Annotated in this window: 43 protein-coding genes and 1 pseudogene; 11 read left to right on the top strand and 33 right to left on the bottom strand. The window is 69.8% G+C overall.

The genetic code is table 11. From position 1 onward, the window contains the following. Positions 1-144 precede the first annotated feature (144 nt). Positions 145-888, top strand: a complete 744-nt coding sequence (locus AB0L29_RS26825) for a hypothetical protein (protein ID WP_365830336.1) — start codon at positions 145-147, stop codon at positions 886-888. A gap of 29 nt (positions 889-917) precedes the next feature. Here AB0L29_RS26825 and AB0L29_RS26820 read toward each other — a convergent pair whose 3' ends face one another. Continuing rightward, positions 918-1,817 carry a phosphotransferase gene (locus AB0L29_RS26820; protein ID WP_365830335.1) on the bottom strand — a complete coding sequence of 300 codons (900 nt, stop codon included), beginning with the start codon at positions 1,815-1,817 and terminating at the stop codon, positions 918-920. A 415-nt stretch (positions 1,818-2,232) separates the two neighbouring features. Here AB0L29_RS26820 and AB0L29_RS26815 point away from each other — a divergent pair, with 415 nt between their 5' ends. From AB0L29_RS26815 to AB0L29_RS26800, 4 genes are all read left to right on the top strand, one after another. Next, positions 2,233-3,003, top strand: coding sequence for a GNAT family N-acetyltransferase (locus tag AB0L29_RS26815; protein WP_365830342.1), 771 nt, complete (start codon positions 2,233-2,235; stop codon positions 3,001-3,003). 164 nt (positions 3,004-3,167) lie between these two features. Then, positions 3,168-3,503: a helix-turn-helix transcriptional regulator gene (locus AB0L29_RS26810; protein ID WP_365830334.1), complete on the top strand. Its 336-nt coding sequence runs from the start codon at positions 3,168-3,170 to the stop codon at positions 3,501-3,503. Then, positions 3,491-4,525 carry an XRE family transcriptional regulator gene (locus AB0L29_RS26805; RefSeq protein WP_365830333.1) on the top strand — a complete coding sequence of 345 codons (1,035 nt, stop codon included), beginning with the start codon at positions 3,491-3,493 and terminating at the stop codon, positions 4,523-4,525. Before AB0L29_RS26810 ends, AB0L29_RS26805 begins: the two co-directional genes overlap by 13 nt. A gap of 892 nt (positions 4,526-5,417) precedes the next feature. Continuing rightward, on the top strand, positions 5,418-5,915 hold the full coding sequence (locus tag AB0L29_RS26800) for a GNAT family N-acetyltransferase (RefSeq protein ID WP_365830332.1): 498 nt from the start codon (positions 5,418-5,420) through the stop codon (positions 5,913-5,915). A 35-nt stretch (positions 5,916-5,950) separates the two neighbouring features. Here the strand turns inward: AB0L29_RS26800 and AB0L29_RS26795 are convergent, their stop codons facing one another. The 5 genes from AB0L29_RS26795 to AB0L29_RS26775 form a co-directional block, all read right to left on the bottom strand. Continuing rightward, positions 5,951-7,045, bottom strand: a complete 1,095-nt coding sequence (locus tag AB0L29_RS26795) for an IS630 family transposase (protein WP_365830341.1) — start codon at positions 7,043-7,045, stop codon at positions 5,951-5,953. Between the two features lie 153 nt (positions 7,046-7,198). Continuing rightward, positions 7,199-7,756: an XRE family transcriptional regulator gene (locus AB0L29_RS26790; protein WP_365830331.1), complete on the bottom strand. Its 558-nt coding sequence runs from the start codon at positions 7,754-7,756 to the stop codon at positions 7,199-7,201. Between the two features lie 1,439 nt (positions 7,757-9,195). Next, positions 9,196-9,432, bottom strand: a complete 237-nt coding sequence (locus AB0L29_RS26785) for a DUF3072 domain-containing protein (RefSeq protein ID WP_365830330.1) — start codon at positions 9,430-9,432, stop codon at positions 9,196-9,198. A gap of 622 nt (positions 9,433-10,054) precedes the next feature. Then, positions 10,055-11,152, bottom strand: coding sequence for a ParB/RepB/Spo0J family partition protein (locus AB0L29_RS26780; RefSeq protein WP_365830329.1), 1,098 nt, complete (start codon positions 11,150-11,152; stop codon positions 10,055-10,057). After that, entirely contained in the window at positions 11,149-12,414 is a 1,266-nt protein-coding gene (locus tag AB0L29_RS26775; protein ID WP_365830328.1) for a ParA family protein, read from the bottom strand. The genes AB0L29_RS26780 and AB0L29_RS26775 overlap by 4 nt, the downstream gene beginning before the upstream one ends. A gap of 405 nt (positions 12,415-12,819) precedes the next feature. Between AB0L29_RS26775 and AB0L29_RS26770 the strand changes: the two genes are divergently transcribed. Then, positions 12,820-13,035, top strand: a complete 216-nt coding sequence (locus AB0L29_RS26770) for a hypothetical protein (protein WP_365830343.1) — start codon at positions 12,820-12,822, stop codon at positions 13,033-13,035. 618 nt (positions 13,036-13,653) lie between these two features. On the opposite strand, the pseudogene AB0L29_RS26765 reads toward AB0L29_RS26770, so the two are convergent. Together AB0L29_RS26765 and AB0L29_RS26760 are read right to left on the bottom strand one after the other, a co-directional pair. Beyond that, positions 13,654-14,064 (bottom strand): annotated as a pseudogene (locus AB0L29_RS26765) (alpha/beta fold hydrolase); the annotation flags it as partial. 193 nt (positions 14,065-14,257) lie between these two features. Next, entirely contained in the window at positions 14,258-15,241 is a 984-nt protein-coding gene (locus AB0L29_RS26760) for an AraC family transcriptional regulator (RefSeq protein ID WP_365830327.1), read from the bottom strand. Positions 15,242-15,381: 140 nt separating this feature from the next. On the opposite strand from AB0L29_RS26760, the gene AB0L29_RS26755 reads away from it, so the two are divergent. Then, positions 15,382-15,669: a DUF1330 domain-containing protein gene (locus tag AB0L29_RS26755; RefSeq protein WP_365830326.1), complete on the top strand. Its 288-nt coding sequence runs from the start codon at positions 15,382-15,384 to the stop codon at positions 15,667-15,669. 139 nt (positions 15,670-15,808) lie between these two features. Then, positions 15,809-16,252 (top strand): hypothetical protein, encoded by a 444-nt coding sequence (locus AB0L29_RS26750; protein WP_365830325.1) that lies wholly within the window; start codon positions 15,809-15,811, stop codon positions 16,250-16,252. A 727-nt stretch (positions 16,253-16,979) separates the two neighbouring features. Here AB0L29_RS26750 and AB0L29_RS26745 read toward each other — a convergent pair. From AB0L29_RS26745 to AB0L29_RS26730, 4 genes are read right to left on the bottom strand one after another with little or no spacing between them, the layout of a single operon-like run. Continuing rightward, positions 16,980-17,174, bottom strand: a complete 195-nt coding sequence (locus tag AB0L29_RS26745; protein ID WP_365830324.1) for a hypothetical protein — start codon at positions 17,172-17,174, stop codon at positions 16,980-16,982. Continuing rightward, positions 17,171-17,440: a hypothetical protein gene (locus AB0L29_RS26740; RefSeq protein WP_365830323.1), complete on the bottom strand. Its 270-nt coding sequence runs from the start codon at positions 17,438-17,440 to the stop codon at positions 17,171-17,173. Before AB0L29_RS26740 ends, AB0L29_RS26745 begins: the two co-directional genes overlap by 4 nt. Beyond that, positions 17,437-18,393 carry an ATP-binding protein gene (locus AB0L29_RS26735; RefSeq protein ID WP_365830322.1) on the bottom strand — a complete coding sequence of 319 codons (957 nt, stop codon included), beginning with the start codon at positions 18,391-18,393 and terminating at the stop codon, positions 17,437-17,439. Before AB0L29_RS26735 ends, AB0L29_RS26740 begins: the two co-directional genes overlap by 4 nt. Beyond that, entirely contained in the window at positions 18,390-18,740 is a 351-nt protein-coding gene (locus tag AB0L29_RS26730) for a hypothetical protein (RefSeq protein WP_365830321.1), read from the bottom strand. The genes AB0L29_RS26735 and AB0L29_RS26730 overlap by 4 nt, the downstream gene beginning before the upstream one ends. Before the next feature lie 131 nt (positions 18,741-18,871). Here AB0L29_RS26730 and AB0L29_RS26725 point away from each other — a divergent pair, with 131 nt between their 5' ends. After that, positions 18,872-20,092 carry a tyrosine-type recombinase/integrase gene (locus AB0L29_RS26725; RefSeq protein WP_365830320.1) on the top strand — a complete coding sequence of 407 codons (1,221 nt, stop codon included), beginning with the start codon at positions 18,872-18,874 and terminating at the stop codon, positions 20,090-20,092. 22 nt (positions 20,093-20,114) lie between these two features. Beyond that, the gene (locus tag AB0L29_RS26720) at positions 20,115-22,556 is read left to right on the top strand and encodes a site-specific integrase (protein WP_365830319.1); all 2,442 of its coding nucleotides are present in this window, start codon (positions 20,115-20,117) and stop codon (positions 22,554-22,556) included. On the opposite strand, the gene AB0L29_RS26715 is transcribed toward AB0L29_RS26720, so the two are convergent. Continuing rightward, positions 22,543-23,019 (bottom strand): hypothetical protein, encoded by a 477-nt coding sequence (locus AB0L29_RS26715; protein ID WP_365830318.1) that lies wholly within the window; start codon positions 23,017-23,019, stop codon positions 22,543-22,545. The genes AB0L29_RS26720 and AB0L29_RS26715 overlap by 14 nt on opposite strands. A 47-nt stretch (positions 23,020-23,066) precedes the next feature. Here AB0L29_RS26715 and AB0L29_RS26710 point away from each other — a divergent pair, with 47 nt between their 5' ends. Then, complete coding sequence (locus AB0L29_RS26710; protein WP_365830317.1) at positions 23,067-23,660, top strand: hypothetical protein; 594 nt, start codon at positions 23,067-23,069, stop codon at positions 23,658-23,660. 602 nt (positions 23,661-24,262) lie between these two features. Here AB0L29_RS26710 and AB0L29_RS26705 read toward each other — a convergent pair. The 20 genes from AB0L29_RS26705 to AB0L29_RS26610 all read right to left on the bottom strand — a co-directional run bounded on the left by AB0L29_RS26705 (position 24,263) and on the right by AB0L29_RS26610 (position 40,369). Then, a complete protein-coding gene (locus AB0L29_RS26705) occupies positions 24,263-24,622 on the bottom strand; it encodes a hypothetical protein (RefSeq protein ID WP_365830316.1) in 360 nt (119 codons plus the stop codon). Between the two features lie 324 nt (positions 24,623-24,946). After that, positions 24,947-25,636 (bottom strand): hypothetical protein, encoded by a 690-nt coding sequence (locus AB0L29_RS26700; RefSeq protein WP_365830315.1) that lies wholly within the window; start codon positions 25,634-25,636, stop codon positions 24,947-24,949. A 151-nt stretch (positions 25,637-25,787) separates the two neighbouring features. Then, positions 25,788-25,967 carry a hypothetical protein gene (locus AB0L29_RS26695; protein ID WP_365830313.1) on the bottom strand — a complete coding sequence of 60 codons (180 nt, stop codon included), beginning with the start codon at positions 25,965-25,967 and terminating at the stop codon, positions 25,788-25,790. A gap of 31 nt (positions 25,968-25,998) precedes the next feature. After that, complete coding sequence (locus tag AB0L29_RS26690; RefSeq protein ID WP_365830312.1) at positions 25,999-26,769, bottom strand: hypothetical protein; 771 nt, start codon at positions 26,767-26,769, stop codon at positions 25,999-26,001. Next, complete coding sequence (locus tag AB0L29_RS26685; protein WP_365830311.1) at positions 26,769-27,284, bottom strand: WhiB family transcriptional regulator; 516 nt, start codon at positions 27,282-27,284, stop codon at positions 26,769-26,771. The genes AB0L29_RS26690 and AB0L29_RS26685 overlap by 1 nt, the downstream gene beginning before the upstream one ends. After that, positions 27,281-27,625, bottom strand: coding sequence for a hypothetical protein (locus tag AB0L29_RS26680; RefSeq protein WP_365830310.1), 345 nt, complete (start codon positions 27,623-27,625; stop codon positions 27,281-27,283). Before AB0L29_RS26680 ends, AB0L29_RS26685 begins: the two co-directional genes overlap by 4 nt. A 77-nt stretch (positions 27,626-27,702) precedes the next feature. Next, entirely contained in the window at positions 27,703-27,981 is a 279-nt protein-coding gene (locus AB0L29_RS26675; protein WP_365830309.1) for a hypothetical protein, read from the bottom strand. Then, positions 27,978-28,421, bottom strand: coding sequence for a hypothetical protein (locus AB0L29_RS26670; protein WP_365830308.1), 444 nt, complete (start codon positions 28,419-28,421; stop codon positions 27,978-27,980). Before AB0L29_RS26670 ends, AB0L29_RS26675 begins: the two co-directional genes overlap by 4 nt. Next, on the bottom strand, positions 28,418-29,095 hold the full coding sequence (locus tag AB0L29_RS26665) for a GGDEF domain-containing protein (RefSeq protein WP_365830307.1): 678 nt from the start codon (positions 29,093-29,095) through the stop codon (positions 28,418-28,420). The genes AB0L29_RS26670 and AB0L29_RS26665 overlap by 4 nt, the downstream gene beginning before the upstream one ends. Positions 29,096-29,627: 532 nt before the next feature. Continuing rightward, complete coding sequence (locus tag AB0L29_RS26660) at positions 29,628-30,203, bottom strand: hypothetical protein (protein WP_365830306.1); 576 nt, start codon at positions 30,201-30,203, stop codon at positions 29,628-29,630. Positions 30,204-30,231: 28 nt separating this feature from the next. Then, complete coding sequence (locus AB0L29_RS26655; RefSeq protein WP_365830305.1) at positions 30,232-30,696, bottom strand: RRQRL motif-containing zinc-binding protein; 465 nt, start codon at positions 30,694-30,696, stop codon at positions 30,232-30,234. A 274-nt stretch (positions 30,697-30,970) separates the two neighbouring features. Beyond that, complete coding sequence (locus AB0L29_RS26650) at positions 30,971-31,750, bottom strand: hypothetical protein (protein WP_365830303.1); 780 nt, start codon at positions 31,748-31,750, stop codon at positions 30,971-30,973. A 128-nt stretch (positions 31,751-31,878) separates the two neighbouring features. Next, entirely contained in the window at positions 31,879-32,439 is a 561-nt protein-coding gene (locus AB0L29_RS26645) for a hypothetical protein (RefSeq protein WP_365830302.1), read from the bottom strand. 70 nt (positions 32,440-32,509) lie between these two features. Further along, positions 32,510-32,743: a hypothetical protein gene (locus AB0L29_RS26640; RefSeq protein WP_365830301.1), complete on the bottom strand. Its 234-nt coding sequence runs from the start codon at positions 32,741-32,743 to the stop codon at positions 32,510-32,512. An 81-nt stretch (positions 32,744-32,824) separates the two neighbouring features. Next, positions 32,825-34,942, bottom strand: a complete 2,118-nt coding sequence (locus AB0L29_RS26635) for a chromosome segregation protein ParM (protein WP_365830299.1) — start codon at positions 34,940-34,942, stop codon at positions 32,825-32,827. An 82-nt stretch (positions 34,943-35,024) separates the two neighbouring features. After that, the gene (locus AB0L29_RS26630; RefSeq protein WP_365830298.1) at positions 35,025-35,441 is read right to left on the bottom strand and encodes a conjugal transfer protein TraB; all 417 of its coding nucleotides are present in this window, start codon (positions 35,439-35,441) and stop codon (positions 35,025-35,027) included. A 15-nt stretch (positions 35,442-35,456) separates the two neighbouring features. After that, on the bottom strand, positions 35,457-37,673 hold the full coding sequence (locus AB0L29_RS26625; RefSeq protein WP_365830297.1) for an ATP/GTP-binding protein: 2,217 nt from the start codon (positions 37,671-37,673) through the stop codon (positions 35,457-35,459). A 154-nt stretch (positions 37,674-37,827) separates the two neighbouring features. Further along, positions 37,828-38,058, bottom strand: coding sequence for a carbohydrate ABC transporter (locus tag AB0L29_RS26620; protein ID WP_365830296.1), 231 nt, complete (start codon positions 38,056-38,058; stop codon positions 37,828-37,830). Continuing rightward, positions 38,055-38,531, bottom strand: a complete 477-nt coding sequence (locus AB0L29_RS26615) for a hypothetical protein (protein WP_365830295.1) — start codon at positions 38,529-38,531, stop codon at positions 38,055-38,057. Before AB0L29_RS26615 ends, AB0L29_RS26620 begins: the two co-directional genes overlap by 4 nt. Before the next feature lie 116 nt (positions 38,532-38,647). After that, positions 38,648-40,369, bottom strand: a complete 1,722-nt coding sequence (locus AB0L29_RS26610; RefSeq protein WP_365830294.1) for a DUF2637 domain-containing protein — start codon at positions 40,367-40,369, stop codon at positions 38,648-38,650. Positions 40,370-40,585: the final 216 nt, after the last annotated feature.

The following is a 40,585-nucleotide window of genomic DNA, read 5'->3' as shown; positions in this document are numbered from 1 at the left end:
CGCACGACGGCGGAGCTCAAGCGGGTAACGGGAAGGTCGTGCCATGACTCGATCCTTTCATGAAATCGAGTCTCCATTCGAGCCGGTGCGGTTCAACCTCCGGTTCGCCTCCGAGCAGGTCAAGTACGCGACTGCATTCCTGCAATGGCTGGCGAGCGCAACGGCACCCTCGCGTCCTGCGGCCAGATCGACATCGACGCCTGGTGGGCCGGGAACACCGAGCACAGCCGCCCCTGCCTGCGAGCCTTCCTCAGCTGGGCAATGCAGAGCCGCCGCTGCCGACGCGCCCTCTCCATCCTCGCGATGAAGGTCTCCCGGCGGGCCGCGCTGAGCGAGGACGAGCGCCTGGACCTACTCGGCCGGCTCCTAACCGACCCCGAGCACCGATGCGCCCTCCGTGTTGTCGGCGTCATCGTCCTCCTCTACGTGCAACCGCTGACCCGGATCGTCCAACTGACGGTCGATGACGTGCTCCACGAAGGAGGGATCACGTTGCTGCAGCTCGGGGAACCCGCCTCACCCGTCCCCGTATTAGTCGCAGCCCTGCTGCTGGCCTACATCGCGGACCGCGACAACTTGAACACTGCAACCAACCAGGCATCCCGCTGGCTTTTCCCTGGCCGACGGGCCGGTCAGCCGACCCGTCCCGACCACCTGTCCGCGCTACCTGGCGAGATCGGTGTTCCGGTCGCTGCCGCCCGCGGTGCTGCCATCCGACAGCAACTCCTGGAATTGCCCGCCTCCGTCGTCGCGGACGCCCTCGGCTACCATGACAAGACCACCAGCCGCCTTCTCAGGGAGACCGGCGGGACCTGGAGCCGATACGCCGCTGGCGATCACAACCGGTCACCATCGGGCTGGGTTACTCGGGCAACCCGCGACAGTTGAAAACGCGAGCCCACCAGTATCGTCCCCGGTCAAAGCCCCTTCAGGACACGATCAAGTGCCGACCGGCCTGCGGGCCCCCAGTTCGGCTTGCCGCCGGGCAGGCCGCGGTCTCCGTTCTGGCCCATCAGCATCAGGAACAGGCTCTTCATCGCGGCCAGCCCGCGCGCTCGTCGGATCGCTGCCTCATTCGCCTGTGCGTAGCTGTTGAAGAACCGTGAGGCGCCCCCCGCGGGAAGCAGCAGCCAGGCGGCTGCGAGGTCCCATGCCGGGTCGCCGGCGAAGACTGCGCCGAAGTCGACGACGCCCGCGAGTGTGCCGTTGGCGACGACGACGTTCGCGGGATGCAGGTCGCCGTGCACCCACACCCGCGGGCCGTCCCACTCGGGAGCCGCAACCGCGTCGTCCCAGACGGTCCGGATGTCGTCCTCGGCGAAGCCGCCGAGGTCCACGGCCTGCAGGAAGTTCTCGAAGCTGTCCGTGCACTCCTTGGGGTGAGCGCCGAAGTCCGAGGCGTCCGGCGCGTCGGTGGGCGCCTCCGCATGCAGGGCCTTGAGGAAGGCCGCCAGCATGTCGGCCGCGTGGTCGCCGCGGGTGATCGAGCCGTGGTCCAGCGGTGTGCCGTCCACCCATGTCATGACGGTCCAGATCTTGGGGAAGCGCTCGGACGGTGCCCCGCTCCGCACCGGGGTCGGGATCGGAAGCGGCAAGTGGGAGGCCAGCACCGGCAGCCAGCGGCGCTCCTTGAGCTGCAGATCGGGGAGTTTGTCCATCCGCTGCATCCGGACGGCCAACTTGTCCCCGAGGCGCCACATCTGGTTGCCCCAGCCGCCCTCCACCTCACGGATGGGCAGCTCGGCCAGGTCCGGATGCTGTTCCCGCAGCAGGTCGCGGACCAGGTCCTCGCTGATCTCAATCTCGGATTCGATCACGCGGAGTCACAGTACTTGAGGTAGGCGGAGCCGACCTTGCCCTTGGGAAGATCTAGTTCCCAATTCGATCTCTTAAGTTCTCGCGCTACCCGGTGATCCCGGGCTCGCACCGACGCAAGGGTGGCACCCTCCAGCTCAATGCCGACGAGGCGGCCTGCCCGGTTCCCCGATGCGCCGCTGGCGATTACAACCAGTCACCATTGGACTGAGTTCCTCGAGGAACCCGCGACAGTTGAATACGCGAGCTCACCAGCACCAAGGCCACATTCCAGGTGTTTTGTGTCAGCCGCAGCTTCTGGCTGAGCTGTGAGCTTGGCGTGTGCGCTTCGTCAGTGTCGGTGGGCAGAGATACCCCTACCGATGAACGAATAAAGGAGCCAGGGTGACGAAGGGTCTCGCTGACGCAGTGGAATCAATGAAGCAGCTCGCTACAGTCTGGCGCGCCATGGTGCTCGACCGGGATCCGAGCGCGGACGTACGGAACCTGCCGGGCATCGCGGTGCGCTGGGCGGACTGCCGGTTCGCCTTCTGGAACTGTGTCACGCTTACCGGTGTCGGTGTGGATGCGAGTCTGATGGCAGACCTGCTAGGTCAGGCGGCGGACATCATGCGGTCGAAGGAGCACGCTGGCTTTTTATGGGTCTTCGAGGACCTCCTTGACGCGAAGGCGCGCGGGAGCCTCATGGACGTGGCTGGACGGGCCGGTCTGATGCACGCCTTCTCGGGCATCGGTATGGCCGGTGATCTGCTGCCCATCCCCGAGCCAATGCACCCGGACCTGACATTCGTGCGGGTCGAAACGGACGAGCATCTGCGGGTCTATGCGGATCTCAACTCGTGTGCGTACGGCATGCCCTTGGAGGCCGGCCGCGATGGCCTCGTGGGCTCCACGCTGTGGAAGGAAAAGGTGTATGCCTACCTGGGCATGCGGGGCGACGTTCCGGTGACGTGTGCCGGGACGGTAGAAGCGGACGGTCGGCTCTTCGTCGTCCTGGTGGCCACGGACCCGCGGTGGGAGCGCAGGGGTTATGGGGAGGCGGTCACCCGCAAAGCTCTGTATGAGGGTGCCCGGGCCACCGGGTTGATCCGCGCCACGCTGCATGCGACCGCTGCCGGCGCTTCCGTATATCCACGGATCGGCTTTGAGCCGAACTCCTCCCTGCACTTCTTCGCCCTGGGGAACTGAGCACAAGGGCATGCCCTGTCGGGCGGCTGCTGCTTCATAGTGCTGGCCCCGCCCCGACTGTCGGTGGTGTTCTCGAACGGCAGGACCATCGACAAGAGGGCGGCTTGCCCAAGTCCTTCTGGCCCGCCGCGGTTAGGGCTGACGCGCCGTCTTCGGGAGGGGCGATGCACGCCAGTCAGCGCCTGCAGCAGCATCCGCTCACGCATGTCCCCTACCAACGGGGATGGAGCATGGAGTGGCTCGCCCGAGAGCTCTGCACGGCTGCTCGCCGGCGCGGCATGATTTTCGCGTCCAGCCAGGACCGCATCTACAAGTGGGAATCGGGCCGGGTGGGGGCCCCGGATGCCGACTATCAGATGCTGCTGGCTGATGTCTTCGGCATCGACCAAGACGCTGTCGAGATACTAGGCTGGCCGTGGTGGCTGCCCGTGTTCGACACCCGCACGAATTCAGCGCACACGGCACTCGCACCGCCCTCCGAGAGGTCTTGGTGGTCCTGAAACATCCCGACCGACGGGTATTCCTCGCCCTGAGCACCGGCGCCCTGATCAAAATCGCTAACCAGTGGGCCTCCATCGAGCCCCAGCGTCTATCCGGTGTCCTGAACGGGCGGCGCGTGGACGCCGCATTACTGGCGTGGCTGGAATCCAGGGCCGACGGACTGCGAGCACTGACCAACACGAACGCGCCGGAGTGCACCGAACTTGTGCACGCACTGCTGCGTACGACGATCGGCCTCATCGACAAGGCCACCTACGATCACACCACTGAGGGTCGGCTGCACCAGGTGGCCGCATCGGCAGCCCAGTGCGTGGGCTGGCTCCACTTCGACCAAGGCGAGTACGCCGCCGCGCAGCGGCACTGGATCGGAGCGCTTCACGCAGCCCACACCGCGGACAATCGGGACCTGGACGCCGGCATCCTGACGGACTTCGCCTACTTCGCCACCTGGCTGACCCCCCCCCCAGTGATGACCGTCTCACTCCTGGAACGCGCCCACTCCCGCACAACCTCTCCGGCAGCCCGCGCGCTCCTGCACCTACGACGTGCCAGCGCGCTCGCCACACTCGGCGGCGCCTCCCCCACGAGTCGTGCTCTCATCGCCGCTGAGCACGACCTCGAACGGGCCCAGCCCGGCACGACACCGTCCTGGGCAGCCTGGGTGTCCCCCGCCGACCTTTCAATCGACGCTGGCCGCTGCTGGCTCACGCTTGGCAAACCCCAGCGTGCCGAGCAGTCGTTGTCGGACGGACTTCGGATGCTCACATCGTCACGGCAACGAACACGGTCGCTCGTTCTCGCCTACCGCGCCGAAAGCGCCATGGGCCGCCGGAATTTCGAAGCAGCGGCCACGGACGCCCGTTCCGCACTCGACACGGCGCTCACCACCGACGCGAGCCGCTGCATCAAACTCGTCGACGACGCCGTCAAACGAATCACCTCACGCCGCAGCCACCCTGCCGTCCAGAACCTGCACGCCTATGTCCGGATCGTGATCCCCGGCAAGCCTTCGAGACGGTGACAACACTTGCCGGGGCACGAGGCGCGGCCTGATTGCCGTTGTCCCGTCGCTGCGGTCGTGCCGGGCCACCACTGGGACCCGGGGGGGCCGACGCCGGACAGCAGTGCGCCCGCCTGCGTGCCCAGACAGGGCGGTTTCAGCACACGCGGCCAGCATGGGCTGGTAGATGCGATCGGCTTACGAGGGCCCACTGACAACGCCGGAGCGTCGCGTCGACAGGACATACCCGCCGACTGGGCCCTGCGCATCGCGTGGAACGGACAGCAGCTCGGGCGGCAGGCCGTTCCGATACCGGCGCAGGATCTGTCGCAGGGCGCGGTCACGGACCGGGTAGGGGGCGGTGGGCCATGAACCCCAGCATGGCAGAGCTCACGGCTCGTCCGGCCACGTCGTCAACATGGCGCCGGTCTCGTCGTCGGCGAGGGTGATACGAGCGCCGGGCCGGCCTTACTCATCGAGCACACGGTGCAGCTGCCCATCCTCGCCGACAATGCGGATCTCGCGGCCGCCGGATAGGAACCGGCCCTGCTGACCGCCGTCAAGCGGGCGTCGGGATGAGGCCGGGCGTCCCGCCAGCAGACCGCGACCGTCTGACTCGGCTCAGCTGCCTGAGCACTGGCTGGCAGCGCACGGATCATTGCTAACGGGGCGTCGGCGTACCGTCCAGTTCAGGCCATACGGCCACAGCCTTCTGAACGTTCCCCCGCGGGGTGGGCCTTGGCATTGCCGTGGCTAGTGCCGTGACCAGATAGGTTCACCGAGGTCACGTGGTCTGCGGGTGCATGAGGCACCGCCGCTCCCCGGTTCCGACTGGTCGCAGGGCTGAACGACCTCGTTTGCGTGGTTGTAATCAACTTGCTGCCCGCCCCGTCGGGCGGGCAGGGTCTGAATCATGCTTGAACTACGCACCTTGGAAGCAGACGACTGGCCCCTTTGGCGGGAGTTGCGACTGGCCGCGCTTGCTGAGGCGCCCTACGCGTTCGGATCGACGCTGGCCCAGTGGCAGGGCTCCGGCGACCGAGAGGAACGCTGGCGTGCCCGTCTGTCGATTCCTGGCGCGCACGATCTCATCGCGCTCCTCGACGGCCTCCCAGTGGGCATGGCCAGCGGAGTGCCGGGCGAGGGAGCAGAGAACGTGGAGTTGATCTCGATGTGGGTCAATCCCACGGCTCGAGGCAAGGGCGTGGGTGACTACCTGATCCAGGCGGTCGAGCGGTGGGCGGCGGAGCGCGGTGCCACGACGCTGCGGTTGTCCGTCATGCCGGACAACCGCAAGGCGACCGCGCTCTATGAGCGGCACGGTTTCACGGACACGGGCGAGCCCGGCGATCTTCTGCCCGATGGCGTGGGCAGGGAGCGGGTCATGGCGAAAAGCCTGGCCGCTGTCTGATCTCCGCATCCGGGCACGGCGGGATCCCCACGTGCTCAGGCTGCGGCGGCAAGGGGGCGTCCGCCCCAGCGAATGCCCTTCTCGCTGCGGACGCGAGCGCGTTCCCGGCGCTGTGCGGCGAGTATGTCGGGGTGGCGGGCGTTGGCATTGCGCCAGCGCAGGTAGGCATGCAGCGCCCGGGTCTGCACCGTGTGATTCGGATGGTTGGAGTTGGCCAGGGTGAACTGCCGCAGTGGGCCGAAGTGCGCCTCGATCGGGTTGGCCCAGGAAGCGTAGGTCGGGGTGAAGCACAGCTCGACCTTGTTCTTCTTCGCCCAGCGGCGGATGTCCGTGCCGGTGTGGGCGGAGAGGTTGTCCAAAATGATGTAGATCGGGGCACCGTCGGGCCGGGCGGCGCGGATCGACTTCAGCGCGGCCAGCGTGTTGGCGGTGCCCTTGCGGCGGTGGTTGACGCCCCACAGCCGGTCGTCGCCGACGGAGTAGCAGCCGTGGAAGTAGGTCACGCCGTGCGCGCGGCGGTAGGTCGCCGGCAGACGGTCGGGCTTGCCCTGCCTCGCCCAGCAGGAGCCTGTGGTCGGCCTGATGCCCAGGGGCCCGAACTCGTCGAAGGCGAAGACTCGGTCCGGGAAGTGCTCCAGCACGTGCTCGATGCGGTCGAGCTTGGCGTCGCGCTCGGGGTCGGGCGACTCCTTCCATGTCTTGGTGCGCTGGAAGGTGATGCCGCGGCGCAACAGCAGGCACCGTAAGGTTTCACGGCCGATACGGATGACGCGTCCGTGCACGCGGCGCAGGTAGGCGGCGAGTTTGCGGACCGACCAGCGGGTGAAGGGCTGGCCGAGCTTGGTGGGGCGGGTGATGGCCGTCTGGACGACGAAGTCCTCGTCGTCAGGGCTGAGCAGGCGGGGACGGCCTCCCGCCCATCGAGGGTCCAGACAGGCCAGGCCGATCTCGTTGAACCGGTGGATCACGTCCCGCACCGTGTCCTCATCGGCCTGGACCAGCTGGGCGATCACCGGGACGCGGTTCCCGCCGGCGGACGCGAGCAGCATCATCGCCCGCCGGTAGCGCACCGAGCTTGTACTTCCCCGGCGCACGATCTGCTGCAGCTTCTGCCCCTCCTGATCGGTCAGTCAGCGCACCTTCACAGGCTCAGCCACCACACCTCCAGCGGTCGGAAGGACGTCATCGCCCATCCAACCGTTCCAACCGCCAACCCGGCGACCCTTCCCGGTCAGAGCACTAGCGGCCCGCCGTGCCAGGGTTTCGATGTCCCACGTGGGGTGCTACAGGTCGAACTCCACGTGCTCGATGTCGGTGAAGCGGACCTCCTCCAAAGAGCCGGCGCGGCGGCCGCGGTCTTGGAAGTACACGTCTTTGAGGGCTTCGGCGGTGATCTGCTGTAGCTGCTGGTCGGACGCGCCCTGCTCCTGGGCGGTGAAGAGGCGGGCGGCGTAGTGCGGGGGCAGGGCGATGGTCAGGTGGCGCAGGCGGGCGTCGTCGGTGGTGCCGATCGGGGCGGTGTAGCCGATGCGGGCGCGGGTGTCGATGATGATGCCGCCGGTGGTTGTCGCTTGCTTGCGGGCCCTGGCGCGGACCTGCGGCTGCCACCGCCTGGTCACCTCACGCTCCAGGCGGGCGGCCAGCTCCGGGCGGGGCTTCTTGATCTGGTTCTTTACGTACCGCTCAACGGTGCGCTGGGAGACGCCCAGCAGCTGGGCGACGGCCCTGGTGCTCTTGAGCTGTTTGACCAGGTAGCGCATCTGCGTGCCGGCGTTCTTGGGGATGGGGCGGGTGAAGGCCCGCTGTACCGCCTTGTCCAGGCCGTCCCCGAACATGCTCATCGCTTGGTACTCCCCTACTCCTTGGTGCCTCGGCTGTGCCGACCCTGTTCTTGGTGACCGGCGTGTACGCCGCACTGCGGCTGCTCGTGCAGTAACCCTATGAACGGGCCGCTTCCTGTGTTCGGCAGGCAGTCAGCTGAGCCAGACGATGTTCAGGATGGGTAGGCGGCGCAGCGGCCGGTTGATCCAGTAGATGACGGACAGTTGGCCAATGGACGCGATACGGATGTCCTCGCTCTTAGGGTCACCAGCGTCTTACTGGAGGGAGGCGCCATGGATCGGCTGCAGCTGGTGTCCAGTACGTCCCACACCATCTGTTCCATGTGCTCGGGCAGGGCAGCTAGGGCTTTCGCGGCTAGTGGCGACAGCCGGACTGCATACGGCTGAGCGGTCACCGGCGCCTGCTCCGGATCTTCTCTGATTCACGAATCCGGTCTCGTCATGGACAGAGACGAGAAACGCGTTGATCGCGAGGGTGAAGGCGACGCGGGCCTGCCAGACCTGGACGATCTCGTGACAGTGGGACGAGGGAGAAGATACGGCGCGAGTCCTCCAGGGCGTACCCCCAGTTCTGTTCAAAAGCCGGCACCCAGGTGCTGACGCGACTGTTCTCCTGGAGCGTAGGCGAGCAGTTGCGCGGCTGCGGTTGGAGCGAGCGGGAGGGGTGCGTGGTCGGGCCGGGCGGTCATGCACATCCCCAGCGATCCAAAGACATCGTTCAGAAGAGGCACAGCAGGAACATCAGCAGGCGGGGCGCGAACGGGAGCGGCCTGGGCGGCAGGAGCGGATGCCAGCAAAGCCGCGGCGATGGCGGAGACACAGGCAGACTTTTTGGCCATGCCCGGACTAATAGCAAGCAATCCGACGAAAACGCTTACGTCATCCGAGTGCTCCGGGCTTTAGAGGACCGCGCACCAGGGCGGCCCTTCGGACTATCCGGCCTTCGGCGTAAACGGCTGGGCAGCGGGCTGCCGTCCCACGTCACACACGGCTGTACTGGACCGGCAGGCACCCCAGGATGTTCCGGTGCTCCGGGGCCTCTTACTGACGGACTCCACTGCAACACAGTGCGTAATCTCAATCCAGAGGGCCTGCCTCAACCTGTTACAGCAGGTCATAGGTGCAATGCGCCCTGTCCTTGCTTCACGGTGTTCCCGCGCTGCACAGGGGTGACAGGGGTGTACCGACTTCAGTCGGCGTGACCAGAGCTCGACGCACCGACCTCAGCCCTGAAGCCCTGTGCCCTGGGCTGTACCGGTGCGTATGTGTTCTCGCTGATGACCAGGGTGTATGCAGCGGTGCTGCCCGCCCTCCCGAGCGCTCCCCCTTCACCTCTCCTGCTGGCGCAGCGGGTAGGCGACCGGTGAGGTGCTCCACAGTGCGATGGTGTAGGGGATCTCCCGGACGGCAGGCGCCTTGCCTGGTCCCGGGCACGTCGATCAGTTGCCTGCTTCGTCGGCTGCTCCGTCGCCGGGCGCTCCAGCCCTTCCGGTGCGGGGCGAAGCCTGCTGCAGGCGGTCGATCATGCGCGATGCCTCTGCTTTTGTAAGGTGCTGTGGTACCTCCTCGCCCGCTTCGCGGGCCAGGGTGCTCAGGTAACTGAGCTGCGGACCGGTGGCCGGTTCTTCCCCGGTTGCCCAGTCCTCTACGGGCTTGTTCGGATTGGCTTCACTCATGGTGTCCGACTACCCCGTTTTCTCAGCCGTCTCCTTCAAAGGCCCCAAGCTCACACGACGGGTCTCATCCGTCGCTGTCTGCCGGGTTTCCTTGCGTAAGGCTGTGTGTTCTGCCTCCAGTGGTGTGGGCTGTTTCGTGGCGTTTCCGCTCGATGTCCCCGGGGATGGGCTGCTTTGATCGCTCGTATCCGGCAATCAGCCCCGAGGACGATGTCACGGTAGTCAGCAAGATCCACGCGGCCTCAGATCCGGCCGGCTTGGCCTCGATGCGGTACGCCCAGTACCCGCCGAACGACGCGCCAGTGTTGAAGCCGGCCTCAACGCCTTGGCCTCGTTTGGTGCTTTGACCAGGAACGTTCGCCGGATGATCGGGCAACGTTGTGGTCGTTGACCGCCCTCGGAGATCATCGCGAGATGAGCGGGATCACCTTGGATGTCGGATCCACGAGTAGCAGCCATCCCCGTACACGGGTGCGGTGGGCTGCTTGTCGATGTCCGGAAGGGGCCGATCCTTGTGGGCTTGCGGAAGCGGACGGCTCGGACGCCTTCTTCTACCTGCTAGAAGGCGTAAGGGCCAGCTCTCGAAGTCGCGAAGCTGGCCCCTCGGCACAGGGGTGCGAGCTCAGCCGGCAGCGGCGACCTGGCTGCCCCTCTGGCTGTCCCGATGCTTGATGAGCAGGTCTAGCATCTTGTCGAACTCATCCGGGGGCATCTTGTGAATCAGGTGCTGCGCGGCGGATACGCCGTCCCTGTAGGGAAACCGTTTCAGTTGCTGTCCCGCGGTCTGGCCGTCCTTAGCCGGTGCCTCGTTGTTGTGGGATCGCGGTTCGGGAACGGGCTGCTCGGTCCCCTCCCCCAGCTGCCGCTCGTCTTCTGTCTCGGCTCCTGAACTGGCCTGCTGGTGTGGCTCGCTGGTGATTACGCCGTTATCACCGCTGCCGCTTGCGGCTCGCTCGACAGGCAACGCTGTTTTGTTGCGCTGCTTGTTCAGCTTGGCTGTCTGGTTCTCTGCCTCCTTGCGGGCCCGTTCGGCTTTCAGCTCTCGCAGGGCGTCTTCTTGCTGGTCGTGTGGGCGGTTGCCGACCGCGCGCAGCAGGTCGATCGGTTCCTTGCCGATGCGGGCTTGGAGCTCAGGTGTGAGGTTGAGCAGGGCGAGGCGTTGGGACACCCAGCCCTGTGAGCGGTGAAGTCGTTTGGCTAGGGCTCTCTGACTGCCGTGGATGGTCAGGAGACGCTGCAGAGCGCGGGCTTCGTCGAGCTCTTCGAGTTCTTGACGGTGGATGTTGGCGACCAGCGCGGATTCCAGGAGGCTGTTTTCGTCGACGCCCTGCTCGTCGTCGACCATCACTTTGACCTCTTTGAGGCCTGCCTCGCGCGCGGCGGCCACGCGGCTGCTTCCGTCGATGGCGACGTAGGTCGTGTCTGCCTCGAGTTCGGCGGCCTTGTCGGGGTAGGCGCGCTCGTAGGCGTCCCGGTTCATGACCGTGATGGCGACCTTCTGCCCGTGGTCCCTGAGGCTGCCGACGAGGTCTGTGAGGTCTCCGAGGCTGGTGCGCGGGTTGTCCGGGTTCAGGCTGATGGCATGCGGTGACAGTTTGGTGGGTGGGGCGACGCCTTCCGTTGGGACACCTGTGGCGGCGGCGACGGCCTGGCGGCGTGCACTGACAGGGCGCACTCCCCCGCCGAAGCGGCCGGCTCCGAGCCTGTCGGCTTTGCTCACAACACCTCCCGGGCCAGTGCGCGCATGGCTACTGCCTGCTGTGACTTCGGCGCGTACGACAGCAGAGGTTGCTTCACTCGGACGGCTTCCTTCTGTTCCTTGAGGTCTCCGATGAGTCCGACGACCCTCGGGTCCTTTATGTCGACCCACCCTTGCAGGGAAGAGGTGGCGATGTAGCCGCGGCGGGAGTCGTAGAGGTTGACGACGATGCCGAGGTAGTCGATGTCGACCTGAAGGTCGCTGCGCAGGTCGTCGATCTGCGTGGTGAGGAGTTCGTAGGCGTCCGCGGAGCTGTCTTCGGCCTGTACGACGATCAGTGCGCCGGACTGGCCGGGCTTTTCCCCGTCGCGTCGCCGCCCGTAGTAGGCGGCGGCGTCCATGCTGAGGCCGAGGCTGGGTGGGCAGTCGACGATGATTACGTCGTAATCAGCTTCGAGCGGGGCGAGGGCCCGCTCGAGGGCGGCTTCTCTTGCACGTACTGCAGACAGGCGCACATCGAGCAGGAAGGCGTCGTTGCAGGCGGGCAGGAGGTGGAGTCTGCCGCCGAAGGTGTCGTCGTCGATGGAGACGATGAGGTCGCGGAGGTCACCCTTCGGATCCCCTGCCATGTGGTTGGTGAGGCTGTCACCGTTCATCGGCAGGGGACTGGCCCCGAGTTGGTTGGTGAGGTGGCACTGCGGATCGAAGTCGACGAGCAGGACCTGCAGGCCAGGACCGGGGAGGTTCTCGATGTCGAGCAGGCCGTCTGAGGATGCTGCTTCTCCGGTGTGGGTCTCACTCGCACGGAGGGCTTTGGTCAGTGCCTTGGCCACGCGTACGGGGTGAAGGACGTTGGAGTCTTCGGCGAACGCTTCCCCAAGGCCGGCGGTGATGGCGGTCTTGCCGACGCCGCCTTTCTGATTGCAGACGATGATGCGGCGGGTGATCTCTGGTCGTTCAACGTCCGGAGCGGGGTTGGTGTCGAGCCACAACTGAACAGACTGGGCCAGACCTTGGATGAGGGAGACGCGTCGGTCGGCTGCGGTCTGCCGGAACTCATCCCATTGCCCCGGGGGCAGGAAGGTGGAGAACGAGTCGGCGCCGGCGGTGTCGATGGCCGCAGGCATGGAGGCCAGGCTGCACCAGTCCCTGATGCCCTGCTCCACCGCCGTCTGGATCTCGACGCCGTGCTGTGCGGCTCTGACTTTGAGGTCCTGCCGGAGCCATCCCGGCAGTTTGGAGACGACCTTCTCGCGGTCGTTGGAAGTGGCTGGCAAACTCATGGAGGACACCATACTAACGTTCAAGATCTTTAGTGAGATCGACACGTTAGTTATGGAGCCCAGGTGGGGGTTTCAGTGCGCCTCAGCTTGATTACGTCGTAATCATCCCGCCGTCCGGAACCTGGGACATGGCTCCGACGGCGCTTCAGTGCCCTCCCTCCGGGTCGGGGTGATTACGACGTAATCACTGCTCTCGCCGACAGTTCAGAAGAGAGCAGCGGAGCTCCACAGAAGCATCCAGAAGCGACAAAGCCTCGCTTCCGGGCCGCGGCAGAAGCAAGGCTTTGGCGTGCGGCGCGACCCTGTCGGACCGCCCAGATCGCGGATGCTGCATCGTGGTCGGGGCTGAAAATGCCAATGGCGGTCGCCGGTGAGACTGTTGAAGTCCGGCTGGAGTACTAGGCCGTGCCTGACCGCCTCCGCGCGGACCCGGGCGGGCTGCCGCAGCCCGCCCGGATGCCGTCGCCCGCGGCCTCACTTCCGAGCAGCTTCTCCGACTCACGACATGTCCTGGCGACCAGATGGGTGTACGGCGTGTCCGCGAGCTCCTCGCAGGCATCGCAGCTGGCACGCAGCACGGTGCGCGTCGCCTCGATCACCGCCGTCGTCGGCGCGTCGTAGCCGGTCTGACGGGCGAGTACACAGGCGGCGACGGGCTGTCTCGTCCGGACCTGCGTGCTCCCGCCCCTCTGTCCACGTTCGCATGCGACCGCCTTCCCTGCCACCGTGCCGACCGCCGAGGGCGAGCCCCTCTCGGTGCTGCGCGGTGGCCCCGCGCGGTGCCGTGCCGGGCCCTGGCGCCGACGGTGGCGTACGCGAGTCCCGTCCGGGCGGGGCAGGACCGATCCGGCGACGGTGCGTGGGTGGTGTGCCGGTCGTCGCCGGACCGGTCACCGGTGCCGGGCCGCTTCGGCGATGAGGGCGGAGGTGAGCCCACCGTGCTGGTAGGGGAAGTTGTGCGCTCCCGGGACCGTCATCGACCGCCCGCGCGGGGCGGTGGCCGCCAGGTGGCGGACCCACGTCCGGGGCGAGCGCGTCGTGCACGCCGCGCAGGACCAGCGTCGGGCAGGTCACCCGGCCGATGACGCGCTCGGGCGTGTCGTGCAGCGCGGAGCGCACGTACTGCAGCAGGTCGCGCATCCCGCCGCGGGTGTAGTACGGCACGGTGACGGTGAGTTCGCCGAGCGATTCGTGCGCCAGGGTGCGGGGAAGGGCCCCGAACAGGCCGGAGGAGCGGCGCAGTTCGGGCGGGAAGGTGGGCCCCATCAGCACCAGCGACCGCACTCTTTCGGGGTGGTCCGCGGCCACTCGGACCGCGACCTGGGCGCCGGTGGAGTGTCCCACCAGCACCACCGGTTCCCGGGGGACCGCGGCCAGCCAGGAGGAGACCACCTCCGCCAGTGCGGGAATCCGCGGAGGGCAGGCGCAGGGCCGTCGATGGCCGAATCCGGGGACGTCCAGCAGGAACGACCTCGCCCACGCGCCGCACCCCTCCAGGGCGTCCAGCAGGTAGCCCAGGGCCCCCAGCCCGGGGATCACGACCACCTGGGGTCCCCGCACGTGGTCCCCGCCCGTGTGCAGGCTCCGTACCCTGTGCCCGGCTGCCTCGTCCCAGCGGACCGCGTACCGCTGTCGTCCGGTTGTGTGCATGCCCGACGTGTTCCCCCTTCTGGATCATTCGGTCCTGGCTCATCCGCGGGGCGAAGGGCCTCAAGGGGAGGAGATGTCGCGGACGCCCGGGCAGGACGTGCCAGCGGCGCGCCGAAGGCGCGGCAGGTGTCCGCCGGCCTCCGCCGGGCCGACGCGCACCGGGATGGCCGCCGCCCCCAGAGCCTGCCCTCCATCACCGGTCCTCCGGCCCGGCATGGGCGTCCTGGTGGGGAGCGGGCGTCTCGCGGGCGGTCCGGCGGTAGGAGCCCGGCGGTGTGCCGTACTCGCGTTTGAAGGCGTGGGCGAAGGCGTATTCGGATGTGTAGCCGACCCGTCGGGCGACCGAGGCGATCGGTGCGTCGGTCTCGCGCAGAAGACGCGAGGCCAGGCTCAGGCGCCACCACGTGAGGTAGGCGATGGGGGACTGGCCTACATAGGCGGTGAAGCGCTCCGCGAAGGAGGTACGCGACAGCCCGACACTTTCGGCGAGTTCGCGGACGCTCCAGGAGCGGGCGGGATCGCGGTGCATACGGTCCAGCGCGGCACCGACGGCGGGGTCCTTGAGCGCGGCGCACCACCCGCCGGACTCCTCCGGGCACTGCGCCTCCAGCCAGATCCTCAGGGCGTATACCAGCAGGAGGTCGAGGAGGGCTGGTAAGGCGGCGTCTGCACCAGGACGGTCCTCGACGGTGTTGATGCCCAGCAGGTCGATCACTGCGTGCAGTTCGGTGTGCTGTACCCGGTGCGTCGGAATGTGAAGGAACTCGGGCATGCCGCGCAGGAAAGGGTGCACGACATCGCGCCTGAGCCGGTAGGCGCCGCACAGCAGGAGCGTGTCGTCGAGGGCCGGCGCGATGTCCGGGAGCGTGTGGCGGTTCACCCTGCCGACCAGTGCGTCCGTCATCGAAAGGGCCGGAAGCAGGTCTTCCAAGGGGCAATCCGGCGTACTGCTCATGCCGTGAACGCTTCCGTGCGGCAGGAACACCACGTCTCCGGCGGACATGCGCACGGCGGGCCCGGAGGGCGGTACCAGCCAGCACGTCCCTTCTAGGACGACGTGGAATCCCGCTCCCGGGTAGGGGCCGTACCTGCTGCCCCACCGGCCGTTGTACCGGGAGCGGGTGAGCTTGGCGCGACCGGATTTCATCGTCGCGACCACATCGCTGAACACGTCCATGCCAAACGGTATCCCTCGTCGGAAGTCCCGGACGCTCGCGCATGAAACGCGGCGTTTCACGCATGGGCTCCCGCACGCGCCGGTCCATACGGTCATTGGCACGGCCCGGAGATCCCCGGCGACCGAGGAAAGGACATCCCATGAGCGCGTACATCGTGATCGACCTCGACATCCGCGATCCGGACGGCTTCCAACGCTACGTCGAGCGGGTGACTCCGCTGATGGACAAAGCCGGCGCCCGGAACCTCGTCGTGGACGAGGCACCCCTCGTACTGGAAGGGGACTGGAAGCCCTCGACGCTCGTGATCCACGAGTTCCCCGACCTGGCGGCCGCCCAGGCGTTCTGGGACGCGCCCGCCTACCAGCCACTCAAAACCCTGCGGCGCGACCACTCCTCCGTCCGGGTCGTCGTCGGTGCCACGGGCTGATCAGCGCCTGGCCCCTTGCGGAGCGGCACGGCCGACGACACCAACCGCTTGCCGCCAGGCGATTCGTACCGCTCACTTCCGCTCGTCCCTCATCCCCCATCTCTTATCCCTCGTCCTTCGTTCAAGGAGCAAGCAGGACATGAAGGTTCTCGGCAAGAAGCCGGTGATGGCAGCGGCCGCACTGGGAGCGGCTACAGGGCTGCTGACTGCGGTGGCGCCGAACGCCCAGGCGGCCGGCAGCTACAACATCCGTATCGACGTGAGGGAGACGGCGTTCGTCTCCGACTACTGCCTCCTCACCGACACCAGCGGCAACGGCGGGGCCCAGTGCAGCGGGGACAGGGGCGCCTACAGCTCGTTTCGTCTGGGCGTGGCTCACAACACCGGTGACAGGGTGTGGATCGACGTCAACATTGTGGGCGGCCAGGACCGCAAGGGCATAGACCTGCGGGGCATGCACTACCTGCGGGTCTCCGGCAACCTCGCCGCTGTGCAGGTCTGTGGCTGGTCCAGCCTCGCCTCCTACGACAGTGGCCAGGCCGGAGCCTCGCTCCACGGCAGCGGCTTCTGCGCGGGCGGCTGACCGAGCGGCGGGCCCGCTGGCCGGTGTGCGCTCTCGGTCCGGCTCCGAGCCGGTTCACGGTGGCCCCCCGGCCGGGCGGCGGATCGCCGTCGGGCCGGGGCGGCACCTTCATCCGCGGCTGCACGACAGCCCGGCAGAGGCGCGAAGACGCCGGGGCGGGCCACGACCTTCACCGAGGTCGTGGCCCGCCCCGGCGTCTCGTGCGGGCGGTGCAGCCTGTGACGGCGCCCCTGGACCGGACGGTGTCGGTCCGGGCAGTCGCACGAGCGGGCCTGAGACCTGCCGGCCGGGCGCCGCGGGCTGCGGGAGGAGCGGAGGCACGGGCCCGTCGCGCGCACCGGGGACGTCGTCGGCCAGGTCCTCGTGCCTGGAGTCCTGCCGGGCGTCGAACCGCGCGTCCTCGGGGGCCGCTGCGACGGCGCTGACGTCCGCGTCCCTCGCCCGGCGCAGGACACGGCGGCCGATGCGGGCGGGATCGACCGGCTCGCGGGGCACGGCGACGCGCGGGGCGAGCGGACGGCGGGTAGTGCGCCCGGACGTGGTCATCGTTGGCGCCGTTTCCGGTGATGTGGCGCTGGAGCGGGCCGCAGCCAGAGCGCTGTTATGCAGGGTCGTGTCGTTCATCTCCTCTCTGTGCTCGGTAGTGAGGGACCACCGCGGCCGCCCGGCCTCCGTCGTTGAGGGAGGCCGGGCGGCACGGAGCGTCCGTCACGCCGGGGAGGGCGGGTCAGAGCTCCAGGCGGATGGTGATCTGGCGCCGGGGATCACCGGTACTGGTGTGGACGGTGCTGTGGTGCGCGGTGAGGCCAGCCGCACTGCTTTGGAGCGGCAGGTAACGGTCGAGGCAGCCGTGCCACCAGTCATCTGCGTCCGGGAGGTCGGCCGGGGTGAGCGGGTGCGGGCCGTCGGCTGTGTGGCTCACCGGCTGTCACCTCCCGCCTGGTAGTGCCGGTCGGCGAGGGCCAGGAGTTCTGCGGCGAGGTCCGGAGCGGACAGGATGGTGCGCAGGATCGAGGCGAGGCCGTCGCGCTCGATGGGGTTCAGCCGGTCCCAGACCGCGTGTGCGTCGCCGTGGACACCGACGGCCGTGAGGTAGTCGTCCTCGCGGGCGGTGGTGTGCTCGGCGCCGCACCGGCCGCACCGGGAGCCGGCCCGGTCCCAGCCGCACGTGGTGGACTTGCCGGTCATCCGCCGATCGCCTCCAGCTCGTGCGCCTCGTGATCGGCGATGCTCTGGGGGGCGTCCGGGTCGTCGTCGGTGTTCGGGCCGTGGACGGTGCAGACGATGTCCTCGCTGTCGTCCAGGTCCCCGTTCAGCGCCCGGAACAGGCAGGTGACGCTGTAGGCGGGCGCCCAGGCGTAGCCGGGGCATTCGTCGTCGTGCGGACAGGGCACCATCACGTCGAATCCGATGTCGCCCTCGCCGTCGACGTTGGTGCGCAGGGCGAGAGTGAGGCACTGCTGGCCAAGGCGGATCTCGCCGACACGGTCGCCGCCGGCGACGTCGGAGCCTTCCCTCCACCGCCACAGCGGCAAGATCTCCGGGCCGAAGACGCGGCGCACCAGCAGCAGATCGCCCAATCCTTCGCCGTCGTCCAGGCCGAGGTCAGCGGTCCGCGCCTCGCTCAGCCGCTGCAGGTAGGGCAGCAGCCGGTGGAGGCTGTCGGCGAAGACCACCTCGTTGAAGCCCTCTGCCAGCAGCGTGGGATGGGAATGGACCATCGCCTTGTGCTGCGCGCGCACGGTGTCGTCCGGCACGGTGCGGTTGGCCGGCCGCGGACGCTGGCGCTCCACGCACACGGAAACCGGGGTGGCCACCAGGACCGCGATGACGGGCAGGTTATGCCGCTTGGCGGCGGCGACCAGCGGCTCACGGGCTTCGCGGCTGGTATTCGTGGCGTCGACCACGGTGAACAGCCGCCGAGCCATCCGGCGCTCCAGCAGCAGGTGTAGGGCGTCGACGGCGTCGGCCGTGGCTTCCTGGCAGCCCTCGTCGTCGCTCACCCGGCCGCGCAGAGCATCCAGGGAAAGGACCTGAGAGGCCGGCCATGTACGGGCCAGGGTGGACTTGCCCGCGCCGGAGGCGCCGATCAGCACGATCAGTGCGTTCTGCGGTAACTGCGGGTAGGTCAGCGAGGTCATGCGGGGTCTCCTTGCGGGTGGAGGGCGCGGGCGGCCCAGGTCAGGCGCTGCCCGGCGTCGTCGGTGAGCAGGGCGGCGGCCTCGTGCAGCGGGCAGGAGGCGTCGCCGTCGTGGTCGGGCTCGATCTGCTCCGCCCGGCGCGCGGCGGTGCCGACCAGTTGGGCGAGCGTGGGTAAGAGGCCGCCGGGCACGTCGGTGTCTTCCTGGAGCTCGCGCAGGAGCGCGGCGAGCTCGACGCCGTTCATGTCGTCGGCGGTCAGGTCGTCCTGGATCTGCTGGAGGGCGAGCTGGGCGATGCTGAACGAGGCACGGACGCGGTCCAGGCGGGTGCGGGAGCGGCCGGTCACCGGATGGTCGCCTTGGTCGTGGCGATCAAGGCGGCGACCGTCTCCCAGCCGTGGTGCCAGGCGGGGTCAGTTGACTGCACTAACTCAGGCCACGGCTCGACTTGGAGGCGGTGCGTCAGGAGCATCTGGGCATGTCGTTGTCGCATGAGTTCTCCCGGGTACATCGAGATCTGATGGACGGCCGTGTACGGCTGTCGAGGATCGGGGCAGTTGCTGCTGGTACGTCGGTGTCCTTGCCGTGGCTGGTGGTGGATGGCGCGGGGCGTGAGGTCGAGCCGGTCGCCAGCTATCTGCGGGACCGCCTGCTGGGGGACGTGAGTCCGCTGACGTGCCGGAGCTACGCCTACGACCTGCTGCGCTGGTTCCGGGTGCTGTGGACCCTGGACGTCGGCTGGGCACAGGCCACCGAGGCGGAGGCGGCCGCGCTGGTCGGCTGGCTGCGGTCGGCCCGCAATCCACAGCGGCAGCGACGACGGGAGGGCGGACATCCGCCCGGAGCGGTGAACCCCACGACCGGCAAGCGGGTCCTGGCGGCGGGCTACGCCCCGGCCACGATTGCGCACAACCTGTCGGCAGTCCACGGCTTCTACGCCTTCCACCTGCACTTTGGACGCGGGCCATTGCTCAACCCGGTGCCGGAGAACCGGGCCCGCCGCGCGACGCTCGCGCACCGGTCGCCGCTGGAGATTCCTGGCCGCCATCGCCGGGGCCGTCTGCGTCCGAAGGTCCCGGTCCGTCAGCTGCGGGCGATTCCCGATGCTCAGTGGGAGGAGCTGTTCGCGCGGATGCGGTGCGCCCGGGACCGGGCACTGTTGGCCTGCTATGTGTCCTCCGGGGCTCGGGCCACCGAGCTGCTGGGCGTCGGGCTTACCGATGTCGACTGGCAGAAGGGCCGGTTGTGGGTCGTTTCCAAGGGGACCCGAGACCGTCAGCCAGTGCCGGTTTCTCCCGAGGCGCTGGCCTACCTGGCGGCCTACCTCAACGACGCCGGCCTGCCTGATGACGGCGGGCCGATCTGGCGCACTCGCCGTGGTGAGACGCGTCCGTTGACCTACTGGGCGGCCCGCCGGATTCTCCAGCGGGCGACTGAACAGTTGGGCATGAACTGGACGCTTCATGACGCGAGGCACACGGCGGCGACCCGATTTGCCCGGGACCCGGCGATGACTCTGGCGGAGGTGCAGACGATTCTTCGGCACGCGCATGTCACCACCACCGCCCTCTACACTGTGGTCGGCCTGGACGACCTGGTGGACAAGCTCGCCGAGCACTACGGCCGCCCGGCCCAGCCGGCCGCATGGTCTCAGCAGTACGACCCGCAGGACGTGGCGGTGGTGTTCGGTGCCCGGTAGTCAGGCCGGCAACAGTGCCCGGGTGAAGGGCCCGACCACCGGACGGGTGCGCCGTCATTCGCTGGAGATCTACGAGCGGGACTTCAGCTTCAAGCCCACTGCGGTGGAGCCCGCACCTCCGCCGAGGCCCGTCCACCCGCCCCGGCCTCTGGGCGAGTTGTCGACCGCTTCCATTGAGGACATCGCGGAGTTGGCCGGGACGGTCCTCGGGATCGGCTCCGGTGTCGCGAAGTGGACGACGGAGATGCAACGGCTGCTGGAACACCTGCAGGAGTTCCCCGGCGACACATGGCAGGAGCGGTGGGAAGCCGCCGGCCTCAACGAGCGGGGCCGCCAGGCCCAGCAGCTCTACCAGGGCCGCAGCAAGGCGATCAAGAGCACCATGAACACTTCCGCGGGCCACGCTTTCGCGATGCGCCTGATCCAGCCGTCGCTGCTGGCCTTCCGCTCCTACCGCTTCTCCCACTACCTGCGGTGGTTCCGCACCATCGCCAAAGACCCGGTGCTGGAGGAGTTCTGCGAGCGGACCCTGTCCCTGAACGTGAGCCGCCAGTCGATTCGGCGGGCCCAGTTCGACGTGATCGTCCCGTTGACCGTCTTCGGAATCGACATCGCCGACCTGACGCCGGAGGCGTTGCTCTTCTACGCGACAGAGTCCAGGAAGTACGGCGTCACGGCAGGCGAGGCGGGAGGGGACGGCTGCTTCGCCGCCACCCAGGCCTGGCCAGTCCTTTCCGAGATGGGGCACTTCCCGGCCTCGACCCCGGGCACGCTGCGGGCCGCCGTGGTCAAGGGCCAGCGTCCTGTCGCCGAACTCGTCGACAAGCACAAGATCCGCAACCAGGGTGTTCGTGATCTGTTGATCCACTACATCAGCCGACGCTCGGTCGAGGTCGACTACTCCACGCTCACCTCCCTGGTCACCAACCTCGTCCGGCTGTTCTGGAAGGTGATCGAGGACTTCAACCCGGACCAGGCCGACCTGCGGTTGTCCTCCGAGGCGGTCAACCACTGGAAGGAGAACCTGCTAGTCCGGCCGGACGGCAAGCCGCGGCTGCACGTCGAGGGCCCCTTCCTCGCGGTCCGCGCCTTCTACCTGGACCTGCACACCTGGGCGGTAGCAGAGCCGGAACGCTGGGCCCAGTGGGTGGCACCCTGCCCGATCCGCGATGAAGACCTGCGCTGGTTCCACGTCCGCCGGCGCCGTGTCCAGGAGCGGATGGCCAACCGGACGCGGGAACGGCAGCCGCTGCTGCCGATCCTGTCCCAGCACGTCACCGATCAGTGGCAGCGGCAACGCACGCTGCTGGAGAGCGCCCGCGCGGTCGGGCTCGGAGAGCACTTCACCGTCGACGGGACCGAGTGGCAGCGCGTCTCCGCGAAGATCGACGCCGAACGTCGGGACCCGGCGACCGCGCCCATCCGGGCGGTGAACCGGGTGACCGGGAAGTTGGTACAGCTCACGCACACCGAGAACCAGGCGTTCTGGCAGTGGGCGATCGTGGAGACGCTCCGGCTGGCCGGCCTGCGTGCCGAGGAGCTGACCGAGCTGACTCACCTGAGCGTGCGCAACTACCAGCGTCCGAGTGGTGAAGTCGTCGCCCTGCTCGTGATCACACCGTCCAAGAGCGACCGGGAACGGGTGATCCCGATGTCCGCGGAGCTGTTCCACGTCATCGCCCAGATCATCCGCCGCCACATCAGCGCGCACGGCACCGTTCCGATCTGCGTCCGCTACGACCTGCACGAAAAGGTCTGGAGCGAGCCTTTGCCCTACCTCTTCCAGAACGTGCACGCCGGGGGACTGCGGGCGATGTCCACCACGACGATGTGGAGGATGATCCGCCGGGCCGCCGAGGGTCTGATCGATACCGATCCGCGGTTCGCCGAGGTGAAGTTCGCTCCCCACGACTTCCGCCGCCTCTTCGCGACCGAGCTGGTCAACAGCGGCCTGCCTATTCACATCGGCGCCGCCTTGCTCGGCCACCTGAACATCCAGACCACTCGCGGCTACGTCGCGGTCTTCGACGACGACATCGTCCGCCACTACCAGCAGTTCCTCGACCGCCGAAGAGCACAGCGACCCGAGAGCGAGTACCGCGCGCCAACCAAGACGGAATGGTCGGAGTTCAACGAGCACTTCGACAAGCGCCGAGTCGAGCTCGGCTCGTGCGGACGTCCCTACGGAACCCCGTGCCAGCACGAACACGCCTGCATCCGCTGCCCGATGCTGAGCATCAACCCGAAGATGTTGCCCCGCTTGGACGAACTGGAGGAGGACCTCCTGGCCCGCCGCGAACGCGCCGTCGCCGAAGACTGGCGAGGTGAGATCGATGGCCTCGATCTCACCCTCACCTTCCTGCGCAGCAAGCGAGAACAGGCCCGTCGCTTTGCGCGAACCGGTCCGGTCCCGCTCGGACTTCCCGCAGTCCCTCACCAGAATCCCCAGCTCACAGGAGGGTGATCAGGAGAGCGGAGGCCAGAAGTGCTGTCTGATGCAGGGCCTGATCGGTCAAATACATGCCGTTCATCCCCGCTGCCTTCAGCTCCGCGAAGCCCTTCGACCCGATGTGCTGCAACAACCAGCGCACCGGCCATCGGCGATCGAAGAACGCATGCGTCACCGCGGACAGAGCGAGCCCTGCGGCCAAGCCGGTCCAGGACATCTGGAGCGGAAGGACGGCCCAGACCAGTGCCAGCATCATGGCCATCACCAGGTGGTACTGGGCTACGTGTCCCAGGCACGCGCCCCAGCCCCGCCGCGGGCTCACGCCGTCGGCGACCTCGGCCGCCGACGGCGCCGCCTTCCCTTCGGCCTGCTGGTCGGTCTGCCCGATCACGTGGTCAGCGAGGTTGTGACCGACGGAGAGAACCGCCCACACCGCCCCGAAGGTCGCCAGGGTCGCGATCTGCTCGATGGAGGTCATCGGGCACCTCCTGCCGCCGTCAGGAGACTGTGGTCCAGAATCAGGGCATGGACGTCCCCAAGCTGCTGGAAGCCGCTTCCCTGCTGGTTCCTGAGAAGATCGCCACTGAGAACGACATCACGGTGAGCGACGTCTGGGAGTACCTCGCTCACGACGAGTGGGAAGTGGCCCTCGATCTGCTGGAAGGACTCGGTGACGTCCGTCCGCTTCCCCTCAGCTTCTGGGAAACCCTGGCCACCGCTGCCGAACAGATGAGGCTGGAGAAGAGCGCGGCCTGGTGCCACTGGCGTGCCTTCGAGACCCGCCACGGGATTCTCCGAGCCGACCTCATCCTCCGCCCGGCCACCGAAGCGCGACGACAGACGCCCATCTCTGGCGCTGGCGTCCTGCGACCGATGTGGAACATCGGCCACCGGACCGCGACCGGCGAACCGGTTCTCAACATTGCCCGGCTCTGGGTGGAGTTCACGCCTTTCCTGGAGCCCGGGGGACATGCCTCGGTACGACTCGCGCCCCTGGACCCCTCGCAGTGGCAGCACCTTCAGCCCGGCCAGGTGATCACCATGCACGAGGACCAGTCGGTGGCAGGCACGGCAGTTGTCCTGGAGATCCACCAACCCCCGGCCACGTTCACCACATAAGAACGAGCGCAGTCGACTCGTGTCGTTGGTGCAGAGAAAGTCCAGGTGGAAGGCGCCATTGATTCCGTGTGAGGCCAGCTTGTAGAAGTTGGTCTTGCCGGTCTTGGTCGCGATCTTCTCCAGCAGGTCCTTGCCCGGCACGCGGCGGTCCGCGGCGTAGTGGGTGCCAAATGACACGGCGAGCGCGGCCGCGGCGGCGGCCGGGTGGACCCTGATGCCGAGCGCCCGGGCGCCGACCCCGGCCACGATTGCCTGCGTGGCCGTGTAGGTCAGGCAGTGGTGCAGGCATGCCTTACGGCCATCGGCCGTGCCGTGGGTGGTCTCCTGATCGGTGACCGGGTCTTGGTAGGTGACCGGGTGGTCGTCGGAGGCGCCCTTCACGCGGGCACAAAAATCCGACTGGATCCAAAAGTCCCCGATGGCGCTGCCGGCGCGGGTCAGTCCGAGCAGGGCGGCGAAGACGGCGGGACGATGCTGCATGCTGAGATCCCTCCTGATCTCGAAAGGGTGACAGCCGGGGCGGCCGGGCCCTTGTGCGGGCGGCCGCCCCGGGCGCTTGGTCAGCCGCCGGCGGGGGCGACGGCCGGAATGCGGGGTGACCTCTAGCGGGTGGGCTCGGGCAGAACCCAGCAGTCCAGGGCATGCCGGGTGGCTTCCTGCCGGGCGTCGCTACGGTTCGCGGTGCCGTACTTGCGGCCGTCCCCGCAGCCGAGGCACGTCCACGGGTAGACCAGGCCACTGGCCTGCGTGCGCTCCATGACGGCGGTGAGCGCGCCGCCGCGGGTGCGGATCTGCATCACGGTGCCCTCGGGCACGGTCTCCGGCGGGGAAGCCGGGGCGAGGCGGGCGAGTTCGATCCACAGCCGTACTTCCTCCAGCAGGCGCTCACGCTCCTCATCCGCCGCGGTACGGGCAGTGGTGAGGAGGGCGGCGGCCCTGGCGCGCATGTCGGTGGTTTTCATGAGTCCTCGCAGTGGGTTCAGTGGGTGGACGGGGCTGTCCGGGTCCGGCCAGCGGCTGGTGGCCTTTCGGCCTGGTGCGTGATGAGGCCGCCGTACGCGCTGCGCCCGGCGGGAGGCCGGGCGCAGCGCTACGGGACGGTGCGCTGCGCCCGGGTGGCCGCGGAGGGTCCTTCCGTGGCCGTGGCGGCTTGTCATCGCGCAGGGGACCTGGGGCCGGTGTTCGGGCCGGATGGCGTTGAGGACGGTCCGGGTCAGGTCGATGCGCGGCCGCCCGACAGGCCCCGGCCTGTGGGGCTGGGCCGGGGCTCTGTTCGGCGTGGTCGGTCAGGCGGTGTGCGGGCCGGTGAGGCCGTCCGTCTCAGTGGTGTCCCGCGCGCTGTCCGCGGCCGCGGGCTGGGCGAGGGGGAGGCCGGCGGCGCGGGTGGCGAGGTGGTGGCGGATCTGCTCCAGGCTCGTGACGGTCACCGGCTCGTCGGTGTCGCCGGTCAGCAGCGTGAAGTGGTGGCCGCGGCCGTACCTGTCCTGGATGCTGTGGTAGTGGAGCACCACGCCGGGTGCGAGGTGGAAGGACGCTTCGCCGTTCTCGTAGCCGTGCCAGCGCCGCTCGTCGCGCAGGAAGCCCTCGCCCCGGTCGATCTCGTATGCGGCGAGGGCGGCGCGGTGGGCGGCATCCTCGGCGGCCGCGGCGGCGACCTGCGCCAGGCCTTCGTCCAGGGTGGTGGGAGCGGGCAGCGCATCAAGGCCGGTGCTGTGCGGCATGACGCGGTGGGTCTTTGCCAGCCGCTGCCGCATCGGTGCAATGACGAGGTCGGCCAGGCCGTTGACGGTGACGGCGCCGATGAGCGCAGTGGCACCGGCGGCCGTCAGGCGCCGGTCGTGGGACCAGGTGGCGGGGGAGTGGGTGTAGCCCGCCCAGGCGCCGATGACGCCGCCGGCCACGGCGGTCGTCATGTCCAGGCTTTCGGTGAAGGCGCCGGCGATGGTGAGGGCGGCGTGGTGCACGGATACGCGCATGGTGGAAAGGCTCCTTGGTCTGCGAGTTGCGGGAAGCGGGAGGGTGCTTAGGGGCGGCCGGGCCCTTGTGCCGGCGGCCGCCCCGGGCGCTTCATCAGCCGCCGCGGGCGCGCTGGGCGAACCGGGCGCGGCGCTCTGCGGTGACGGGGTGCTACTCGGGGTTGGTGTGGGTGACCACGAGGAACTGGTCGCTGGGCAGGTCCATCACGACCTGGACGTCCGGCGTGCCCTGGGCGCGCTGGGCGGCGGCATACTCCTCCGCCGGCCAGGAGCCGCGGGGTCCTCCGGCGGGGAAGCGTTCCAGGACGGTGCGCTGGGTCTGGCTGTGCATGGGAGTTCTCCCTTCGGCCTGTGGCGGCCTGTTATCGGTCGGTGTCGTCGGGGGCGGGGGCGTCGCCGAACATGTCGTCCATCGCGCGGGTGACGGCGGGCCGGTTCTCGGGCCGGGTGGCGTTGAGGACGGTCCGGGTCAGGTCGAGCAGGTCGATCCCGTCGAACAGATCGGTCAGGTCCGCGACGGTCAGCCGGTCCAGGACGACGCCGCCGTCGGGCCGGTCGTGGTCGAGCTGGCAGTTGAGGGCGTCGATGGCGTCGGCGAGCTGGTGGGCCCTGGCCGGGGTGAGGTCGATGCTGTGGCAGTGCTCCAGTCCGGTGCCGAGGGCGCCGGTGGGGCTGATGTGGAGGCGGACGCTTTGTCCGGGGCCGGGAACGGCCTGGTGCCCGAGGCCGGTGAGGGCTTCGGCCAGGGCCGCGATGGCGCTGTTGCGGTCGGCTTCCGCACCCGTCACGGTCGCGGTGTCCCCGCCGCCTTCGTCCTCTTCCGCCGCTTCCGCATCCAGCAGGGGCGCTTCCCAGAGCACTTCGAGGGTGTCGGCGTGCAGGCGGATGACGCCGTCGGCGGTGTCGGGGAGGGTGAGGTGGCCGGTGACGCGCAGCAGGTCGCCGGGCTGCCGCTCGGTGAGCATCGCGTGGACGATCTCCGGCTCCATGGTGGTGCAGGGGATGACCGCCTCTTCGACCATGTGGTCGGTGCCGGCGGAGCAGGACAGCCGCCAGCAGACGGTGCCGTCGCGGTCGCCGGGGACGGGGTCGGCGGCCAGGTATCCGTCCAGTGCAAGGGGTATGGCGTCCATCAGCTGGCCTTTCCCAGGGTCTGCTTGTGGTGGGGGGAGCGGGGGCGGGTGGTGCGCTGGGCGAGGTCCAGCAGCTGGAGGTTGCGCCGCTGCTGGTCGGGGGAGAGCGGCTCGCGCCAGGGCTGGTAGGGGTGGGACCACATCGGGCTCGGCTTCGGAACCGCGTCACCGGCCGACCGGTGGGGCTCCTGGCGGCGGGCGCGGTCGGCCTGGGCGATGACACCGACCCAGTCGGGGCCGAGCCGCATCGTCAGGCGGCGGCGCAGCGCGCTGCGTTCACGGGGCGTGGTGGCCGCCCACACCCCGATCCGGCTGGGGCCGGGGTTGGCCAGGGCCCATTTCAGGCAGCCGGCCGCGATGGGACAGCTGGAACAGGCGCGTTTGGCCCGGTCGATGTCGCGCCGCGCGGCCGGAGCGGTGGTCCGTTCGTGGGCGAACCACTCCGGGTGGGCCTGGCACGCCAGGGGCTTGTCCGTCTGGGGAAAGGCGATACGGGCGTCGGTCTGGGTGCTCATCGGGTCACCGCCTTGCGGCGGGCGCCGGTGAGCAGGCGGGCGCGCAGGGCGGGCGGGATGGTCTTGCGCTGCCTGGCCCGGGCGCGGGACTCGGCGCGGGCCTGGGCCGTCTCGCACGGCCCGCACGGGTCTTCGCCCCGGGCTTCGTGGCAGGCGTGGCCCTCGCTGGTGCCGTGCGGAGCGGTAATGCCGTGCACGGCGGCCAGCGGGTACAGCTCGCCGGGGGCGACGCCGGTGCGGGTCTGGATGGTGCGCTGGGTATAGCCGTCGCGCAGCAGGGTCAGGGCGACGGCCTGGCCGGCGGTGAGCGCCGGCCGGCCGGTGATGGCGAAGCTCGCCATGGAAGGTCCTTCCGTACAGAAGAAAAAAGAGGGCGGCCACCAGCCGGGGGCCGGTGGCCGCGGGTGGGGGAGGGATGTCAGGCGTGCTCGTCGTCGTGCCGACGCTTGGACTGGATGTCGGAGGCGAACCGGCCCAGGCGGGCCTCAACCGGGTTCGCGGCGATCCAGGCCTCCGCGCACGCCTTGTGCACGGGCTCGCCGTGGTGGGACCGCATCGACGTGGGCTGCTCGCACAGCACGCACGGCAGGTCCTGCCACCGGTCGAAGTGGCGGGCGTCGCGCCAGTCCAGCAGGCCGCCGGGAGGCGGGATGAGCCCCGGCTCGAACAGCGGCTTCTTGCCTCGCGTGCGGGTCACGGCCGGAAGCCGGGCAGCTGCTGGAACACCTGCGCCATCAGGTCCGGCGCGGGCTTCCACGGGCCGAGCTGCCCGTCGGCGGGCACCGGCAGCGGCAGCTCGCGGACATCGGCGAGCACCAGATGCCAGGCGCCGGGCTGCGCCCACTGCGAGCACGGCGGGGAACCGTCGGGATCCTGGTGGCAGTCGGCAAGGCGGGCAATACCGATCACGGCGCCGGTGACCAGGTCGCGGCCGCGGATCGTACGGGCGACCAGCGGCACCCGCAGGGCGGGCCGGTCGATGGCCTTGCCCGCGTGCAGCAGCACCCAGCCGCGCCAGGACCACGCCCTGGGACGGTTCTCGATCGTCTTGGCACCGGCGGTGATGCAGGCGGCGTGAGGCTGCTTGACGGTGATGCCGCGGATCCAGTCGCCCTCGGGCAGGGTCGCGATGCTCATGCGGCTCGCCCCCACACAGCCGTGCCCGGACGGCCCGCCCGGCGGCCGTTGACGGACGGCACCGTGACGTGCTGCGCCGTCGCCAGGACCGCGCGGCCGGAGTGCTTGCCGTCGTAGAGGGCGGCATCGGCGGCCCGCTGCAGCACGGCCAGGTCGCGGGAGCCGACCACGTCCGGGGTCGCGGCGCCGACCGAGGCAGCGACACCGACGGTGCGGCCATCGCTCAGGACGACAGGAGCGTGCAGCATGCGGACCAACTGCGTGAGGCGCTGCTCGCGGCGGCCGCGCGGCAGGTGCAGCACGATGGCGAACTCATCGCCCCCGAGGCGTCCGGCGGCGGCGCGCGGGCCCGCCCACGCGGTGAGCCGGGAGCCGAAAGCGGCGAGGACAGCGTCGCCGGCCGCGTGCCCGAGCGTGTCGTTGATCTGCTTGAAGTGGTCGGCGTCGACCATGACCACGGCCGTGTCCTCGCCATGGCGGGCCAGCAGCCGGCGGGCGCGGGCGGTGTAGGCGTCGCGGCGCAGCAGCCCGGTCAGCGGGTCACGGCGGCTGGCGGCCAGACGCCGGTGCAGCGCGAGGGCGTGCACGGTCCAGCCGGTCAACGGCACCGCGGCGGTGGTCAGTAACAGCGTGCGCTGGCCGAACCGGCCCTGTACGCGCAGGACGGGGTCCATACTGAGGATCTCCCTTTCGTCTCGTACGGGATGGGGACCCGGGGCAGGCGAACTGGTCTGGACGCCGAAGTAGGCCTGTCCCGGGATGACTGCAGGTCGTGTTCGGCGCCGGCCGCACAAGGCAGCACAGCGCGCGGGGCCGACCAGACCCCCGACCACAGACCCCGACCAGAGGTCACGAACCGGTTACATCTACCGGATACCGCTGGTCGGGGTGGTGGCCGCCGTCGTGTTGGGGCCTGTGGTCGGACGGCGACCACGCGCGAGCCGGCCGGGCTGGGCGCCGCCTATGCGGCCATCGCGGCGTCGGGGCAGGTGACCTCTTCGCCGGTGAGGGCTTCGACCACCACGCCGACCAGGTCCCGGCCCAGGTTCGGGGTGACGGCGTTGCCGATCATCTCGATGGTCTGGTCGCGGTCCCCGAGGAAGACGTAGGAGTCGGGGAACTCCAGGGAAGGGGTGGTGCTCCGGGGCGGCCGGGCCTCGCATGCCGGCGGCCGCCCCGGGCGCTCGTGGCGAGTGGGGCGCCAGGTCAGTTCCCGGGCTGGCGCAGGACGAGGAACTCCAGGCGGCCGCCGCTGTACTCGCTGCGTTTGGCGTACAGGACGGTGGGCTCGTCGTCGGCCAGGCGCTGCAGCTCGGTCTCGATCCAGGCGTTGGTGCGTTGCAGGAACAGACGTTCCAGATCGAAGCCCCGGAAGGAGAGGTGGACGTCTTCATCGCGTCGGCGCATGCCGCGCACCCACTTGCGCAGCAGGTCGCGGGCGGTGTCGTCGTCCGGGCGGGCCGGGATGTCGCGGGGCAGCGCATGGCAGCTGGTGGCGTGGGCGTTGGCGAAGCGGCCCGCTTCCGTCAGCGTCAGTCCGCTGCTGTACCTCTTGTCCGGGTCGTTGGACTGCGAGTAGTGGCAGCCCAGGCAGGCGACGACGTGGTAGTAGCAGCTCTCGTCCGCGGAGAAGACGAGCACGACCGCGCCGGCCTGGTTGGCGTAGCGCTCGACGACGGTGACGCCCTCGGGCGTCCACGTCTCGCCGGTCTCCGGCCACGGCTCGGGCTCGACGGTCGGCGGTTCGGCGGGGCGGGTGCGGGAGAACAGGCTGAGGGCCATAGGTGACTCCTTCGGATGGTTCGTTGGGTCAGGCGGCCAGCTGGTGCGTGGCCGGGGGCGTGGTGTAGCTGCTGGGGTCCGCCGACGTTCCTGTGGCGCACTCGTCACAGCAGCCCTGGGTGCGCAGCGGCAGGCAGTGGTGGTAGCGGCGGCGGCACTTCGGGCAGGTCTGCCGTGCGGCCATCGCCTGGTCCAGCGCCCGCTCCTGGGCAAGCGTCGGAGTCCGTTTGGGCGCCGCCAGGTCGATGCGGTACAGCCACGCCCAGCGCCCGCTGCGCAAGACGAGCCGGCCGACGGGCTCGTGGCCGCCGGGACTCAGGCCCATCGCCCGTAACTGGCGGCGGGTGGCGAGCCCGGTTTTCGGCACGGGGCCCTTGCCGCGCACCGCGGCGAACACGGCCGTGGCGCCGGGGGCCTGGTTGCGGCCGAAGTCCGGGAAGCTGCCGTCGTCGTAGAGATCGACGTCGACCAGGTCCTCGTCCTGGCCGGCCATCACCGGCTCCAGGGACCCGGCAGCCGGGCGGGGCGCTGCGGGTAGCGGGACCCGGGACGCTGCGGGCGGGGCCGGCCGATGCGGCGGCGCGGGCGGGGAATGAGCACGAGTGATCTCCTCCAGTCGTCGGGTGACAGCGCTGCGCCCCGCCGACGTTGTGCTGGTGTCGGCGGGGCGCAACTGGGTGGTGCGTGCGGCCGGGCGGCCTGTCCGGTCCTCGCCCGGCCCCGGGGTTGGCGGGGCGGGGCGAGGACCAGGCGGAGCGACCGGAGGATCAGCGCTGGAGCCGGCGGAGGGTGTCGGGACCGTCGCCGAAGTCGTCGCCCGCCGGGGCGGGCGCGGGGAGGGCGGCGTGGAGGTGGATCGCGGGGTTGAACTGGGGCTGCCACTGCGGCGGGTGGTTGTGGACGATGGGCCGCAGGGTCAGACCGCGCAGCGCGAGGACGCTGGCCAGTGCCCACATCAGGGCGGCGAGCCCGGTGGCGGCGGCACGGCCGCCGGCCGGCGAGGCCGACCAGACCATCGCCAGGCTCGCGCAGCCGAACAGCGCCCAGGTGATGCGGGCACCGGCGTTGCCGAGGAAGCCGCCGATGAGGGAGAACAGCCCGGTCAGCTGCCAGAAGGCGTAGAGAGGACCGGGGCCGACGGCGAGATGGGCGGCCTGGTCGGCGAGGAAGGCCCGGATCGGCTGGTCGACCGTGGCCCACAGGCCGTGCCCGTCACCGGTGCCGGACGCCGGAACGTCGGACAGACCGTCGAGGGCGGCGCCGGTGATGTCGCCGGCGGTGTCCAGGGCGAGGACGACGAGGCTGATCCCGGCGAGCAGGACGGTCGCCTTGATCCAGTTGGCGATCTCGTGCCAGCTGGCGTGCCGGGCCTGGAACACCTCCTCCCACCGCTGGTAGAGGAAGCCGCCTTCCCCCCAGGACTGCTTCCACGCGGTGCGAAGCCGCGCCAGGCGCTGCTTGCCCTTGCGGGCGGGCGGCAGTTCGACCTGGTCGAGGATGCTGTGCGGGCGGTGCTGGCCGTTGACCGGCTTGTCGTCGGTGGACATGGTGCGGCTGCTCCTTCACGGAAGTCGGTGGTGAGCGTGGTGGGTGCTTTGGCCGGGTGGCCTGCCCCCGTGTCCGGCCCCGGAGATGTGCCGGGCTCGGACGCGAGGCAGGGGACCCGGAGACGGGATCAGAGGCCGCGGGCGTCGGCGAGGTGGGCGGCCTGGTCGAGCATGCGGAGCGGGATCCGGCTGGAGTCTTGTGCGTCGTTGCAGGCCGGCACGGTGTCGACGTGGTCGCCGAAGTGGCGGCGGATCACGTCCAGGAGCACAGCGGCCGCCTTGGCCTCCAGTCCGCGGTCGCCGCGCGCTTCGGCGCGGATGGCGCCGAGCATGCACCGGGCGCCGTCCTCGTCGACCAGGACGCCGGCGCACCAGCCGTCGGTGAGCAGACGGTGGTGGGCGCGCTGCAGAAGGGCGGCGACCGGTGTCGGGTACAGCTCCGGCAGCGGGGCGGGCCCGGTGTAGACGGGGCCGGTGACGATGTCGGCCAGGTCGATGGGCTCGGTGGGGATGTGGGCGGTGTTGACCTCGTAGGCGACGGCCGCTTCGTCCAGGCGCGCAGTCATGACCGTGTTGGCGAGGATGAGGCGTTCCTCGAGGGACAGGTTCGCCGGAGCCACAGGCGCGACGGGCTCTGCAGTGGTGCGGCCGGGGTGGTCTATGGCGGGGGAGGGATGGGTGTGGGGCATCGGGACTCCCTGGGGGCGTCGAAGGGTGCGGGCGGGGTGGCGGCCTTCGACGCCGGCGGCCGGGGCGGTTTCAGGTGCTGGAGATCCAGCCGGTCACGGTGCCGGTGGCGTCGCTGGGCGGGCGGCACAGGAGCTTGGTGACGGGCCGGCGTCCGGTGCGGGGCATGTGGAAGGCGGCCTCGTCGGGGATGAGCAGAGGCCGCGGGGTCTGGGCGCAGGAGTTTCCGAGACGGGCGGCCCTCTGCTCCGCCAGAGCGGTAGCGGCCTGAAGGAACCGCAGCGACGTGGTGGGCTCTCCGTGCATGTGTCTCTCCTCAACGAGTGCGGGGAGGGGCCCGGCCGGGTGCGGCCGGGCCCCTCGGGGTGGGATCGGGATGGGGTCGGGTCAGACGCCGGAGAGTTTTCGGATGGCCTCCAGCGCCTGACGGGGCGAGGTGACCTCATCGCGGCGCGTGGTGGGCTTCCCGCCGCCGCGGCGCTTGCCGCCGCCCTGCTTGGGGGCGTCGTCCTGGTCCTCCTCGTCGTCGCCGGGCTCGGGGCCGAACTCGCCGGGCCGGGGCGGCTCGGTCCAGTCGAACCACAGGTCCCGCGCTTCGAGTTCGCGGATCTCGTAGTCGGTCAGATGCTCGACTTCCTCGGGGAAGTAGCCGTCGATGCCCGCCTTGAAGTCCATGAACAGCGTGCGCAGGACCTCGGGCTGCTTGGCCTCGACGATCCATCCGGCGCCGCCGGTGTTGGAGTCGGCGGGCGGCTCGGGCTCGCCGCGCATGATCCGCTCGATCCGGCCTTTCTCCGCGGGAGAGAAGGAGCGGGGGAGAGGGTCGGGGATGTGCTCGGGCGCGATACCGAGGGCCCTGAACATGTCGGTGATCTTCTTCGGCGCGACCTTCAGCACGACGGGGATGCAGTTCTCGCGCAGGTTCTCGCACAGAAGCTGCGTGAAGCCGTCTTGCACGTAGATGGACTGGCCGGCCACCTTGATGCCGATGCCGTACTTGCGGCCCTTGACCGACACCAGCTCCGCAAGGTCCATGATCTCCGCGCCGTAGTCGCCGTTGCGGGCGGCGGAGAGGAACTCGTCCAGGTACGCGGACAGCATCCGGTAGGGGCAGCCCGGCCGGGTCGGGTCCCACTCGTGGACCTGGCCGTCCTCCCACGGCATCTCGCCTCGGATCTCCATCAGCGCGACCAGAGCCCGCAGGAGCCGGACCATGTAGAGCGCGCCGACGCCGTAGCGGGCGGTATGCCTGCCCAGCGCGGCCGTCTTCTCGTCCGGGGCCTCCGTGGCCAGCATGACCACAGCCCCGAACAGGGCGTCGGCCGCGATGTGCAGGGCCATCAGCTGGGTCTTGCCGCCGCCGGACGGGGCGACGAAGAGGCCGTGGGCGGCGCCCCGGTCGGTGTAGACCCTGTTGCGGGCGGGCTGGCCGTTGCCGAGGTAGCCGGTCACCCACCGGCCGTCCTTGTCCGGGGTCAGCAACTCCTTGGTGGCCGGGAAGACCTGCGCGAGGGGCGAGGTGTCCCACAGGGAGACCAGGACCTGGTTGCCGTCGACGGTGACGAACAGCCGGCCTTCGTCGTACTTGGTCTTCAGCGCGGCGGCCAACGCGTGCAGGTTGACGCGCGGTTCGCCCATCTCGTCGGGGACCTGGGCGATGTAGTGGGTGACCTTGCGCTCGGTGTCGCGGACCTCCTTGACGAACTCCGAGCCGGGCACGGCCCCGCCGGCGGCTCCGATCCTGTCGGCCCACCACTCGTGGACAGTGGGGGCCTTGCGGCGGCGCTCGTTGGCGTCCGGGGTGATGTGGACCTCTTTCCAGCCGGGCCCGCCCTCGCGTCCGTACTGCCGTGCCACGGCCTCGATGCGCACATCTGTCACCTCGACGCCGAAGGCGGCCGCGACCGCTTCCTCGGTCAGGCCGGAGATCGGCCGTCCGGCCTCGGAGGCGCGCAGCAGCAGCGACAGGTCGTGCGGCATCCCCGGGTGGGGGGTGGCCTTCACCACGATGGTGCGGCCGGGCATGCCGCGGTTCTCCCACAGCTGGCGGACCTGCCGGGTGAAAGAGCTGGCGCCGTCGTCCGGCTGCGCGGAGAAGGGCTCGGGGGCGGCGGGCTGCAGCTGCGGTGCGGGGGCCGGGGTGGCGAGGGCGGGCCGGTGGTGGCGGCGGGTGTGCCGGGAGAACGGCAGCACCAGCAGGCCGGCCGCCGCCCAGCCGGCGGCGAGCAGGGCGTCCACGCACCACGGGCCCCAGCCAGGCGTGTTCTTCGCGGCGACGTCGACGGCGGCCGCGAGCACGAGCGGCGACCAGCGCAGGACCTTGCGTCCCGTGCCGGGCTCGTCGCTCTTGTAGGCGAGGTACCAGCCACCGGCTCCGGCGGCGCCCGCCAACTGGATCGCGGTGTTGACGGGGCTGTCGGGGGAGAGGTTGGGGGCCGCGGCGAGGACCGGCGCGGCCAGGGTGTACAGGGTGCGCTCCAGGGCGACGCTGCGCGGCAGGGACACCAGGGTTCTCCTTCGGACATCGGACAGCGATGGGCGGCCCCGCCGCGGTCAGCGGGGCCGCCCATCAGGGGGAGTGGGTGGGTCAGCGGGCGAAGAAGCCCGGCTTGGGGGTGCGCTCGGGGCGGCTGGAGCGGATGTCGTCCAGCGCCTCGTACAGCCGCGCGTGCGTACGCTGCGCGTCCGTGGCCAGGCCGGAGACCTCCTGGGCCGTCTCGTGGAGCTTTTGGACCTCCACGGCGGCGCCGCCCAGGGCGACGGCCACCTGGTTGGTCATCTCGATGAACTTGCGGTCCAGTTCGGCGTTGGCGATGGCCACGGCCAGGCCCTCCGCGCGCTGGGCGTTCATGCGCATGGTGCGCAGCAGTTGCTCGAGCTCGTTGCCGGCCAGGTCCATCGTGGTGCCGAGGGTCTTGAGCTTCTGCTGGACGGACTTGTACTTGTTGTCGCCGTCGGTGCGGGCGGCAGCGCCGCCGCCGGTGGTGGGCGCGAGGTCGCTCACGGCAAATCCCCTTTCCTAGTCGTGGTGGGCGGCGGCGGAGGCGTGGGCCAGGCCCGCGTCGTCCATGGCCTGGACGTCCTCGCCGTAGACGCGGCCGACGTAGGCGGCGGTGATCCGGGCGCCCTGCGAGGCGATCTCGCACTCGGTGGCGCACCGCTCGGCCAGCTGCTTCATGCGGGTCGCGGCGTCGGCCAGGTCCTCGATCTGGTCGACGACCTCGGTGGCGATGTTGTGGTCGCCGACCAGGTCGGCCGCCATGTCCCGCAGGGCGTCGGCGACCTTGCCCAGCGCGATGGCCAGGTCTTGGGCGCGGTCCTTGTCGAGTGCGGCGGCGATCGCGATGTTCACGATCTCCATCAGGTATTCCTCGAACGTGATGTCGGTGCGGTGCTGGGCCGCCATGCCGGCCTGGCCCGGCGCGGCCTTTCTGGCCTCCGATGCCACGGGGTCCTCCTGTGCAGTAGGTCGGGTGGTGCCGGGACGCTGTGTGTGGGCCTCCGAGGCGGGCGGCAGGCTCTTGACGCCGGTCGTCACGGCCGCAGGCCCGTCGGGGACGATGTCCGCGTCCACGATGTCGTCCCCGCCGTCCCTGCTGTCGCCGGCGGGGCGCGGCGGATCGGTGGGGTGCTGGGGCCACTCCACTGTCGGGGTGGAGTCCTCCGGACCGAACGGGCTCCGCGGCTGCTGCCCGCCCCGCTCGGTCCGGCGTGTGCCACGGGCGCGATCACGTCCTTTGGCCCGGCCGGTGCCGGCGGTACGGCCGCGCCAGAACCGGTGGCGGTGCTTCGATCCGCCAGACGGCCCGTCATCGGCCTTTTTCGTCTTGCCAGGCTGGTGGGGTGCCGAGTCGTCCTTTCCGGTGGTGGAGGCGCCGTCGGGGGCTTCGCCGGCGTCCTTCTCGCCCTTGCTGTCGGTGCCCTTGCCCTTGGTGTCCTTGTTCTCGGTCCGGTTCTCCTTCTCCGCGCCGCTCTGGCCGCCCTTGGCGTCCTGCGCGTCGGCGCGGCGCTTGTCCCAGCGGTGCTGGGCTTCCGCCGCCACGGCCGCGCCCAGGGTGGTGCGGTCATCGGCGGCCTTGGCAGCCTTCCGCTTCGCCTTCTCCGCGGCCTCCCGCTTCGCCTTCCTCGCGGCTTTGCGTTCGGCTTTCGCCGCGCGGCGCTCCTCCCGCGCAGCCTGGCGGTTAGCGCGGTCCTGGTCGCGGTCCTTGCTGCGATCAGTGAGGCTGGCGGCCTGGTCGGCGCTGCGCCTCTGCTGGCGTGCCGCCTGGCGGGCGGCGGCGCGCTCTTGGCGGCCGCGGGCCCGTTCGGCCCGGGGGCTGGAGGCTGGCGAGTCCTTCGGCTTGCCGCCGTCGCCCTTCGAACCGCCCTTGCCGGACCCGGAGCTGCCGGAACTGCCTTTGCCGGTGCTGCCCGTGCCCGACCCGGAGCCTCCAGAGCCGTTCTGACGGCCCTTGGAGCCGCCGGACGGCTCATTGCGCTTGGAACCGCCCCCACTACCGCCAGCGGAGCGATCAGAGCCCTTCCCGGCACCCTTAGGGGAGTTGCCGCCCCCGGAACCGCGACCGGCGCCGCCGGAACTGTTCGTTCCCGAGCCCCGGCCGCCGCCAGTGCCGCCCCGGCCTGAGCCGCCGGAGTTGCCGCCGCCTCCGCGAGAGCCGCCCCCGCCGCCGGCCTTCGAGCGGCCGCCCTTGTCGGCGCCCATACCGGAGCCGGAGGACCGCGAACGGTCGGCGTCGGCTTTGCCGCGCGCGTTCGTCCGGTCGGCGTTCGCCTTGATATGCGCCTGGCGAAGCTTGGCCTGCGCTTCCATCAGCCCGATTTCCTGGGCCGTCTGCGCCTCCAGCAACGCTACTTTCCGCGCGATTTCCGCTTCCCGGTACGGGGCCTCTCCTTCCAGGCGTGCGCGTCCGACCTCGATCCGGTATTCGAGCCAATCCGCGAGCCGATCCGCCAGTGAGCGCGGCTGCTCATATTCACCCTCCTCGACTTCTTCCACGCTTATTCCACCCGGATCTGCGAGCGGAACCTCACGGGAAACCAGAGCGGATTCCGGCCGGGGAGCGGCAGGAATCGGAGGCAACTCCATGGTGGTTTCCTCCGGGGATTCCGAAGGAATTTCGGACCCTTCGCTGTCGTCCGGGAAAAGACGTCCAGGATCCGGCAACTGCGGCGGTCGGCCCGTGACATCGCTGCCGACAGGGAAATTGATAAGTCGCCCCTCGCTGTCGTCTGACACAGCTTTCGCGCCCTCCTTCAGGACTTGACAGACAGTGACCGCATCGCGTACGCGTGTGCGCGCGTGGGCGCCTGGGCGTGTGGGCGCCTGGGCGTTGGAGACGCTGAAGGGGCCACCGCGTGGCAGCGGCGGCCCCTTCGTGGCGCGCGGGCAGTTACTGGGTGTGCTTGAGGTAGACGGCGTGCAGATCGTGAGCCAGCGCCCTCAGCCCGGCGACGTCGCCGCGCTTGAGGCATTTCCTGCCGTGTGTCTGCACGAGCATCACCAGGAAATAGAAGGCGCCGAGGTCCTCGCCGTGTCGTTCGATGAACGAATCACGCTGCTTCAGCAGGTATTCGCGGGAGCGCTGGGCGCGGAGTTCGGATTTCAGAAGCGGGCGAGTCACGCCGAACGCTCCTTACGGAGGTCGTAAATCGACCCAGGGCCATCATGCTCCGAATTCTGGCCCTGCGCAACCTGCTGCGGCGGACTCGGTGCGGCCTGGAGCGACTGAGGGTTCTTCCTGCGTTGCCTTTCCAGCTCCTTCTCCTTTCGCTTTCGGGCGGTATTTGCGACCGCCTCATCGTGGGCGCGGCGCTTGTACGCACCCTTTTCAAGGCCCTTGGTGACGGCCTCGACATTCTTCAGGACGTCCTTGAAGGCCCGCTCCACGGGCTGGGCGCGCAGCCAGGCGTCGTAGAACCGGTCGCCCTCGACGTGGGTGTCACGGCAGTGGACGCGGATCTCCTGGGCGAGGGTCTCCAGGTTCCTGCCGACGTCCAGCAGCCACCGCTGAACATCAGCGAGGTATCGCGCGGTTGCCTCCGGGTTCTGCGCGACGTCGCGCAGAGGAGAGTGGTTCGGGTCGTTGCTGTTCACGGCGGGGATTCCCTCCTGGTGTACTGGGGATCTGCTGGGACTGCTTCCGGCAGTTGCAGCGAGGGCCAGCCCAATGCCCGTGGGCTGGCCCTCACTGGTGTGTGCCGGACGGTGGATCAGGGGCGGTAGCCGGCGGCGAGCAGTTCGGCGGCCTCCTGGCGGTACTCGGAGGCAGTGCCGGGCGAGACTTCGAGCTTGCGCTGGATGTCGGCGAGCGGAAGCTGGCCCGCGACGCCGGCCGCGCTCCCGAGGATCATCCGGGCGACCTTGCGGACCGCCCGCTCGCGCGGGGAGAGCTTCGCGGCGTCTTCGGCTTCGACCGCGCGCCGCTCGATTTCGGCAGCGACCCGCCGCGTTTCGGCAGCAGCCCGCTCGGCTTCGGCGGCCTCCTTCTTGGCACGCGCGATGTCCGCGAGCGCGGCCTCCCGGCGGCGGTCCTCCTCTGCCTTCTTGCGGTCGGCTTCGGCAGCAGCGCGCCGTGTTTCGGCGGCAGCCTTCTCCGTTTCGGCAGCACGCCGGTCCGCTTCGGCAGCGGCCTGGCGGGCTTCGGCGATGGCCTGGGTCTCGATGGCCTGTGCCTCCGCCGCGGCGACCCGGTCGGCCTCCGCCGCTTCCTTCCGCTTCTGGGCTGCCTGGCGCTCCAGCTCGGCTGCCTCCAGGTCGGCGGCGGCCTTCGCCTTGCGCTCCTGGGCCTCCTTGCGCTCCGCCTCGGCCTCGCGGGCGCGGGCCTCGGCGATGAGGGCCTGGTCCAGGGCCTCCTGCTCCAGCGCGGCGGCCCGCTCTGCGGCGCTGACCTGGGCCCGGGCGTGGGCGCGGGCCTGGCCGGTCTGGCCGTCGACCTCCGCGCGGACCGCCTCGACCTTGCCCTTGGCACGCAGCCGCTCGGCTTCGGCCTCCGCCTTGGCGATCTCGCTACGGGTCTCCGCGTCCAGGCGGCGGCGCTCGGCCTCCTCCTGCCGCTCCTGAGCTGCCTGTTCCTGCTCGTCGGGCATGGCCAGGGCCTGGGCGACGGTGTAGCCGTACGGCGCCATCTTCATCGGCAGCAGCTCATCCTCGGTGGCCTCGGACAGATCGCCCTCGTACTTGCGCTTGAGCCACTGCTCGTAGGCGATGAGCTCCTGGTCCCGGCGGATCATCTCCGGGTAGGAGGTGACGCCCCACAGCCGCATCCGGCGGAAGATCCGGGCCGTCGCCACCGGAGCGAGCACCCAGCGCAGCCACGGGATCGAGTCGCGTTCAGCCTGGTCAGGCCGGACGACGCGGTCGATCGAGGTGCGGCCCAGCTCCACCACCATGATGAAGAGGACCGGCACGACGCCGTGCGCGCCGGCCGCGACGTAGTCCAGCAGCTCCCACGTCCCTTCCGGGGCGCCGGAGGCGGCGTTGAGGACCACGGTCGCGGCCGTCAGCAGCCACACCGGGTAGCGGATCCAGCTGATGGGACGCTTGAGCCAGGCCATCAGCAGGTCGACCGCGATCATCACCATGATGCCGACGTCGACACCGACCGCGAACAGCTGGCCCTTGCCCAGCGACCCGAAGCGCAGCTCCTTGAAGGCGAACTGGGCGACGTGCTCGAAGGACAGATAGAGGCCGATGCCCGCGAGGGCGAGCGCGGCGATGACGATCGCGCCGGCCGTCCACTTCTGGGTGCCGGTCAGTCGTCCCGGGGACGGCTTCGTTCCGGTTCCGCTTTCCGCCCCCGAAACGGACTCGGGCGCGTCCGAAACGAGCTCGGGCGTCCGCGAAACCGTCTCACGCGTTCCCGAAACGGCGGCCGAGGGAGGGGAGTCGGGGTCAGGTTCGGCCGCCGTCCGCGGCCAGTCAGCGATCGTCATGGGGGCCTCCGGAATGAGTGATTCAGGGGGTGGGCGAAACGGTGGGGGCTGCTCCCGAAACGCAGGCGGCTGCTCCCGAAACGGTGGTCGGCGGAGCCGGAACGGGCCCCGAGGGGATCGGGGTCGTCCTGAAACAGGCCGTGGTGAAAAGTCGGCATCCCGCAGGGCGGGCGGCTCGTCCGGGAAAGTGCTGGGGGCGGGCTCGAAACTCCTCGT

Origin of the sequence: Streptomyces sp. NPDC052701 (assembly GCF_040678355.1) — a bacterium.
Taxonomy (GTDB): Bacteria; Actinomycetota; Actinomycetes; order Streptomycetales; family Streptomycetaceae; genus Streptomyces.
This window is presented reverse-complemented; position numbering and strand designations above follow the sequence as displayed.

Bases quoted from the DNA above. Each gene is read 5' to 3' on its own strand.
- AB0L29_RS26785 (WP_365830330.1), bottom strand. From the start codon at position 9,432: ATGAGTGAAGCCAATCCGAACAAGCCCGTAGAGGACTGGGCAACCGGG.
- AB0L29_RS26700 (WP_365830315.1), bottom strand. From the start codon at position 25,636: ATGCGCGTATCCGTGCACCACGCCGCCCTCACCATCGCCGGCGCCTTC.
- AB0L29_RS26810 (WP_365830334.1), top strand. From the start codon at position 3,168: ATGCACGCCAGTCAGCGCCTGCAGCAGCATCCGCTCACGCATGTCCCC.
- AB0L29_RS26645 (WP_365830302.1), bottom strand. From the start codon at position 32,439: ATGCCCCACACCCATCCCTCCCCCGCCATAGACCACCCCGGCCGCACC.
- AB0L29_RS26735 (WP_365830322.1), bottom strand. From the start codon at position 18,393: ATGACCTCGCTGACCTACCCGCAGTTACCGCAGAACGCACTGATCGTG.
- AB0L29_RS26755 (WP_365830326.1), top strand. From the start codon at position 15,382: ATGAGCGCGTACATCGTGATCGACCTCGACATCCGCGATCCGGACGGC.
- AB0L29_RS26750 (WP_365830325.1), top strand. From the start codon at position 15,809: ATGAAGGTTCTCGGCAAGAAGCCGGTGATGGCAGCGGCCGCACTGGGA.
- AB0L29_RS26705 (WP_365830316.1), bottom strand. From the start codon at position 24,622: ATGAAAACCACCGACATGCGCGCCAGGGCCGCCGCCCTCCTCACCACT.
- AB0L29_RS26710 (WP_365830317.1), top strand. From the start codon at position 23,067: ATGGACGTCCCCAAGCTGCTGGAAGCCGCTTCCCTGCTGGTTCCTGAG.
- AB0L29_RS26815 (WP_365830342.1), top strand. From the start codon at position 2,233: ATGAAGCAGCTCGCTACAGTCTGGCGCGCCATGGTGCTCGACCGGGAT.
- AB0L29_RS26685 (WP_365830311.1), bottom strand. From the start codon at position 27,284: ATGAGCACCCAGACCGACGCCCGTATCGCCTTTCCCCAGACGGACAAG.
- AB0L29_RS26825 (WP_365830336.1), top strand. From the start codon at position 145: ATGGCTGGCGAGCGCAACGGCACCCTCGCGTCCTGCGGCCAGATCGAC.
- AB0L29_RS26715 (WP_365830318.1), bottom strand. From the start codon at position 23,019: ATGACCTCCATCGAGCAGATCGCGACCCTGGCGACCTTCGGGGCGGTG.
- AB0L29_RS26790 (WP_365830331.1), bottom strand. From the start codon at position 7,756: ATGAGCATGTTCGGGGACGGCCTGGACAAGGCGGTACAGCGGGCCTTC.
- AB0L29_RS26655 (WP_365830305.1), bottom strand. From the start codon at position 30,696: ATGGCCGGCCAGGACGAGGACCTGGTCGACGTCGATCTCTACGACGAC.
- AB0L29_RS26690 (WP_365830312.1), bottom strand. From the start codon at position 26,769: ATGGACGCCATACCCCTTGCACTGGACGGATACCTGGCCGCCGACCCC.
- AB0L29_RS26610 (WP_365830294.1), bottom strand. From the start codon at position 40,369: ATGACGATCGCTGACTGGCCGCGGACGGCGGCCGAACCTGACCCCGAC.
- AB0L29_RS26665 (WP_365830307.1), bottom strand. From the start codon at position 29,095: ATGGACCCCGTCCTGCGCGTACAGGGCCGGTTCGGCCAGCGCACGCTG.
- AB0L29_RS26660 (WP_365830306.1), bottom strand. From the start codon at position 30,203: ATGGCCCTCAGCCTGTTCTCCCGCACCCGCCCCGCCGAACCGCCGACC.
- AB0L29_RS26680 (WP_365830310.1), bottom strand. From the start codon at position 27,625: ATGGCGAGCTTCGCCATCACCGGCCGGCCGGCGCTCACCGCCGGCCAG.
- AB0L29_RS26760 (WP_365830327.1), bottom strand. From the start codon at position 15,241: ATGGACGTGTTCAGCGATGTGGTCGCGACGATGAAATCCGGTCGCGCC.
- AB0L29_RS26640 (WP_365830301.1), bottom strand. From the start codon at position 32,743: ATGCACGGAGAGCCCACCACGTCGCTGCGGTTCCTTCAGGCCGCTACC.
- AB0L29_RS26725 (WP_365830320.1), top strand. From the start codon at position 18,872: ATGTCGTTGTCGCATGAGTTCTCCCGGGTACATCGAGATCTGATGGAC.
- AB0L29_RS26670 (WP_365830308.1), bottom strand. From the start codon at position 28,421: ATGAGCATCGCGACCCTGCCCGAGGGCGACTGGATCCGCGGCATCACC.
- AB0L29_RS26740 (WP_365830323.1), bottom strand. From the start codon at position 17,440: ATGACCGGCAAGTCCACCACGTGCGGCTGGGACCGGGCCGGCTCCCGG.
- AB0L29_RS26650 (WP_365830303.1), bottom strand. From the start codon at position 31,750: ATGTCCACCGACGACAAGCCGGTCAACGGCCAGCACCGCCCGCACAGC.
- AB0L29_RS26775 (WP_365830328.1), bottom strand. From the start codon at position 12,414: ATGAGTTTGCCAGCCACTTCCAACGACCGCGAGAAGGTCGTCTCCAAA.
- AB0L29_RS26695 (WP_365830313.1), bottom strand. From the start codon at position 25,967: ATGCACAGCCAGACCCAGCGCACCGTCCTGGAACGCTTCCCCGCCGGA.
- AB0L29_RS26800 (WP_365830332.1), top strand. From the start codon at position 5,418: ATGCTTGAACTACGCACCTTGGAAGCAGACGACTGGCCCCTTTGGCGG.